Genomic DNA, 57,671 nt, shown 5'->3' with positions numbered 1-57,671 from the left:
TGAAGGCAATCCGCTTCAAGTCGATTACCCCATTTAATGTCTAAAACGATTCGAAGTCAGTCACAGTTATTTTTTAGGATTTTTTCTAATAACAATCCTAAATCTAGTCTCAAGGACAGACGTATTCAAAATAAAATGAGAACTAATTTAAACAATTTACGTATAGTTTATGGAACAGCATTAGGTGAAATCCCTAAAAATATTGATTCACTAAGTCTTGTATCACCAGCGATTTTCTCAATGGAACAGCTTGGCTATTTTCTAGACACTGCTGCACAGAATGGCGTTAGTACTGATTTGTCTAAAGCTGACGCTGCCCATTTTTGTATATTTTTGACACAATGGCTCAGTCAACAACAATTACTTGAGATCTTTGAGATTTCAAACACTCCAAAGCATGATAGAATTCATGAAGAAATAAATACATTACAAGAAACATTAATTCTGTTTCTCGATGAACACTCAAAATGATAGAACTCTTTCTTTGTTACATAATGTAGCAGGAACAGTGTTCTTATGTGATGTATTTTCGTCTTCGAAGACAATATAAAAATATGGAAAAACGAATTAATTATTTGTTATCCATCCTTTAGAATGTATAGGGGATGGTTTTATGTCTTTAATGACATATTTTTTTGATAATATTACTATAATGGGTGCATTTCAATTGTAATATTCAGTGGTTTATATTTTTCTTTCCCCTTAGTTAAATTTAAAAACAGTGGATATAAATTGCATTTGGTAAGGACTAATAATTCAATAATTGTTCAAATAAGATACGTTTGATTCGGCCAATTTCGGATGGAAAGCGATGATGGTTCGTTGTTAATATGTAGTCACTTCTTCTTGAATTGCTGTAATCCAAACATGAAAATCATTTTGATCAAATTCACGTAGTGGTACAGACATATCTTGTGACGCCGCGATTTCAAGAGCGGTCTCACGAACACAGGCACTTAATTCTATCAATACATCTCCAATGGGGCGATGTTTATTAATTATAGTTTCGACACTATATCTTCCAATTAAACTATTCACTGGTAAGCCCATGTAATACTTGAAAATGGGATCTAAAAAGTGATCGATAAACTTTTCAATCTGTTGAGGTGTGTAAAAAACCTTATTACGATTCTTACCGAGGCCTTTTGAAGCATTTCGGACAAATTCAAATAGACAAACTCTAGAAATAATTGGTTTATAAAGATGGGGGAACCGAGCTGCTTTTAAAAGAGCACGATTAATCCCATCAACACGTAAAGCGCCACATAGTATAGTTGTATCAACGAAAATCTTTGGAGGATTCGAGGCATCATAGATCAAATTCATCAGCGTCCCCTGCTTTCTCGTTGATAGCATTAATTTGTTCGAAAAGTTCGTCAGCCTTTTGGTCTTGTTCTGGTGTTGTAATAAAGGCATTATGCGGTATTTTCCAATGTCCACCACCTGTTTGATAGGCACCAGGAAACTTACCTTTCTCACACATACGACGAATTGTTTGGTCACTTAATCCCATTTTTTTTGATACTTCTTTTGGTGTATAGAATGAAGTTGTCTTCTCTTGTTTAATTTGATATTCAGGAGTTATTTCGTTTATTTCAATAGATTGTCTATTTTCTATCTTTTCACTGAGAATGGATGCTAAAATTTTTCTTCGAATAAGTAACGAATCTTCTTCAGATAAATCACTAATGTTATCGATATATTCAACCAACAGTTCATACTTTTTATCTTTATCGTTATGACTTAATATTTCTAACATTTCGTTTTCAAGTTTTCTTAGTACATGAGCTTTTTCTGAACTAGGAAGTGATAGAGGGATTTTTGATACAAGTGGTGTAAACATACCAACTTTATGCAAAAACCTTTCAATAACGACTTTAAAGACGGCTTTTGCCTGGTCGACATCAATATCTGCTAGAGTTAGTACACTTTCCCACAATTTATCTTGATCATGCTTTTGCATATCAATCAAGTGATTACCTGGTTACTAAAATCTATAAAAATCTAAATCGCCACTGAACCAAGAAAACGTGACATACCGTGAAGATTCTTACTCCATTCCGTTAGAAGAGGGTTCTCACCCTCTGTCATGTACCTACTGTACAAGACAATCTACGGTTCCCTGTTAGGGACGGCTGCTTGCGATAAAACCATTTCTTCCGTAGATCAGCTACCGCAAGTAAAGTAGATTTTAGCCCCAGGTTACACCTCCTTCAGTTTCATTTGATGTTGGTCTAACCATAAGGTTTTATGAACGACATTCCATAATGACCATAAATGGATGTCTTTAAAATTGTTTATGTTATGAAGCAACATTCCTAGATACTTACGCTGCCTTTGATTAAGTCCTCAACTAGTTCTTGCTCTCCATTTATACTTTTTTTTCAAGAATAATAATCTTACAACCTAACCCATTTAAGGTGAATAAACGGTATGCGGAAGATGCTGTATTGTTAGCGCATGAAAGAACGTCTAGCAGAATATTCTGTTTCCAATAATTACAAAATTAATCATATTTTTGAAGATGCCGCTAGTGGTTTAAATGAAAACCGGTTAAAGGAAGAATCTGCTTTTTTCAATGTCTGACACATTTCATTGTGGAGAATCTAATTATTTATTAACTGTGATTAACTCCTTTCTTTATTATTATACCCCATTATATTCAACACAATCAACAAAAGCCACAAACTCAACAAATTAAAAGGTTACAAGTAAAGCTGTCCATGTTTACCATTAAAATAAACGGGAATATAAAATTCGAGCATTAGTTTTTAAGGATAACGGGAGTGTCTTATTCCGCAAGCTCTGATTTAACCCTCAAACCATAAAAAGTCCACTATCTGCCCCATAGCAAAAACTAATAAGTGAAGTACATCACTTTTTTCTGTAAATCAGGCATATGCTCAATTTCATCAAATAACTTTCTGAAACTTCAGAAAACATCAACTGAAATCCTATTTTTTACAAACGAATCAAAATATATTAATGTTATCATAGAGTTAAGCATAAGTTGAAGGGGAATAACATGGAGAAGTGTTTTTGTTATGAAAAATTTAAGGACCGACTACCCAAGGATTTTCGTCCGACCTGCTTTAAAGAAAAGTGTCGGAACTATCGTGAGAATATGAAAAGATTACAAGAAAAATCACAGAAAGATAAAGATTGATAGTATAATTTTTCTGACAATTAGTTAAACTTTTATAGTATGATAGAGTTAGGCAAAATGTAAGATTTTGTTTGTTAAAGTAACCCAAATGCTGGGTGCATATTCTAAGCAAGTTAGATTTCTTTGTTTAGAGAGATAGAAGTTAGTAATAGGAGGTAGAAGGGATGACACAACAGATGACAGCTCAACAATCAAAGGTTGAACAGTTGTTAGATAATATGGAAAAAGTTATGGTCGGAAATCGTGAGGCCATTGAATTAAGTCTATTAGCTTTACTTGCTGAGGGGCATGTTTTACTTGAGGATGTACCTGGTGTAGGTAAAACAATGCTTGTTCGGGCGTTGGCAAAGTCATTTGACTTGGAATTTAAACGAATTCAATTCACACCTGATTTGTTACCATCTGATGTGACAGGTGTTTCCATTTATAATCAGAAAGAGATGAATTTTGAGTTTCGTCCAGGTCCGATTTTAGGAAACATTGTATTAGCCGATGAGATTAATCGTACTTCGCCGAAAACACAATCCGCCTTACTAGAAAGTATGGAGGAAAGAAATATTACGGTTGATGGGACTACAATGGAATTAAAGCGTCCTTTTTTTGTGATGGCGACACAAAACCCGATTGAGTATGAGGGGACTTATCCATTACCTGAAGCCCAGTTGGATCGTTTTCTACTAAAGTTAAGTCTTGGGTATCCAACGAAGGATGAGGAAATTCAAATGCTTGATCGGACGTCGTCTGTACATCCGATTGATCGTTTAGATGCTGTGATGCAGAAGGAAGATCTCATCCAGCTTCAAGAGGAAGTTAAGGATGTTTATGTTAGTGATGCGATTAAAAAATATATTGTTTACATTGTGAATGGCACTAGAACGCATCCATTACTTGAACTCGGAGCCAGTCCGCGTGCATCTATTTCTATGATGAAAGCGGCAAAAGCCTATGCCTTTATTCAAAAGCGTGACTATGTTTTACCAGATGATATTAAGCATTTAACTTCACACGTATTAGGTCACCGGGTGATTATTTCTTCCGAGGCCAAATTCGAAGGGAAAACACCAGCGTCCATTCTTAATGACATTGTCAAAAAAACAATTGTACCGATTGAACGAGGTTAATATGTTAAAACCAATAGGAACGATTATCCGTTTTATCCTAGTATTGCTGTTACTTGGGGCATTATTTTCGTATGCAATGTTTCAAGGTGGATTTGTGAGCTGGTTTTTATTCTTTGGTTTTGTGCCGATATTGCTTTATTCATTTTTAATGATATTTTACCCGTTGTCGTTATTGAAAGTTGAACGTCACGTATCAAGAAAACACATGCAGGCTGGGCAGACGTTAAATGTCAATTTAACGATCAAAAGTCCAATCCCGTTTCCGATATTATTTATTATTGTCGAGGATCAATTACCGAGAAGCATTAATTACAGTGATACGCGGCATTTTAAATACCAATATTTACGGAAGCCTGAATCTTTGTTAAACCGTAAAATGAATAAAACGATTTTATTTCCGCGGTTTAGAAGACGTGTGGTTTACTCCTATGAAGTTCCTTCAATTCCAAGGGGGAAGCACCATCTTGAAAATGTTAAAATCTTAACAGGTGATTTCCTTGGACTTGTAAAAAAAGAGAAGGTCTACTCCGTTCCAATGGATCTTTTAGTTGAACCAAGGGAAATTAATTTAAATATAAATTCAGAAATAGCACATTTTGAAGAAGGCGAACAAAGTGCTTATTCGATCAAAGCCAATCATACGAATTTAGTTTCGGGTGTAAGAGATTATGCGCCAGGTGATCGTGTTTCTTGGTTAGATTGGAAAACGACAGCTAAAAAGCAAAAGCTTGTCACAAAGGAGTTTGAACAGGAGAAGCATAAGGATTTAGCGATTGTGTTAAATGTAATCAATCAAGATGAAAAGGATTGGCTAGCGTTTGAAGCATGTGTTGAAGTAGCTAACTCGATTGCACGACATTCTATTGGTGACCATGGTCGCGTGTCCTTCGTTGCGATTGGCAATCAACGTAGGGAAGTGAAATTAGATCAAGGGAGACGCCAATTAGATCAGTTAACGCGCTTCCTCTCAGAAATTCAGTTGGTTGAAGAAGAAGCGCCTTTTTCTTTAAAACTATTAAAAGAAGGAACGTTAATTTCGAATGATCGTAATCTAGTTGTCATAACACATCATATCGACCAACGATTATTCCGATCGCTTTTACAGATTAATCAACAGGATGCTAAAATTAGCTTGATTTTTATTAAAGGTAAGCATGAGATGACGAGTGAGCTAAGGTCTTCGTTCGATCAGCTTGATCAACATGGCATAATCGTAACTTGGCTCCATGAAGATAGATTGACACGGAAATCGATAGAGGTGAATACCTGATGCGAGACGTCAAGAAAGAAAATCAAATCATATCGCTAGTCTTGTATTTTGGTGGATTAATTCTACTTCTTGAGTGGATTTATCCACTGGCTCAAGTTACGGATACAGGTCATACGTCAGCCTTTTTCTTGTATATCATTTTATGCTTTATTTTATCGGCATCTTATCTACCATGGTGGATTGTATCACCGTTAAAATTTTTAGGGATGTTATTTGTCCTTCATCAAATTTTCTTTAATGAACCATTCCTTTCTAGAGAATGGTTTGCGCAATTATTCGCGGATATTCAGGTGAATCTGTCCGCTGTTTTTTCACAGGATTGGTTTCAATTATCATCGAGCTTTAGAACCTTTTTATTCCTCATTCTCTTATGGATGATGAGTTATTTATTATATTACTGGTTTGCTGTACGGAAGAAGCCGTTCTCATTTACGTTATTTACGTTTATTTATTTAACCGTGCTTGATACGTTTACAACCTTTGATGCGACGAACGCTATTTTGCGAGCGTTTGTGATAGGTGTCGCATTGCTTGGCATAGCTCATCTTCAGCATATGGTTGAAAAGGAAAAACTCCGTACACCACCTATGAAAACGTTAGTGAAATGGGTTGCGCCTTTATTGGTTGTGATTGGGTTTAGTACGGTCATCGGTTATGCCGCACCGAAATATGATCCGATTTGGCCAGATCCAGTTCCATTTCTTCAGAGTGCAGCGGAAAATGGAATTGGTGGCGAAGGGCCGGGTGGTAGCGTTCAGAAAATCGGTTATGGTGAAAATGACCAGCGCCTTGGCGGTGGCTTTGTGATGGATGATACGACTGTGTTTTATGCACAGGCACCGAAGTCGCAATATTGGAAGGTCGAGACGAAGGATACCTATACCGGAAAAGGTTGGGTAAGAAGTGATGAAGGTGAGTTTACGAATTCCTCTGGAGATGTTCATGGCTTGCAGGAATATCGTGATATCGTTGAATTAAATGAAGATCAAGCCCATATCCAGTTTGAAGAACCGGGTTTATTAAATAAATTAGTTTATATGTATGGAACGGAGCAAATCCTTTCTAATCAAGACAATATGACGGTGAATTATAATACGGCTACAGGTGAAGTGTTTTCAATAGTTGATGATGAAAATAGATTACCTGATGAATATCAGTTAGAGGTTTTAAGACCGTTTTACCCCATTAATGAAATGAGGAAAATTACAGGGGGGCAAAATCAAGACCATTTAGCTGATTACCTTCAATTGCCAGATACATTACCTGACAGAGTGGTAAATTTAGCTGAAGAGGTCGTAGCTGATGAAGATAATCGTTACGATAAGGCAAAGGCGATAGAGGATTACTTTACTCGAGAGGGCTTTCGCTATGAAACACAGGATGTTCCTGTGCCTGACGATGATGAGGATTATGTTGATCAATTTTTATTTGAAAGCCAAGTCGGTTATTGTGATAACTTCTCAACATCGATGGTCGTTATGCTAAGAGCTATTGATATCCCAGCTAGATGGGTAAAAGGCTTTACAGGTGGCGAACGAGTCGTTGGCGAGGATATGTTTGAAGGCAGTCAACCCGAGTATGAAATTCAAAATAATAATGCTCACTCATGGGTTGAGGTTTATTTTCCGAATGTAGGTTGGGTACCATTCGAGCCTACGGTTGGTTTTAGTAACCCAAGTAATTTTGTTTCAGGTGAAGATATTAATGATATTTTAGAGCGTGAACAGGATTACCAAACGCCAGAACCAACAGAACAGCCTGATTTACAAGAAGAAGATTCAGATGACAGTGAAGATGAGGAGGAAAACCAAGCCGGAGCTTTCTTCTCCTTATCTAATCCGACGAAATATCTGTTAATCGGAGTAGCTGTCGTGCTACTCGGTTTAATCTTCTGGTTGGTCATGAAAAAACGGTACGCCATTCTTGGGAAGTGGAAAAAGAAACAAATGGCTCATAATCGAGATGTCGCTACGTTTACAGATGGTTATCAATTTATTTTGAAATTATTAGCAAATCAAGGCCTGGCGCTTGAAGAGGGTCAGACGTTAAATGAATACGCACAAAAAGTTGACCGTTGGTATGGTCACTCTGATATGTCAGCCTTAACGCGTTATTATGAACGTACGGTTTATCGTGATGAACCGTTAGATCGTAATCATCATGAGATTTATAGGCTTTGGAATCGAGTCGTAGAAAATTTATTGGGTTGACGAATTTTGTAAAGGCGTGTAAAGTATAATTGTAAAAAATAAAAAATGAAACACCTCGTATAATATTAGGGATATGGCCTAAGAGTTTCTACCGGACCACCGTAAATGGTTCGACTACGGGGATTGCGCATATAGATGATGTCGTCATGTTTATAATAGGCGACTGTCTTTAATGCAATTTTCCTCGTAAAACTCTTGGTGAAAACCAAGAGTTTTTTGTTTTTTTGGTGTTTCTAGGGGAGGAAACCATAATGAAAAATTACTTCAAGTTCGATCAACACGGTACGAACTATCGCCGTGAGACGATCGCTGGGATTACGACTTTCCTAGCGATGGCATATATTTTGTTTGTAAACCCTAGTGTGCTTTCACTTGATGGTATCGATCTACCCGAGGGAGTTACTAGAATGGATAAAGGCGCTATCTTTACTGCAACAGCTTTAGCCGCTGCCATCGGGACTTTAATTATGGGGCTATTAGCTAAATATCCGATTGCATTAGCGCCGGGTATGGGCTTAAATGCGTTTTTTGCTTATACGGTTGTATTAGGCTATGGTATTCCATGGGAGACAGCCTTAGCGGGTGTGCTTGCTTCAGGACTAATTTTCATCGTGTTAACACTCACTGGTATTCGCGAACGCGTCATTAATGCGATTCCTAAAAACTTAAAACTAGCTGTTGGGGCTGGTATTGGAATTTATATTGCATTTATCGGTCTTACAAACGTGGGAATTATCGAGGCTAACCCGGATACCTTTTTGGCATTAGGTGATCTTACAGAACCGACAACTTTATTAGCCATTTTCGGTGTGTTTGTGACGGTTATTTTATTAGTTAAAGGCTTTAAGGGTGGCGTTTTTTATGGCATGATCGTCACGGCTATTGCGGGTATGGTCGTTGGATTAATCGACCCACCATCAGGCGTGAATGATGTTGTAGGATCTGTTCCAAGCTTAGAACCAACATTTGGTGTGGCGCTTGATCATTTTGGTGAAATTTTCACGCTTGAGATGCTTGTTGTGATTATGACGTTCTTATTTGTTGACTTCTTTGATACAGCCGGCACATTAGTCGCAGTGGCAACACAGGGTGGCTTAATGAAGAATGATAAGCTGCCACGTGCTAGTCGCGCATTATTCTCTGACTCAACAGCTACGGTAGCGGGTTCCGTTTTAGGGACGTCAACGACAACGTCATTTATAGAATCCACTACAGGTGTCGGTGCCGGTGGTCGTACAGGGTTTGCTTCCGTTGTGACAGCTGGTTTATTCTTATTAGCTTTATTCTTTTCACCATTATTAAGTGTTGTAACCTCCGAAGTGACAGCTCCGGCCTTAATCATTGTCGGAATTTTAATGGCAGCTAACTTAAAAGAAGTGGATTGGGATAAGCTCGAAATCGCTGTACCTGCATTTTTAACTGTCATTGCGATGCCACTGACGTATAGTATCGCTACAGGTATAGCAGTCGGATTTATCTTTTATCCCATTACCATGATCGTTAAAGGCCGCGGTAAAGAAATTCATCCGATCATGTATGGCTTATTTGTGATATTCATTCTATACTTTATCTTTTTAGCGTAAGTTATTTATCGCCATCCTTAATCGAGATGGACCGTGACTTTTTATTGTCTTGAACGTCTTTGTATAAATGAATCCAGACGAGTCCATGTTCATAACGGGCATTGACCTTGTCATCTCTTACTCTATAAGGGAGCTCAATCGTTCGGTTGAAGCTCCCTTGTACTATTTCTTCTTCAATTAATTCATAACCTGAAGCTGGAATGGTTATGTCCCCTTCGATTTGAATATTATAGCCATCTACTTGGCAGTCAATTTGTTTGATTTGCCGAATTCCGGGAATGTTAATGACACATAAAATTTCATAATCTTTGCGATATATATTGACGTACGGGATATTCGGTTTTAGAATACCTTCAAATTCATTCCAAAATGATTCTCCAAAAAATCGATCAATATTGTCACGCCATTCATGCATATGCTTGAATGAATTCATGTTTATCACCTACTTAATGTTTTGTTTTAGCATATGCAATGGGTGTATGACTTGATATATGAATTGATTTGGAGAGGAAGGAGATGTCAGATATGCTTGAAAATGGCATCGTCATGCTTGTGATTATTTTAAGTGTAAATATTGTCTATGTATCTTTATTAACGGTTCGAATGATTTTTACGTTAAAAGGAAAAAGATATCTCGCTGCATCTGTTGGAGTATTTGAAATAACAGCCTATACGCTAGGTCTTGGATTAGTTTTAGAAAACCTTGATCAAATCCAAAACTTAATTGCTTATGCTTTAGGTTTTGGGTTAGGGGTGATCTCTGGGATGAAGATTGAAGAAAAGCTTGCGATTGGTTATATTACGGTTAATGTGGTATCTTCTAATCCAGATATTCCATTTACGGAATCATTAAGGGAAAAAGGCTATGGGGTGACCAGTTGGTTTGCTTATGGTATGGAAGGGGACCGATTAGTTATTCAAGTTTTAACACCGCGTCGATATGAGTTTATGCTATATGAAACGATTAAAGACATTGACCCTAAGGCCTTTATCATCGCTTATGAACCACGGCAAATTTTTGGTGGTTTCTGGGTTAAGAAAGTGAAGGGGAGACGATTAAAACGTGAAGAAGAAAAGATACAGAGTGAGTGATTTTTCATCGGTAAATGAATGCGTTGATCAAATCAAAAAGGACGGATATATGCCGGTTAAACGAATTGAGAAACCGGTATTTAAGGAGCAAAATAATCAGGACCCTGAGCCCGTTAGACAAGAGATTATCTTTGAAGCGGTACCTTTGGATAAATAAAAAAACTGTCAGATCAAATCTGACAGTTTGGCTTAACTCGGATTAATTGCATCGGAATCGTGTTGGGAGGAATGCTCGTCTTGGTTCATTCTTTGTTGAACCGCGTCTGTAACTGGGCAGTATCGAACAATACCTTCGCCAACTTTCATGGCTGATAATAATACAATGGTCCAGTAGCTTTGGTTCCATGGACGCTTAATGAGTCGAACTGTCCCAAAGACGATAAAAAATAAGCCACACGTAATTCGAGTTAAAGCATTAATGGTCCCAATGTTTTGTTTTCCCATTTTACCCCTTCCCTTCACAGTTTTAATGTATTAAAATCTAAGTAATGATAGTTTGAAACGGGGGATATTGATGAACGAACATCTGTACAGATGGCGAAATCGACAGCTAAGAGAGCATGTTGCCGTTGTAGACGGCCATCTGGCGCCAACAAAAATTCTCAAGCAAGCAACATACTTAAACGTTTTTCTTAAAAAATGGATGACGGCGAATATATGGATTTATGAAGATCGCATCGTTTATGTTGGTGAAGAATTACCAGAAAAAATGTCACCTAAAACGGAAGTGATCAACTGTAAGGGACGATATTTAGTCCCAGGCTATATCGAACCACATTCGCATCCATTTCAGTTATATAATCCCCATTCTTTAGCGGAATATGCACTGAAAACAGGAACGTCTACATTAGTCAATGATAATCTGATGTGGCTATTATTATTGGATGATAAGAAAGCGTTTTCTCTACTGGATGAGTTACAAAACATGCCAGTGTCGTTGTTTTGGTGGGCGCGCTTTAGCTCGCAATCAGAGCTAAGAGAGGAAGTAGAGTTTTTAGATGATGAAGATGTATTAAAATGGCTAAATCATGAAGCGGTCATTCAAGGTGGCGAGCTTACGAACTGGCCGGATATTTTACGTGAAGACGAACGTGGATTGTACTGGATGCAAGAAACGAAGCGTCTACGCAAAGTCGTTGAAGGTCATTTCCCTGGTGCTTCTAAAAAAACATTAACGAAAATGAAATTATTGGGAGCTGATGGGGATCATGAATCCATTTCAGGTGAAGAACTGTACCGTAGGCTTGAGCTTGGATATTATGCGGCGATTCGTCAATCGTCTATTCGACCAGACTTAAGAAAGGTACTTCAGGATCTTAACGAACTAGAACTTAATGTTTGGGACTATGTCCTTTATACGACAGATGGTTCGACGCCGTCGTTTTATGATAAAGGTATTATTAATGAATGTATTCAAATTGCCATTGAAGAAGGTGTTCCGTTAGAGGATGCTTATTCGATGGCGACGATTAATCCAGCTAAATATTTTTCTTTAGATAACCGTCTCGGCAGCATTGCCCCCGGACGAGTCGCACATATTAATTTTTTACATTCTAAGGAAGACCCAACACCAGCCTCCGTATTGGCCAAAGGAGAATGGATCGTTAAAGATCATGAATATGTCGGTCAGCCTTATGAGATGGATTGGGAAAAATTCCAATTAACCAAAATGGAGATTGATTGGGAGCTAGACCCTGATGAATTGCGTTTTTCAATGCCAGTTGGAATGGAAATGGTGAATGATGTCATTATGAAACCCTATCCGATTCGTTCTGAAGCGGACAAAAATGTTTTGGCACGATCAGAGGATGAAGCTTATGTGATGCTAATCGATCGTGATGGTGAATGGCGCGTATCAACTTATTTAAAAGGGTTTACAAAACGACTAGGCGGGTTAGTAAGCTCTTACTCCAACACGGGAGATATTATTTTAGTTGGAAAAAGTAAACGAGATATGAAATTAGCTTTTGATCGAATGAAGGAAATAGGTGGTGGCATCGTGATTGCCCATGCAGGTGAAGTGATCTTTGAATTACCACTTCCAATCAGAGGTGTGATGACGAATATACCAATGGAGGAGTTAATTGAAAAAGAGAGAGAATTAAAGAAATTACTCCAAGACTTTGGTTATTCGCACAGTGACCCTGTCTATACGTTATTATTCTTATCGTCAACACACTTACCTTACATTCGAATTACGCCAGTCGGTATCATGGATGTTATAAAAAAAGAAATACTTTTTCCGGCTATCATGCGTTAAAGAAAACTCGTCGATTGACGAGCCTTTTAGGCGAAGTCAGAGACGTAGTTGCACTTATGCAGGTAAGTTAAAATTTATACTTTCTTACCTGCTAAAATAGAAACAGACTAGACAGAAGAGGATGTGGAATATGAGAAAATTTATCACAATCATGATAGCATTTTTAGTCTTATTATTGGCTGCCTGTAGTGAGGAAGGCCAAGAGGAGCCAGTAGAAGATCAGGAAACTGAACCGGTAACTAATCCTGAAGCGGAAGAAAGTGAACCAGAAGAGCTTGAAGAGCCGGAAGAGGAGCCAGAGCCTGAATTCACGTACCCTCTAACAGGAATAGGGACAGATGAAAAACCAACCAACCGCGTGCTTGCGGTTATGATAAATAACCATAATCGAGCCCGTCCACAAACAGGACTCGTTAAAGCTGATATGGTCTATGAATTTTTAGCTGAAGGTCCAATTTCGCGCTTTTTAGCCTTGTATCATAGTGACATTCCTGACGTTGTGGGACCAGTTCGTAGTGCAAGGGAATATTACATTGAAACAGCCAAGGCTCATAATGCTTTATATGTGTATCATGGCGCAGCAGCCTTTTTAGAAGTAGATCTGCGTGCCGGTTGGGTTGATAATTTAAACGGAATGTATTACGATAATGATCAATTTTTATTCAAACGTGAATCATTCCGACGAGCACCACATAATTCATATGCTTTACTTCCAAACGCTTATGAAGTGGCAGCTAGAAATAATTTAGATAGAGAAATGGAACATGAATCTTGGGATTTCATGACTGATGAAGAGCTTGAAAACATTGAAGGTGAAGAGGCTCACCAAGTCAATATTAATTACTTTGATAATTTACACGTATCCTATACGTATGACCCTGAAAATGAAGTCTATACGAGATACAGTGACGGTGAAAAAACAGCTGACCTTAACACGGAAGAACCGATGCAAGTATCCAATATTTTAATCTATGAAACAGAACACCGCGTCATTGATGATCAGTTAAGACGCTTTATTGATTTAGAATCAGGAGGTAATGGTTATTTAGTTCAGAAAGGAAAAATTAAACCGATTGAATGGCGAAATGTTGATGGCTTAATGAAACCGTTTATTGATGGCGAAATTGCCAAATTAGCCCCAGGAAAGACATGGATTAATGTTATCCCACTATCACCAGGGATTGAACAAGCGGTTACATTTGAATAATAAGGAGGCTTAAGCACATGCAAATTGATAAATTGCGTGGAAGAGAGTTAGATCAATTATTTGAGGCAATCCTAACATTAAAAGATGTAGAAGAATGCTATCGGTTTTTCGACGATGTCGCAACCGTTAATGAAATCCAAGCCTTAGCTCAACGCCTAGACGTTGCACGTATGCTACGCGAAGGTCATACGTATCATCGAATCGAAGAAGAGACGAGTGCCTCAACAGCAACGATTTCACGCGTGAAGCGTTGCTTGAATTATGGGAATGACGCTTACGAGCTTGTGTTAGACCGATTACATGAAGATGAGAATCAGGAAAAATAGTGCAATGGAGCTTGCAGGAAAACTTGAAGTTTTTCTGCAAGCTTTTTTTTCAAATGTTGGATATTGAAGTCGTTCATTGGGGATTTCTGATAACGAAATGGGGTATTCAGAGCAGCTAATGGGCAAAAAAACACGTTTATTGGGGAATCAGAGCCTTTCATTGGGCACTCAGCCTAGTTGATTGGGGAATTAGCATACATTAATGGGGAATCAGCGTCATTCAATGGGGAAAAATATATTAGAATTCATTTTTAGTAACGTGGGCTTTAGATGAATAATCTCAAATAAAAATAGAACTTCCATATAATTGGAAGTTCTATTTTTTTCGTTAATAGAGCTTTTGAATTAAGGGATTTAAACTATTCTTTCAAAAGTCTTAAACCATTCAGAATTACGAGTATCGTACTTCCTTCGTGACCTACTACCCCAATTGGTAGTGTAAGGTTTTGTGAGAAGTTGGCCGCAATCAATAGTATGATAACGGCAATTGAAAATATTAGATTTTGTTTAATGATTCGATTAAGTCTTGTCGATAGCTTAAAAGATTGTGAGATTTTTTCGAGTTCACTATTCATGAGAACCATATCGGATGTTTCGATTGCAACATCGGTACCATTCCCCATAGCAATTCCGATATCTGATTTGGCCATGGCAGGAGCATCGTTGACCCCATCACCGACCATTGTGACAGATCCATACTTATCTTTTAATTTTTCAATTTCATGGACTTTTTGTTCAGGTAAGCACTCTGAAATCCATTCTGTTAAACCAGCTTCATGACTAATAGCAGTAGCTGTTTTTTCGTTATCACCGGTAATTATAATCGTTTTTACACCACGGTTATTTAACGTTTCAATGAGTTGTTTGGCTTCGGGACGAATTTGGTCTTTTACAGCTAACATACCAATCAACACATTATTCTTCACCGTGTAGATGATAGTTTTACCTTCGTCTTGTAACATGCCACGTTGTTTATGGAAATGCTCAGGTATTTGAACAGACTGACTATCTAGTAAACGTTGATTCCCCACATACCAAGTATCTTGGTCAATGATTGCTTTAACACCGTGTCCTGGAATATCCTCTATTGAAGTTACTTTATGGTCTGTTTTTAGATCATGTGATTTACCGTAATCGACAATCGCTTGAGCCAGTGGGTGACTAGACTGTTGTTCGATTGCTATAAGGTGTTTTAACACTTCTTCATCATCTTGCTTTACCGTATAGACATCTGTTACTTCGGGTTGCCCTTTCGTAATCGTTCCCGTTTTATCAAAAGCAATGGTTTTCATCTTAGATAATTGCTCTAAGTCATGGCCGCCTTTTAGTAAAACACCGTTACGAGCTCCGTTACTAATCGCTGAAAGTAGAGCTGGCATAATCGATGCAACGACAGCACATGGTGAAGCGACAACCAGTAATACCATAGCTCGATAAAACGTTTCGTCAAAATTCCAGCTAAAAGCAAATGGGGGAATAACAAGCATTAGCGCAACCACAGCCAGAACAGTGATAACATATGGGCCTTCAATTTTTTCAATTAACTGCTGACTTGGAGGACGATTATTTTTGGCATCCTCAACGAGCTGAATCATCTTTTGAAAGAGGGAATCTTCATTTTTCTTGGTCACTTCAACAACGATGGACCCACTACCATTTATTGTTCCGTTAAATACGTCGTCTCCACGCTGCTTATCCACGGGTAAGGATTCACCTGTTATCGCTGATTCATCAATAGCGGTAACACCATTTAAGACCTTGCCATCTGCTGGGGTCCTTTCACCGTTTCGGATTAAAATTCGATCCCCGATGTTCAGTTGATTGACCGGAACAGTTGTGATCGATTCATCATCATTTAATAAATGTGCTTCAACAGGTGCTAATTCAACTAATTTGGATAAATCTTTTTCACTTTTTTGTAATGAATAAGTCTCTAGAGCTCCGCTTAGTGAGAAGATAAAGATTAAAATCGCGCCTTCTTGCCAATATCCGATAGAGGCTGCCCCGATAGCTGCTATAATCATGAGAATTTCAACGTTTAGGCTTCGATCATAAATGAGATCTTGAATACCTTCTTTCGCTTTATAGTATCCACCAATCATATAGGCCGCGATATATAGAACGGCCGATAGAAATCCAATATGTGATGATTCACTTATATAAGCGGCAACGACTAATAACCCACCTAAAATTGAAAAAATAAGCTCTCTATGAGTTGAAAGTAATTGTATAAAGCGATGTGTGTGGACCGTTTTATAGTTTTTAGACATTTCCATTTATCATGTCCTCCTTAATACCAATGATTTTATAATAACAGTTATTAATTTATAATTATTATAAATAAAAGATAACACACCTTCCCCTAGGAGGAAAGTGTTTTACTTAAAAATTAAGAAAAAGATACTAAAGGCGAGGATGGTGCCGATGATGGTCGTTATGAGGTAGAGTGTGAGTGTAAGCCATTGACGTTGTTGGATCAGTTTCATACTTTCGACGCTAAAGGTTGAAAAGGTCGTAAAAGCACCGAGAAAGCCAACAGCCAAAAAAACAAACCATGAACTGGTTTTTAATAAAGTTGCAAAGCAAACCCCGAGTAAGGCAGATCCCATTAAGTTTATAATTAGAGTTGAATAAGGAAAATGACTATTTTTCTTAAAAAGATTAGCGGCTTCGAAACGGGCTATCGAACCCAATGCCCCACCTAGTGCTATTAATATTAGGTTCATTGGCTAACCCTCTTTTCTAGCCATTGCTTCAGTATATAAAATCCGAAAAATGCGAGTAGGATACCGCTAATCACAGAGCCCCCAATGTAAGCCATGGAGTCAATGTAAGTCTCACCCATCCATAATTGTGTAGCATCAGCAGCAAACATGGACATTGTTGTAAATGAACCACAAAACCCAATCCCGAAAATCAGATGGCCCTTGTTTTGACTATGTATGTATAAATATGCAGTCATTCCGCCGAGTAGTAGGCTACCAATTGAATTGACGAATAAAGTGGCGAATGGTGTAGTGATAGCTTCAGAGATACCTCCTCTTAAGAGTGTACCTAAAGCGCCACCAGCTCCTATGTAAAGCCATTGTACTATTTTTTGTTGCATTATTAATTCTCCTTTAAGTGCTGTTACTCCAATTTTATCATTTTGGTTGAATAAAAGCCTCTATCATTCTGCGATAGAGGCTTTAATCTTAGTATTTAACTTTTTCCTGTAAGAAGGATTGTAGTTCAGATATAGGCATACGTGTTTGTTCCATGGTATCACGGTCACGAACGGTAACTTGACCGTCATCTTTAGAATCAAAATCATACGTGATACAAAACGGTGTACCGATTTCGTCATGACGACGATAACGTTTACCAATTGAGCCTGCTTCATCATAGTCGACCATGAAGTCTTGAGATAAATCAGCGAAAACTTCCTGCGCTTCTTCTGACAGCTTTTTCGAAAGTGGGAAAACAGCTACTTTATACGGTGCAACCGCTGGGTGGAAATTCATGACGGTACGTGTTGAACCATCCTCAAGCTCTTCTTCTTGGAAAGCGTCTGCTAGGAAGGCAAGAGCTAAACGATCGGCACCTAATGCCGGCTCAATGACATATGGAACATAACGTTCATTCGTTTGTTGTTCAATGTATTCCATATCCTCACCGGAATGCTCAGCGTGCTGCTTTAAATCATAATCGGTACGTGATGCAACACCCCAGAGCTCACCCCAACCGAATGGGAATAGATACTCAAGATCTGTTGTCGCATCACTGTAATGTGATAACTCTTCTTCATCGTGTACACGGCGTCGAACTTTTTCTGAATCTAGGCCTAGATTGAGTAACCAATTGTGACAAAAGTCTAACCAGTAAGTGAACCATTCTTTTTCTTCACCAGGCTTACAGAAAAACTCCATTTCCATCTGCTCGAATTCACGGGTACGGAAGATGAAGTTACCTGGTGTGATTTCGTTACGAAAGCTTTTTCCGATTTGTGCAATTCCGAATGGAAGCTTTTTCCGCATTGAGCGTTGCACATTTTTGAAGTTGACAAAAATACCTTGTGCCGTTTCCGGACGCATGTAAATTTCATCTGAAGAATCTTCAGTTACCCCTTGATGGGTTTTAAACATTAAATTGAACTGACGAATTCCGGTAAAGTTATCAGATTCGCAATTTGGGCAAGTGATTCCTTCTTCTTCAATAATTTTTTCAAGCTGATCAAAAGACATACCGTCTACGACGCGTTCTTCTCCTTTTGCTTCAAAATGGTTTTCAATTAAATGATCGGCACGGTGACGAGACTTACAATCCTTACAATCAATCATTGGATCGTTAAAGTTACCTAGGTGTCCAGATGCTTCCCAAGTTTTTGGGTTCATTAAAATGGCTGCATCTAAACCGACATTATAAGGGGATTGCTGAACGAACTTTTTCCACCAAGCTTCTTTTAAATTTTTCTTCATTTCGATACCTAATGGACCGTAGTCCCAAGTGTTCGCTAGGCCACCGTAAATTTCCGAGCCTTGAAAAATAAATCCACGGTGTTTAGCGTGATTAACGAGCTCTTCCATATTTTTTGCCATGGTTTTGGCCTCCTTCATCTTAATCTTATTCTAAATAAAAAACTCTCATCCACGTGGGCCAATCTAGCCCAGGGACGAGAGTGTATTTCCCGCGGTTCCACCCTGATTGACATGCTTAGGCATGCCCACTTTCAGAACGAAAAACTCCAGGTTGCCGTTTCGCCAAACCTTGCTTTCAGGCTTTCACCATCCCTGAATCGCTTTGAGCATAGAGCCTAGCTACTATTAACCCTTCATAGTTTATATGTAATTTGCTACCTTATATTAGCATATTGTACGACGCTTCTCAACTTTTATGTGAGCGTTGCATGAATGAAAAATACCCAAATAAAATTTAGAAATACCCTGATAAAATTTGAAAACACCCAAATAATTTTACTGAAAACCCTAATAAACTAATGAAATACCCAATAAAAACTTTATCTTATATCTTGATGAAACGGTGAAACTCGGACCTTATTTCTGATATAATGAGAAGGCGAAGAAGTCAGTTGGAGGAATGAAAGTGATCGAAGACTATCGACAGTGGCGACATGTGTTTAAGCTGGATCCAAATAAAGAAATATCAGATGAAGATTTAGAAGCACTATGTGAATCAGGAACAGATGCTATTATTGTCGGTGGGACAGATGATGTGACATTAGATGATGTTCTGAACACACTAGCGCGCGTGAGACGATTTACGGTACCGTGTGTCTTAGAAGTATCAAATTTGGAGTCTGTTACACCAGGCTTTGATTTTTATTTAATCCCCATGGTGTTAAATAGTGATAATCGTGAATGGATTATTGGTTTACATCAAGAAGCGGTCAAAGCTTATGGTGAGTTCATTGAATGGGACGAGCTTTTAGCAGAAGGCTACATCATGCTAAATCCTGATTCAAAGGCTTATCAATATACGAATGCGAAAACTACCAATGAAGAAGACGTTCTGGCTTATGCGCAGACTGCAGAAAAGTTAATGCGTCTACCGTTTGTTTACTTAGAATATAGTGGGATTTACGGAGAACCGCAATTAGTAAAAAATGTGCATGATACTTTAGATCATGCGCTGTTAATTTACGGTGGCGGTATTCAAACGAAACAACAGGCAACTGAAATGGCAGAAAGCGCTGATATTGTTGTAGTTGGTAATGTTATATATGAGGATATTAAAGCAGCGTTACGAACGGTACATGCTGTGAAAAAAGTGAAATTGAATTAAAGGTGGGTTTAACGTGAGTTTAACAGCTAATGAAATTTTAAGTGGCATGAATGAACCGCAACAGGAAGCGGTTAAACATACAGAGGGACCTTTACTCATTATGGCCGGTGCTGGAAGTGGTAAGACACGGGTTTTGACACATCGGATTGCTTACCTTCTATCAGAAAAGGATGTTAATCCCTATAATGTGCTGGCGATTACGTTTACAAATAAAGCTGCCCGTGAAATGAAAGAACGTGTTGAGAATTTAGTTGGTGAAGATGCGAAGGATATTATTATGTCGACGTTTCACTCACTGTGTGTAAGAATTTTGCGTCGTGATGGTGATCGCATCGGACTTGACCGGAATTTTGCGATATATGATATGACCGATCAGTTATCTGTTGTGAAAGAAGCACTCCGCTTAAATAACTTAGATCCGAAAAAGTTTGAACCGAAGACCGTGCTTTTTACAATTAGTGGTGCAAAAAATCAGTTGAAAACGCCAAAAGAATTTAAAGAAGAAGCTAATAATTATTTTGAAGAGACCATCGCGCAATTATATGAATCTTATGAAGCCATTTTAAGAAAGAACCAAGCGATCGACTTCGATGGTTTAATAATGGAAACCATTAATTTGTTTAAACGGGTACCAGAAGTCTTGCAGTTTTATCAAAATCGTTTTCATTACATACATGTTGATGAGTATCAGGATACGAACCGAGCGCAATATCAATTAGTTAATATGCTAGCTTCACGTTTTAAAAATCTGTGTGTAGTTGGCGATTCCGACCAATCCATTTACAAATGGCGCGGAGCAGACATTTATAACATTCTATCATTTGAAGAAGACTATCCTAATGCGAAGGTGACTTTACTTGAACAAAACTATCGTTCGACGAAAATGATTTTACAAGCAGCGAATGATGTCATTGAAAAAAATACATCAAGAAAACCGAAGAAGCTTTGGACCGATAATCCAGATGGTACTAAAATTCGCATATTTGAAGCTTTCGATGAAAGGCAGGAAGCACGCTATGTCGTCGATCAAATTCAGGAGATCACCGAAGAAGGAAATCGCGAATACCGTGACTTTGCGGTTCTTTATCGAACGAATGCCCAATCGCGTGCGATGGAGGATGTGTTCATGAAATCAGACATCCCTTATCAAATCATCGGTGGGACAAAGTTCTATGATCGTAAGGAAATTAAAGACCTACTTGCTTATTTACGATTGATAGCCAATCCACATGACGACATCAGTTTAACTCGAGTCGTTAATGTCCCGAAGCGTGGCATTGGGAAAACATCAATTGAAAAATTACAGATGCATGCCGAAATGAGTGACCAATCATTATTTGACGCTATTTTGGAATCTGATTTTGCCGGTATTTCAAAGAAAGCCGTCAACCAAATACATGCTTTTCGCCAACTTATTGAGCAATGGCAAAAGCAACAAGAATTTTTAAGTGTGACGGAGCTCGTGCAAGAGGTCTTAACACGGTCAGGTTATGAAGAGGAATTGAATAAGGATCGCTCCATTGAGGCACAAGGCCGTTTAGAAAACTTAGATGAATTTAAAACGGTCACGCAACAATTTGAGGAGACGAATGACGACCAATCTTTAATTGCCTTTTTAACCGACCTGGCGTTAGTGTCGGATTTGGATCAAACAGACGTTGAAACAGATAACAAGGTTACTTTGATGACGTTACATTCTGCTAAGGGGCTAGAGTTTCCGATTGTCTTTTTAATTGGAATGGAGGAAAATATTTTTCCACATAGTCGTTCTCTTTTTGAAGAAGAGGAGATGGAAGAAGAACGACGCTTGGCTTATGTTGGAATTACACGTGCTGAGCAGTTATTGTACTTAACTTATGCTTCATCACGTACGATATTTGGCCGACCCCAAAGCAATCAGCCAAGTCGTTTTATTGGTGAAATTCCAAGTGAACTCGTCGAACGGGAAGGGACACTTAGTGGTATGGCCTTCCAAGCTGGTGGGAGCTTTGACCAAGCTATTCATGAGCTTTCAAATAAACAGGAGCAACCTAAACCGAAACGCCGTGCTCGCAAAATGCAGAATCAACCGACATCACCACAAAACTGGTCTCCAGGTGATAAGGTAGCACATAAAAAATGGGGCCAAGGTACTGTTGTTAAGGTTGAAGGAGACGGAGAGGATATTGAATTAGATATTGCTTTCCCTTCTCCAGTTGGAGTGAAGCGTTTATTAGCACAATTTGCACCTATTAACAAAATCGAATAAAGAGGTGGCATTCATGAATCGTGAAGAAGCTACAAAGAAAATAGAATCTTTAAGAGATGAATTACGTCAGTATAATTATGAATATCATGTGTTAGATCGACCATCTGTACCGGACCACGTTTATGACCAAAAACTCCATGAATTAATCGCGTTGGAGGAACAGTTTCCAGAGTTCGTAACCGAGGATTCACCAACCCAACGCGTGGGGGGACAGCCACTCGATAAGTTCGAAAAGGTTAATCATGAAGTTCCAATGCTTAGTCTGGGTAATGCTTTTGGTGAAGACGATTTACGTGATTTTGATCGTCGTGTCCGCGAACGTGTCAGTGATTACCGCTATGTTTGTGAGCTAAAAATCGATGGGCTTGCGATTTCATTGCGTTATGAAGATGGACGATTTGTTCGAGGTGCGACACGAGGTGATGGTCGAACTGGTGAAGATATTACCAATAATTTAAGGACGATTCGAAGCATACCACTTAAAATAAATGAAGAGGAAACGATTGAAGTTCGCGGTGAGGCGTTTATGCCGAAAAAATCCTTTTTAGCATTAAATGAGGCACGTGAACAAAATGGCGAAGAACTTTTTGCCAATCCAAGAAATGCTGCAGCGGGCTCACTGAGACAACTCGACCCTAAGATAGCAGCTAAACGGAACCTCGATATTTTCGTCTACAGTGTCGGTCAGTGGGAAGCTGGTTCGATCAGCAGTCACAGTGAACGGTTAGCCTACCTTAAAAAATTAGGTTTCAAAACAAATCCAGAAACACGCACCTTTGATTCAATTGAGGACGTGATTCAATATACCGAAGAGTGGACTGTTAAGCGAAGTGAGCTTGAATATGAAATTGATGGTATCGTCATCAAAGTTGATTCAGTGGATCAACAAGAAGAGCTAGGGTTTACAGCGAAAAATCCACGCTGGGCCATAGCGTATAAATTTCCAGCTGAAGAAGCGATTACAACTTTACATGATATTGAATTAAGCGTTGGGAGGACGGGAGCTGTTACGCCAACTGCTATATTAGAGCCAGTACAGGTTGCTGGAACAACGGTACAACGGGCATCATTGCACAACGAAGATTTAATTATTGAGAAGGATATTCGTATTGGCGATACAGTTGTGATAAAAAAAGCCGGTGACATCATTCCGGAAGTTGTACGCGTTGTAGAAGATGAACGCTCTGGTGATGAAAAACTTTTCCGAATGCCAGACAACTGTCCGGTTTGTGGTAGTCGATTAGAAAAAATAGATGACGAAGTTGCCTGGCGTTGTATTAACCCTAACTGTGAGGCTCAGCTTAAAGAAGGTTTAATCCACTTTGTTTCCCGTAACGCGATGAATATTGATGGATTAGGCGAAAAAGTGATTGAGCAGCTATTTGACAACGAATTAATCCAAACGATTGCTGATTTATATCAATTAAATCCCGATGACTTATTGAAGCTAGAACGTATGGGTGAAAAATCAGTGTCAAACCTATTAGAGGCGATTAATGCATCTAAAGAAAATTCCTTAGAGCGGTTACTGTTTGGTCTAGGTATTCGTTATGTTGGAAGTAAAGCAGCCGATACATTAGGAGCTCATTTTAAAACAATGGATCGTTTAATGAACGCAACGGTTGAAGAGCTTGAAAACGTTCCGGAAATCGGAACCAAAATGGCTGAGTCAATTGCGGCTTATTTTGAAAAACCACAGGCCAAAACATTACTTTCAGACTTGCAAAGACTTGGTTTAAACATGGAATATTTAGGTTCAACAACAGAGGCGAGTAGTGACTCTCCATTCTATGAAAAAACGGTTGTTTTAACTGGAAAATTAGAATCATTAACACGCGGTGAAGCCAAGGAACAGATTGAATCATTAGGCGGTAAAATCACGGGCAGTGTTAGTAAGAATACTGATTTATTAATCGCTGGAGAAGATGCTGGTTCAAAATTAGATAAAGCAAAAAAATTGGACGTTAAGGTTTGGAATGAACAACAGTTAATAGAAGCATTGAATGCTTAGGGGGTGGGAAATATGAAGAGAATGGCCATCCTTCTCACCGTATTGATCGTCGTATCAGGATGTGCGCCGCAATATGATACGGAAGAAGAGGTTATACAAGATAATACGGAAGAAACAGATGAGGAACAGCGGTTTATAGTTCCAAATAATATTTCGGAAAATGAATATCAAACCATTCTGCCTTATCAACCTAGTGCAGCAAGAGGTGTGATTACCAATCAGGTTTCAAACCGATACGATATTGATGAATTAGAACAAGGATTAATTCGTCATGCCAAAAGCACCTTTGATCCTGAAGAGTATTTATTTCAGGAAGGACAGTATTTGACCGAGGATATGATTTTAGGCTGGATTGACGATTTAAATCCAGCAGATAAGAATAGCCCTGATAAAGAGTATCATGAAGAGAATCCACGTGTTTTTTCACACGTATTAGAGCATAATTATTTGGTGCGCGGTGAAGAGAATCGTGTGGAACTTGCTGGAATTACACTAGGGATTGCTTTGAAATCAGAGTACGCCTTTCAAACTGAAATCGGAGGAACGACTTATTATACCGAAATCAGTATGGAAGAGATGCTAGAAACCGGTAAGGAAGTAACGGAAAATTTATTATCACGAATTCGTGATATAGAAGAACTACAAGAGGTACCTATAATGGTTGCACTATATCGTGAAAATAAGACAAATGCTATTACACCGGGTAATTATGTAGCTAAAGCAGAAGTTGAACCGCTAGAGCAAACGGTAAATGAATGGGAAACGATCAATGAAAATTATGTATTATTCCCATCTAATGAAGCAGAAACCGATTACTATGAACAATCCGAAACGATGCGTGAATTTTCTCAAAGTGTTCAAAATTATTTTCCCAATTATATAGGTGTTGTCGGTAAAGGTTTTTACATTAATGATCAATTACAGGAGCTGTCTATTAATATTCCAATTGAGTTTTACGGTAAACAGGAAGTCATTGGATTAACGCAACATTTATACGGATTAATTTTGGAACATTTCCCTAATAATTACGATGTAGAAGTGACTGTTGAATCGCCAAGCAAACAAGAAGCCTTACTGATTAGGGAAGCTGGTGAAGAAGAGCCGATTACACATATTTATGAATAAATAGATTTTTTTCAATTTGATTGACTTTCAGATTTCGTTTAAAATAGACAATGGAAGCGCTACAATAGCGATAATAATAGTTTATAGGGAGGCTTTAACATGGTACAACCATACCGTCACGAACCGTTTACAGATTTTTCCGTCGAGGAAAACAAAAAAGAAATGGAAGAAGCTCTTAGCCAAGTAAAACAAGAACTAGGTCAAGAATACCCACTTATCATTGGTGGAGAACGTATTTATACGGATAGCAAAATTGAATCGGCGAATCCGGCTAAAAAGGATGAAGTCGTTGGATATGTATCAAAAGCTGATAAGGAATTAGCTGAAAAGGCTATGCAGGTTGCAGATGAAACATTTGGCTGGTGGAGAAAATCAACACCAGAAATGCGTGCCGATATTTTATTCCGTGCAGCTGCGATTGTCCGCCGCCGCAAGCATGAATTCAGTGCTTGGATCATTCATGAAGGTGGTAAACCGTGGAAGGAAGCGGATGCTGATATTGCAGAAGGAATCGATTTCCTAGAATATTATGGACGTCAAATGCTAGAAATTGCAGAAGGTAAAGAAATTAATAGCCGTCCGGTTGAAAATAATCGCTTTAGCTACATTCCATTAGGTGTTGGTTTAGTCGTTTCACCATGGAACTTCTTATTCGCAATTATGTGTGGTACAGCTGTTTCTCCAATGGTTACAGGTAACACAGTACTATTAAAACCAGCTAGTGCAACACCTGTTATTTCGTATAAACTTATGGAAGTGTTAGAAGAAGCAGGTATGCCAGCAGGTGTTATTAACTATATTCCTGGTAGCGGCGGAGAAATCGGTGACTACTTAGTTGAACATCCGAAAACTCGTTTTGTTAGCTTCACAGGATCGCGTGAAGTGGGAACAGGCATTTATGAAAAAGCCGCAAAAGTTCAGCCAGGTCAGAAATGGCTAAAACGTGTTGTGGCTGAAATGGGTGGTAAGGATACGATTGTTGTAGATAACGATTGTGACTTAGAATTAGCAGCTGAATCAGTTATGAACTCAGCTTTCGGATTCCAGGGTCAAAAATGTTCAGCATGTTCTCGCGTTGTGGCGCATGAGGACGTATATGATGATTTACTAGACCGTGTCGTTGAATTAACAAAAGGTATTGATGTTGGTAATACAACAGATAACAATCACTTCATGGGACCAGTCATTGACCAAGGTGCTTATGACAAGATTATGGGCTACATTGAAACGGGTAAAAATGAAGGAAAATTAGCACATGGTGGAAATGGCGACAACTCTAAAGGCTATTTCATCGACCCAACTATTTTTGCAGATGTTGATCCAGAAGGAACGATTATGCAGGAAGAAATTTTTGGACCAGTTGTCGCATTCACCAAAGCGAAAGACTTCGATGAAGCGATTGATATTGCTAATAACACGGAATATGGACTAACAGGTGCTGTTATTTCAAATAACCGTAACCATTTAGAAATTGCTCGCGAAGACTTCCACGTTGGTAACTTATACTTCAACCGTGGTTGTACAGCAGCAATTGTAGGTTATCACCCATTCGGTGGATTTAACATGTCTGGTACAGATTCAAAAGCAGGTGGACCTGATTACCTTTACAACTTCATGCAAGGTAAGACGGTTTCAGAAATGTTATAAAAAAGTAATCTCATTCGGTTAAAAAATAAGTTATAATTATATGAGAGATGTATAAAATGGGTAAGGGAAGGAAATGCGAAAGCACTTCCTTCCCCTTTATGCAGTTTACGCCACAAGATCGTGGCTAACGGAAACACATTATGCTATTTTGACACGCTGTCTTGCTTCCGCTAAAAGCAAGGCAGCTTCTTCTTTGCCAATGAACAGTACGATTGGCATTACGATAATTGGCGTATCTAATGTATACAAGAATCCGCCCATTACCGCCAGTATTACAAAAACACTTTCGTAATACCTCATTTATAACCCCTCCTTTCACCGTTTTAGCCCAAACGACAGGACAAGGGCACCCACCACTACCTTGCTTTGTAAACTGCTTGGCTCAATTATAACAATATTCACAATATTCTCGCATGATTAAATGGTAACAATGATTTTAGTTTATTTTTTCAATAATTCAATAGTACTAGTTTTATAATATAACTGTTGTTATATTATAAAAGTGCTAAAAATGCCTTCATGTCAGTTGTTCTCTGTATTTTGAAATCAAGATAATTGAAAGCCTCAATCTAAAGTCTCAGTTATTGTAGTGCGATAGTATTTCTAGACAAGCCTAAAACTTATGGCCTATCATTATGATCCGAAGTTGTTTACAGTCAAGTCCTGATAGGTATAAAACGATTGCTCAACTTGTCGGTCATTAACTTTAACAGGAATAGGTACTTTAAATAATGGACCATCGATCACAAATGTATGAAATTCCCCATTTTCTCCACAAGGGTCTACATCGTTAGGAAGCTGATTGATTAATGATTGATTAATCACTTGTCCAAGAAACTCATTGGGAACCTTTTTCGGATCAATGGTTGTAATAATCGTTTGGTATCCTAGTTTCAGGAATTCATTCATTAACGACTGCGTTGACTCTCCCCAAACTGGAAAGATAGGTTGAATCGCTCCCTTCGCCAAATTATTTTCACGGTACTCACGAATATCCTTTAAATTTATATCACCAAAAGCAACATGAGTGATCCCATCACGCTCAGCTTCAAACATCACGTCATTCATAGCTTTTTCATATTGTTCATTAGTGCAATTTTTCGGTAAGTAAACCTTCTTAATTGGAAAGCCTAAAGCTTTTGCCTGCAAATCAACTAGTTCGTCACGAATACCGTGGATACTACTCCGTTCATACTCCCCGCTCATCGTAATGAGTAAATATTCGATTTTGTATTTAGGATCGTGGTCCAGTCTATGTAAAGCTAGCATGGAGTCTTTACCGCCACTGAATGAGACCATGACTTTGTTCATAATTGTTTCTCCTTTCCTTCACTACTTTATCTATTATTTTAATAAATACACCGATAGAAGTGGAAGATACACCGATAGAACGCAGAAATACACCGGTAGAAGTGGAAGATACACCGATAGAACGCACAAATACACCGATAGAATCAAGAAAAACACTGATAGAAGATGAACATACACCGATAGAGAAATCAATTGGCGGCTCCAAACCCTAGATTGGCGACACCAAATCAACTATCAACCTACCACAATAACGCCCTAATTCGATTAGAATTAGGGCGACCCTTTAATTATTGAGTTACTGATTCTTCATAGCTTTTTTCTAATTCGTCAACGAGTGACCCAACGTATCCAACTGCTTTTTGGATTGGTTCTGGAGTCGACATGTCAACACCTGCTTGTTTTAGTAATTCTAATGGCGATTTAGTTCCGCCCGATTTTAATACGTCTAGCCAGCGATCAATAGCTGGTTGGCCTTCTTCTTTAATCATTTGTGAAACTAATGTCGATGCGGTAAGGCCTGCTGAGTAAGTGTATGGGTATAATCCCATGTAATAGTGCGGCTGACGCATCCAAGTTAATTTTGCGCCTTCATCTAATTCAACTGCATCGCCCCAGAAGTTAGCTAGTGCTTCACCTTTTTGTTCTTTAAGGGTGCTGGCAGTTAATGGTACGCCTTTTTCGGCTAAATCATAAACGCGGCGTTGGAATTCACCTTCTAATAAGTGTGTCACAAAGTTGTGGTAGTACGTACCGAGTAATTGTAAAATAATCCAGCGGCGCATGCGTGGATCATCATTATTTGATAGCAGGTGATCTGCTAATAGCATCTCGTTCATCGTGGAAGGTGCTTCAATAAAGTAAGTTGATGGACGAGTGTTGAAAATGCGCTGATTTTGGTTTGCTAAGTAGAAGTGTCCTGCGTGTCCTAGTTCGTGGGCTAAAATGAAGCCGCCACGCATCGCCCCTGTCCAAGTTAATAGAATGAACGGGTGGGAGCCGTATGGGCTAGCGCAGAATGCTCCGGTTGATTTACCAATGTTATCAGCATAATCAACCCAGCGTTCAGACAAACCTTTTTTAATAATGTCAGTGTACTCAGGACCCATGACGCTTAGCGCTTCTAAAATAGTTTGACTAACTTCTTCATAAGTTGTTTTCGGATTAAATTCTGGGTCAAGTGGTGCTTTTAAATCCGCAAATGTCATTTTATCCAAACCAAGAACTTTTTTCTTTAGTTTAGCAAAACGGCGCATGTGAGGTGCTAGTTCTTTTTGAATGACATCAAGCTGGTTATGATACATTTCCTCGGTTACTTTCTGTGGCTGAAGAAGCATTTGTGTCACATTATCATAACCACGAACACGGGATAGCTGAACTTGTTTCTTAACCTCAGTTGCATAGGTTGCCGCATACGTATTTTGATATTGACTCAATGTTTTAACAAAGGAGTCATAAGCTTTTCTACGAGTATCTGTGTCAGGGGAAAGTTCATATTCATCCTCGAATAAGGCAAACGAGTTAGAATGCTCTTCGCCATCTTCTGTGACAAAGTTATCAAACTCCATGTCTGATGACTTACTGCGCAGATAGATGGTATAAGGGGAACCGTGTACTTCACTTAATGATGCTAAAACTTCTTCGGTTTCTGGAGATAGTGTATAAGGTTTTTCTTCTAATAAATCGTTGAGGTAGTTTTCATAGACTTTTAGGTCATCATTTTCTTTTAAGTATTGTTCGATCGTTCCTTCTGGTAATGCTAAAATTTCAGACTCCATGAACGATAAGGAAGCGCCGACTTGGGCTAATGTCGATGCTAGTTTACCAGAATTCGCTTGGTTTTCAGGGTTTGTCCCATCTTCTGACGCACGCAGGTTAGCGTAAGTTGCCACATGGACGATTTTCTCTTGAATGTTGGTTCGAGCTTCTAAACATTCGAAGAACACATCAGCCCCCTCATTTAAGCGCCCTTTATATTTAGTCACACTAGGGACGAGTTCTTCAACTTCTTTTAGGGCCTTTTCCCACTCCTCGTTGTCTTTAAAAAGGTCTTCAACCTTCCATGTCTGTTCTTCAGGTACTTCAGAGCGGTTTAATCTTGTTTTTACCATATCAAAATCCTCCCCAATAAAAATTATTTCGGATTACTAAATATTATAGGACAAAAATTCACGATTGTGTTGAATATTTTAAATTTTTTATTAAAAAATTTTTACCAGCTGCCCAAATACAATATTATAACTTTTCTTGATATACTAGAGTAAGAGGTTTTAAGAGGAAGTGAACATAATTGGCAAAGCAAGTTGGACTCATGTTAGAAGGTGGAGGCATGAGAAGTGCCTACACAGCAGGTGTACTAGATTTTCTTCTTGATCAAAATATTGAATTCCCTTATATCGCCACGGCTTCATCAGGATCGCTGATTGGAAGCTCATATATCGCAAAGCAGCGGAATCGTAATTATCGTATATTAGAGGCTTTAGGGAATAATTCAGAATCTATTTCTATTAAAAGATGGATCCGTGACAAAGAGATTTTTAATATGGATTATCTATTTGAAACGATTCCGAATGAGCTTATTCCCTTAGATTATGACGCCTTTTCAAAGTCTAAGACACAGTTTATGATTGGGACGACCGATATTGAAACTGGAAATCCCATCTTTTTTGATCAATATAAATCGAAGGAAGAACTATTAATCATCGCGCGAGCTTCTTGCTCGTTACCTGTTTTAGCAAAAAGCGTTAAATACAAAGGATATGAACTCATGGATGGTGGCGTTTCCGATCCAATTCCGATTAAACCTTTAATCGATCGTGGAATAAGAAAAAATGTCGTTGTTTTGACGAGGAATCGAGGTTATATCAAAAAAGGCTCTAAACTTAACTGGCTGTTTAAACGTATATTTAAACAAAAGCCAGAACTTGTAACATTACTACGTGATCGACATGTGAAATATAATCAGACGATGCAACGACTCTTGGAATTAGAGAAGAATAATGAAGTATTCATTATACAACCAGAAGAGCCACTTCAATCGGGTCGGCTGGAACGTAATAAAGACAAGCTTGAACTCTTATATCAACAAGGCTATCAAGAAGCTGAAAGAAAATACGATACACTTAAAGAATTTATCAACGCTTCACCTCATATGACACATGATGTTCCTTTGTAAAAAATCTGACCTTAACGTAGGTTAGATTTTTTGTATTAGAAATTGCAAAAGATGTTATTTCATTGGCGTTTAGTGTTAGAATGTTACTGGGGAAAATATTGTCACAGCAAGCTATGGTTTGCTATTATTAATAGTATTGTGAGTTAATTTGTACGGAGGTGCAGGATTTTGTCAAAAATATCAAAAGATCAAGTTAAACACGTCGCCAACCTAGCGCGACTGGCGATTACAGAAGATGAAGCTGAAAAGTATAGTGAACAGCTCAGTGATATTATTGATTTTGCTGAACAGTTAAATGAACTCGATACAACAAACGTTGAACCGACAACACATGTCTTAGATATGAAAAATGTATTGAGAAAAGATGAACCAAAAGAATGGATTTCAAAAGAAGATGCATTGAAGAATGCACCAGACAAACAAGATGGTCAATTCCGTGTGCCGTCAATCTTAGATTAAGGAGGTTAAGTCGAGATGTCGCTATTCGATTATACAATTAAAGAACTGCAAGAGAAACTAAATAACAAGGAAATCACCGTTTCGGATTTAGTTGAAGAATCCTATAAGCGAATTAACGAAACAGATGATCAAATTCAAGCGTTTTTAACGTTAGATGAAGAAAACGCACGTGAACAAGCAAAGGCATTAGATGAAGCAGAAGTCGATGCCAATCAGTTCCCGCTTTTCGGTATGCCAATTGGGATAAAGGATAATATCGTCACAAAAGGTCTTCGCACAACTTGTGCCAGCCAAATTTTATCGAATTTAGATGATCCTCTTTATGATGCAACAGTTATCCAAAAGCTAAACGATGCCAAATCCGTTAATATTGGTAAATTAAACATGGATGAGTTCGCGATGGGGTCATCGACGGAGAACTCGAGCATGAAAACAACGCGTAACCCTTGGAATACCGACTATGTTCCAGGTGGATCGAGTGGTGGTTCTGCTGCAAGTGTCGCAGCTGGACAAGTTCCGTTTGCATTGGGGTCTGATACAGGTGGGTCAGTCCGTCAGCCAGCATCATACTGTGGTGTCGTTGGTATGAAGCCTACATATGGCCGCGTGTCACGCTTTGGTTTAGTAGCATTCGCATCATCATTAGACCAAATCGGACCTATTACACGTACGGTCGAAGATAATGCTCGGATTTTAGAAGTCATTTCAGGACAAGATCAAATGGATTCAACGAGTGCGAATGTGGATGTTCCGAAGTATTCTGAAGCGTTAACAGGAGATGTTAAAGGGTTAAAAATTGCGGTCCCTAAAGAGTACTTCCGTGAAGGCGTTGATGAAAACGTTCAAGCTAAGGTAAAAGAAGCGCTAAAAGTTCTTGAAGAGCAAGGTGCTGAGTGGGATGAGGTTTCATTACCTCACTCCAAATATGCTGTCGCGACATACTACATGATTGCGTCTTCTGAGGCATCAGCAAACCTCGCACGCTTTGATGGCGTCCGTTACGGCAAACGCTCAGAAAAAGCGAAGGATATGATGGAAATGTTTAATCTTTCTCGTAGTGAAGGATTCGGCGAAGAGGTTAAACGTCGTATTATGCTTGGAACGTTTGCACTAAGCTCAGGTTACTATGATGCTTATTACAAAAAAGCACAACAGGTTCGAACGTTAATTAAACAGGATTTCGATCAAATCTTTGAAGAATATGATGTTGTCATTGGACCAACAGCACCAACAACAGCCTTTAAGGTTGGAGAAAAAATTGAAGATCCACTAACGATGTACGCGAACGATATTATCACAATTCCGGTAAACCTTGCAGGTGTTCCTGGAATTTCGGTGCCGTGTGGATTCCATCCAGAAAACAACATGCCGATTGGTCTACAGATCATTGGGAAGCACTTCGATGAGAGTACAGTTTATCAAGTGGCACATGCCTACGAACAAGCAGCCGGTTACTATAAAGAAAAGCCACAACTTGGAGGTGCCAAGTCATGAATTTTGAATCGATAATAGGTTTAGAAGTACACGTTGAATTAAAAACTCAATCGAAAATATTTAGCCCAAGTCCGAACGCATTTGGTGATGAACCCAATTCGAACGTGAACCCGATTGACTTGGGATACCCAGGCGTTTTACCCGTTTTAAACGAAGAAGCGGTTAACTACGCGATGCGTGCGGCTATGGCCTTAAATTGTGATATCGCGACCGATACTAAATTTGACCGTAAAAACTATTTCTATCCTGATAACCCGAAAGCTTATCAAATCTCTCAGTTTGACAAGCCAATCGGTGAAAACGGCTGGATTGAAATTGAGGTGAACGGCGAGAAGAAAAAAATCGGAATCACACGCCTACATTTAGAGGAAGATGCGGGTAAATTAACGCACGGTGACGATGGTTATTCCTTAGTCGACTATAACCGTCAAGGGACACCGTTGATTGAAATCGTATCAGAACCTGACATGCGTACGCCTGAGGAAGCATATGCTTATTTAGAAAAGCTTCGTAATATCATACAATTTACAGGCGTTTCGGATGTGAAGATGCAGGAAGGTTCATTACGTTGTGATGCAAACATTTCACTCCGCCCAATTGGACAAGAGGAGTTTGGGGTTAAAACAGAGCTTAAAAATTTAAACTCATTCAACTTTGTACGCCAAGGACTTGAATTTGAAGAAAAACGCCAAGAACAGGTACTCCGTCAAGGTGGCGAAATGTTACAAGAAACAAGACGCTTTGATGAAAAAACAAAAGAGACGATTTTAATGCGCGTAAAAGAAGGCTCTGATGACTATCGTTACTTCCCAGAACCAGACTTAGTTCCGCTGTATATTGATGAAGCGTGGAAGGAACGTGTCCGTCAGTCCATTCCAGAATTGCCAGATGAACGACGCAAACGTTATATCGATGAATTAGGCTTAGATAATTATGACGCCATGGTGCTAACGAATACAAAAGAAATGTCCGATTTCTTTGAAGAAACGATTGCTAAAGGAGCGGATCCGAAGCAAGCTACGAACTGGCTTATGGGTGACATATCGGGTTATATGAATAAACAACAAAAAGAATTAAACGATTTAGCCTTAACACCTGAAAGCTTAGCGAAAATGATTGAGCTCATTGAAAAAGGGACTCTGTCCTCTAAGCTTGCGAAAAAAGTCATTTCTGAGCTTATCGAAAAAGGTGGCGACCCGGAAAAAATCGTTAAAGACAAAGGACTCGTCCAAATTTCTGATGAAGGTCAACTGCGCGAGATCATTACAGAAGTATTAAACGAAAACGAACAATCGATTATTGACTATAAAAACGGTAAAGACCGTGCGCTTGGTTTCTTAGTCGGACAAGTGATGAAAAAGACAAAAGGGCAAGCGAACCCACCAATGGTAAATAAAATTTTACTTGGAGAAATGGATAAACGATAAAACAAGGGAGAGGAGTTGCTGGAAGATGACGTTTACTTTTAAACAAATCGACCATGTTCAGCTAGCCGCACCAAGAGGTTCGGAGGATGAGGCAAGACAATTTTTTGGTGAAGCGTTAGGGTTTGAAGAAATTGAAAAGCCTGAAGCTTTAAAGAAAAATGGAGGTGTTTGGTTTCAATGTGGAGATATCCAAATCCATATTGGGGTTGAAGAACCCTTTAACCCAGCGAAAAAGGCACATCCAGCTTTAGAAATAAAGGGATTAAACGAGTTTATAAACCATCTAGATCAGCAACAAATCTCATATCAACAAGACGATAAACTACCAGGTGCGAATCGAATTTATGTTCACGATCCATTTGGTAACAGAATTGAAATATTAGAATGGGTATAAACGCCTTCCAATATCTTTCAAATAGGAGTATGCTTATAGTAGAAATATAAGTATAGACTGAAGGTGAGAAACATGAAACGAGCTCGTATCATTTATAATCCTACATCAGGCCGAGAAGCTATGCGAAAAGCACTACCAGACGTTTTAGAGGGATTAGAGCGGGCAGGCTATGAAGCATCAGCCCATGCAACAACTGGAGAAGGCGATGCTACTTATGCTGCAAAAGTCGCGTGTGAACGAGAGTATGATATTGTCATCGCAGCTGGCGGAGATGGTACCGTCAACGAAGTCATCGATGGTATGGCGAGAGAAATATACCGACCAAAGCTTGGAATCCTACCTATGGGTACCACAAACGACTTTGCCCGTGCGATACGCGTGCCACGGGATTTGAAAAAAGCGTTAAATATTATTATAGATGGCTATACGAAGAGATTAGATATCGGAAAGGTCAATGACCATCATTTCATGAATATCGCAGGTGGTGGTCGACTAACTGAATTAACATATGAAGTCCCAAGTAAACTGAAAACCGTCTTGGGTCAGTTAGCTTATTACTTAAAAGGAATCGAAATGCTACCGTCACTTAAACCATCTAAGGTAAGAATAGAATATAACGATGAAGTTCTTGAAGAAGAAATTATGCTGTTTCTTGTCTCGAACTCTAACTCTGTCGGTGGATTTGAAAGATTAGCTCCCCACGCTACAATGGATGATGGTTATTTTGATTTAATGATTTTAAAAAAAATTAATCTAGCCGAGCTAGTCCTACTTGCAAATAAAGCATTGCGTGGAAGTCATATTGAAGATGAAAATGTCATATATGCTCATACAAATGAAGTAAAAGTTATCCCAGAGGAGACGATGCAGCTTAACCTTGACGGTGAATATGGTGGTACATTACCTGGGAAATTTGAAGTATTGCATAAGCATATTGAATTTTTCTTACCAAAAGAGGAATTAGAGGCCTAGTGATTAGGCCTCTTTTAATTTATTAGAGCCAATTCCACGTAAATTTCAGATTTTCCCCATAAAATTAATAAATTCCACGTAAAAAAGATAATTTCCCCATAAATAGAATATTTTCCCCGTAAATCATATAAAATTCCACATAAACCACAGGCTCTAACTTTAATTAAAGTAAGCCATTCGCTTATAATATTAATAGAACGAATAAAGGACGGATGACATGGCAAAACGAACGGCACCCGTGAAGAAAAATGAATACATAAATTTAACATTTGTCGACTTAACGCACGAAGGTGATGGCGTGGGTAAAATAGACGGTTATCCCATATTTGTCCCATACGGTCTACCTGGAGAAAAAGCTAAGGTTAAAGTAGTCAAGGTAAAAAAGAACATCGCTTTCGGGAAGTTAGTTGAGCTCATTGAACCAAGCGAGGATCGGATTGAGCCTCCGTGTGAAGTCTTTTATCAATGCGGTGGATGCCAGATCCAACATATGACGTATGAACGTCAGCTCAAGATGAAACAAAAACAGGTACAAGATGTCATGCACAAAATTGCCCATATGTCAGATGTTCCCGTTCATCCCGTTATGGTTATGGATGACCCATGGAGCTATCGTAATAAAATACAAATCCCAGTCGGTAAACGAGATGGACGCGTCCTTACAGGATTTTATCAAAAACGAAGTCATCAGATTATCGATATGGACACATGTCCTGTGCAAAATGAAGCTAATGACCACATCGTGCGGGAAATGCGAGGCATTATTGAAGACCTTGGGATTGAACCCTATGATGAAAAAAATCACCGAGGCGTGATTCGTCACATTGTCGTACGTGCTGGCTATCATACTAATGAGATTATGGTCGTTCTAGTGACCCGAACGAAAGACATTCCGAGAGTGAAAGAACTGATTGTACGAATTCGAGAACTCGATTCCAATATCAAAGGCATTATCCATAATGTGAATCCAAAGCAGACGAATGTCATTATGGGACGCAATTCCAAAACTCTTTGGGGTGAAGATGTCATCATTGATAAAATTGGTGATTTAGAATTCGCGATATCAGCTCATTCCTTTTTCCAGGTCAACCCTGGACAAACAGAAAAACTGTATGAGCAAGTTCAAAAGTATGCCGAATTAACGGGAAGTGAAACGGTTATTGATGCCTACTGTGGGATCGGAAGTATTTCACTATTTCTAGCTCAGCACGCGAAAAAAGTGTACGGCGTAGAAGTCGTCCCACAAGCCGTGGATGATGCAAAAGATAATGCTAAACGAAATCATATTGAAAATGCAGAGTTCTTTGTAGGAGAAGCTGAAAAGGTGATGCCTTGGTGGCGTGCTCAAGGATTGCAACTGGATGTGATTGTCGTGGATCCACCACGAAAAGGCTGTGATGAGGAGCTATTAAAGGCGATGATTGAGATGAAACCGAAGCGGATTGTCTATGTTTCTTGTAATCCATCAACATTAGCGCGAGACATCAAGATTTTAGCTGATGGTGGATATGAGGCAAAAGAAATTCAACCAGTGGATATGTTCCCGCAAAGTAATCATATTGAGAGCGTGACGAGGTTGGAGTTGAAGTTGTAACCTAGTCCCCAATTTGTCCATCGTTTACTCCTCCTTTGCACAGAATTGTAAACACAGAATAATAAATCCCCGATTACCGGGGATTTGTTATTCGATAGCAATACCAAGCTTATCAAGAATGAATGCATAGCATTCCGCGGCTTCCTTCAAGTGGTTGAAACGGCCTGATGCGCCGAAATGGCCGGCACCCATGTTTGTTTTGAGCACCAAGACGTTATCATCGGTTTTCATGGCCCTTAGACGTGCAACCCACTTGGCCGGCTCCCAAAAAGCGACTCGTGGATCGTTTAGACCAGTTGTTATATACAAATGTGGGTAGTCTTTTGCTTCCACATTATCGTACGGACTATAGGACTTCATATAATAATAGTCCTCTCGCTTTCGTGGATCGCCCCATTCATCCCATTCCAAGGTGGTAAGGGGAATCGTTTCATCTAGCATGGTTGTGACGACATCGACGAAAGGGACTTCAGGAACAACGACCTGAAATAGGTCTCCTGCCATATTGGCTACTGCACCTACGAGCATGCCTCCAGCACTGCCTCCGCGGGCTGCCATTTTGCTTGGGGTTGTATAGCCCTGCTCAATAAGGTATTTCGCTGCAGCTATAAAATCGGTGAATGTGTTTCGTTTATGCTGCATTTTCCCTTCTTCATACCAATTTCGCCCCATTTCTGAACCACCGCGCACTTGCGCTGTGACAAATACAATTCCTTTGTCCAATAGCGGGAGGCGATACGGATTAAAATGCGGATCGCTGTTTGCTCCATACGACCCATATCCATTCAGAATCAACGGAGCAGGGCCAGATTTTAGCGCCCCTTCACGATAGACAACAGTCATTGGAACTTTGACTCCATCATCGGCTGCTGCCCATAATTGCTCTTGACGGAAGCTAGAAGAATCATAGTGCCCGCTGACGGGATCAACTTGTAAACATCGCTTCTCACCAGTCAACAAATTTAGCCTGTAAGTTGTTCTTGGCGTGAGATGGGACTCATATTGAATTAATACTTCCTTTGCCTCATAGCTTTGGTCGGATACTACCGAAACCGTGTAGAGGGGTTCATCCCATTCGATTTTCTCTAACTCATCATCGCGTAGTACCCAGATTTGTGTCAATCCGTTCTCCCGGCCAAAGATAAGCAACGTGTCTCGAAACGGGTACATGGCTTGAAGATAGCGATCCTCATTATACCCCATAATTTTATACCGTGAATCTAAATCATTGAGAGGACAACGAAGTAGCTGAAAATTCAACGCCTCTTCATTTGTCAGTATGAGCAGGTCATCACCCCAATGCTCGACATCATATTCTATCCCATCTCGCCGTTCATCCAACAGCTGTAAAGGGGATAACGGGGAATCTGCATCTATTAAACGGATCTCGCTCGTCGTTTTCGAACTTGAATCAACTATGATAAATTTACCGCTTTGTGATTTCGTCATGAATAATGTAAACGTCGTGTCTTTTTCTTCATAAAGTAGTTCATCACTATTTATGTCACTTCCCAAACGACGCCGCCATAACCGGTACGGACGTTGTTGTTCATCAACGGTAACGTAAAAAATATATTTACCACAGCGGCTCCATTCCAAACTACCAAACAAATAGACATTCGGAATTCGGTCTGGAAGAAGCTCACCAGTCTCCATATTTTTTATGTAGACGGTAAACCGATCCGAACCATCCCGATTCTCTAAGTAAGCGAGAAGGTTATGATCGGTACTCATACGCTGTACTGTCACGTTTAAATATTCACCCTCGACGGCTAGCTCATTTAGATCGAGTACCACTTCCTCTGTTGCTTCTGGCAGAAGTTTGCGGCTTGCAGCACGCTTGCGTGCATAGATTGGATATTGCTTGTCTTTGTCCAAGCGGGAATAGTAGAAGAATGGACCATGCTGCACCGGCACTTCCACTTCTGAATCGGGAACACGGTCAACCATACTTTGATAAATTTGTTCCGTATGTTTCTCCAATGGACGCATGATTTCTTCATAGTACCGATTTTCTTCCTCTAGATAATCAATGACATCCGGATTGTTGCGATCCCTCAGCCAATAAAAATCGTCTTCGCGTACATCACCATGCAATTCATGGGGGTGAGGGATGCTATGCTTTTTGCTATAGGTGTTTTCATAAAATTCTCCTTTCATTATATGTATTAATTTCGTGTCATGGTCTGTGAATTCCTCTTTTTGATAAGCAAGAACCCAAAAGCTTAGGCATCGATATTACATTAATACATTTTACGGGCTGCTTTGGGTAGTTTATAATGGAATGTCAAAGTATATGAAGAGTTGGGGTAGAGTCTTATGACTAAACAAAAGAATCGCGAATATAAAAAATCTAGAAAGAAACCACATCATTCTAAAAAACAGAATAGCAAACAATCCTCACCGCAAGGAAACCGAAAAAACGAAAAATCCCAGGGCAAGCCCAATACCACCGATAAGCACCAGCGTGGCAAGAAAAGGGTAACCATTGAAGTAACCTGTTCAGGACTGACAAGTGAAGGTAAAGGTATTATACAGTGGAAAGGGAAGCAGCTTGAGGTAGCTAATCTGTTGCCTGGTGAAACAGCCGAGGTGTTCGTGTCCAAAAAAGGACGCTTTTTTAACACCGAGCTGAAGCGGGTGATTAACACTTCAGAAGACCGCGCTAATTTACCGCGTTTATCTTACAACGAGGGTGTGGGGTGTCAGATTCAGCACATGAATGAGCAGGCCCAAAAGCGTTTCAAACAGAACATCATAGATGAACTAATGAAGCCTTTCGGAAAGCCGGAGCCCATTATAACCATGGAACATCCGTATGATTACCGAAACAAAAATGTTATGACATTCGGTATGAATAAAAAGCGACAGATTATTAGTGGGCTTTACGCCGAAAATACTCATCAGATAATACCAATGGAAAGGTCCATCATCCATGACCCAAAAGCGGATGAGATTATTCAAACCATCAAGGGGATGATGAAGTCCTTTAAAATGCAGCCTTACAACGAAGACAATGGGCGGGGCTTTTTGCGACACGTATTGGTAAGAGTCGGAAAGAAGAGCGGTGAGATCATGGTAGTGCTGGTAGCTGCTTCACCTATGTTCAAGGGGAAGAATAATTTCGTTAAAGCACTAAGAAAGGCCCATCCAGAAATTACGACCATACTGCTGAACGTCAATAAAAGGAATGACAGCATGGTGCTGGGGAATCAGGAAAAAGTGCTATTCGGAAAGGGGACCATTACTGACACCCTCTGTGGATTGGAATTCGAAATCTCAGCGAAATCCTTCTATCAGATTAATCCTGTTCAGACAGAAAAACTATATACTAAGGCTATTGAAATGGCAGAGCTAACTGGAGAGGAAACCGTGGTGGATGCATACTGCGGGATCGGTACGATAGGTTTAGTGGCAAGTCAACAAGCTGGTAAGGTCATTGGCGTAGAGCTCAATAAAGATGCCGTTCGCGACGCCATTCGGAATTCAAAGCGTAATGGTGTGAAAAATGCCCGATTCTATCAAGGTGACGCTGGGGAGTTCATGGTACAAATGGCGGAACACGGTGAAGATGTAGATGTGGTGTTTATGGACCCACCACGAAGCGGGAGTGATGAAGCCTTCTTGTCTAGCTTGGTTAAACTCAAGCCGAAGCGGGTTGTGTATGTATCCTGTAACCCGGAGACACAGGCGCGTGATTTAAAGTATTTGGTGAAGTACGGATATAAGGTGGGAGAGATTCAGCCAGTGGATATGTTTCCGCAGACGGTGCATGTTGAGAGTGTGGCGAAGTTGGAGTTGAAGTGAACTAAAAAATGAGTATAATGCAAACAAAATGATAAGGGCTGAATATTATGCTTTATACTCTTCACCTGACTCTATGTAATATGAAATAAACTTAAAAGCTTGTACAAGGGTACGGACGTTATAATTTTCTTTTCCTTCGGTCATTGGGGTCATAATGATGGTGATGTGGCTCTGTTTCAATCCTATAATCTCTGGGGGTACCCTTAGTTTCGTGTGGGTCATTCCCCCAACCAGAAATATGGTGATACTTCACACCCATTTTAGGAATGATAATTTTCCAATGATCCTGGATAAGATTGTAAAAGGTGACCAAACTCATCAAGAATTGCATCAATATCGGCAGGTAATAGTACTGAGTCATTAGAAGTTTTATTAGATTTTGATTCACTCAAGGCTTTTCCCCCCAATTTGCTTAATGATTGCCTCTTTTTCTTCCTCTAAATCCCGCCATGAATAGTAGTCAGTAGGGTCGTCTAACTCATCACCATTGAGAGAGGCGAAAGTTTCTTTAAAAGAAGGATTATTATATTTAACTTGTAATAATGTGATTTCATTATTTATTTCCTGTAGTCGTTCAAGAGGTGTTTGTTCACGCATTTTTACTTGTTGATATATCATTTGCATACGAATACTATAGACTGGATCATTCCAGAGTTCTACGACATATTTGGGAATTTTACGATGTGAAGATGTATCAATACATTCTAATCCCTGTTTAACGTACTTATTAAATGTAACTTTAGATACACCCATCAATTCTGAGGCTTCTTTTGGTGTTAGTAGGTAGTTCTCATGATAATGGAAACCGACCTTCTCTCCGCCCATTTTATAATACCAATTTTCAAAATCAACCTTCATTTTGCCAAATTCTAAATCTGAAGATAGGTATTTAATTTCTGTCAATATTTCTAACCATTTTACTAAATTATTTCGGTGTTTTTCTGAAAATAAGTACTCATGATTAAAGGCCATTCCATATTTATTAAAAGTTATCCCTTCAATTTTATCTGAAAATAAAGTAAGCATAACAGTCACAATTTTGTTTATGATATAGTCAGTTTCTTTTTCAATCAATCCTTGATTTTTCTCACGAAACCCTACGTCAATATGTTTGGCAGTTAGATTATAAATTGCTTCGCTCATTATTCTCATCCTCCTACCTCCATTATATAGTATATTAACGAAATGGGAATATCGTTAATATACTATATTCCCATTTTGTTAATATATTATTCTTAAAATAATATTTATTGATATTTAATTATATGAACGGAGGTTTAAGTTAAAGAGGGTGGTTTTAAATTTTTTAAAAATGGCAACGCGAAAATCCAAGGGTTGTAGTGGATGATTGTAAAGCTATTATCGAAATAGGAACAACCTTTTTTTTGCTATTATAGTATGGTAGTAAATAGATTCCTATATAAATAATGTTTGTGTTGAGGTGGAGCGGATGAAAAAATGGTTTGTGATTTTTATTTTGATAGGATTAGTGATTGCTATTGCAATTAAAATCCATTTTGATACAAATGTTTTTAAAGTAAATACGGTTCATTTTCAGAGTAACAAAATACCAGAGGAATCTGAATTGACTGTTTTGCAAATCAGCGATCTACATAATAAGGTTTTTGGAGACGATAATGAAGATCTAATCAACACCATAAAATCATTAAATACTGAAATAGTTGTGATAACAGGCGATCTTATCGACCGTGATACAGTTGGTTTTGAAGACGTCTTATCCCTGATGGAGAACATAACAAAGATTAATAACAATGTCTATTATGTTTCTGGTAATCATGAATGGGAAAACGATCATACTGAAGATTTTTTTAATGGTCTCCAAAAGAAAAACGTAGCAATCTTAAATAACCGTAACACTCAAATCACGACTAATGAGTTAACGCTCAACTTAGTTGGGATTGATGACGCCTCAACAAATCATGAAGATATTAATCAAGCCTTTAATGACACGAATCAGGAACCGTTTACCATACTCCTTTCCCATTCTCCCGGCGTTTTAGATCGTTATAATGACATCCCTGCAGACCTAATCTTATGTGGGCATACGCATGGGGGACAGGTGAGATTGCCTTTTATTGGTGCATTGGTAGCTCCAGATCAAGGCTTTTTCCCAAAGTTCGATAAAGGTACTTTTGAAATTGATGAGAACCAGTTCTTATATATTGATAGTGGGCTTGGAACAAGTGTTGCTCCAATACGCTTTCTAAATAAAAGTCAGATTAGTTTGATCAAAATCACTAATGAAAGTTAGGTTGCGCCCCGTGGGGACAATTTCCGTGGGGCGCCTCATTGATTGATTTTACTTTGAGCCATCTAATGTATATTTCTCAACATCAAGCAGCTCTAAAAACATTAGTAAAAAGTTCTCATATTGATCGGGATTTTCGGATAATTCATCGAGATATTGTTGAATGTGTGTAGCAATTTCATGGGTTGCTTGAGGATTAAATGTGTAAAAATCTGTAACTGGGAAGTATAAGTGATCAGGGTAAGGAAGTAAGAGATTAGCAACAATCGTACCTTCTTTTGGAGATTTAATCTTAGGGTTTGGAAGAATAACTTCTATCGTTTTCTCTGATTCAATATCAACGGCAACGAACGCATTAGTACCTAAATATTGGCCTACAAAATAAAATTTTGGAATTGCTTCTTGGCAAGCTTTAAACCATGAGAGTAAAATGGGTTTTTTAGAGAAGTAAGATTGATTGTCGTGAATAAAGTCTTGAAAAAAATTCTCGGAAGGGCTTTGATGAGGTTGGTTAAAAATTTGTAGCCAAAAGATGAGTTCTATGGCTTGTTCAGCTTTTTCATCTGGTAATTGTTCGATTTCTGAGAGTTCACGTAAATCTGGTTCAATGAGATGAAAGATAACTGATAGCTGTTTGGCGTTGGAACTGAAGCATGACATTCATAAAAAATTCTGATTTCAGTTCATCAGACATTGAATAATCATGCCTAAATTTCTTATTACTAGGGCTTGATTGCGTAAAATCAAATTTTCTGTTTTGGTTGTTTGACTTCATTAAACATCCTCCATTCATATTTTTTGAAAAGAACATCTTTCGCTTAATATGATTCGACAGGACTATTCAAAATCCTTCAAGAAATTCAATTATTTTTTAAAATTGTATTGGGGAACCATTTCTTTTTTGAATAACTCAATACTTAACCCCTCGCCAAAACACTTCCCAAATCATCAATAAATGTTTATCTAATTCTTTTCCTTTTAATGAATAGTATCTGGCATCAACATCGATATTGTTAAAAATGCACAAATAACTTCTTAATACGGATTCACTTGAAAGTTCAGGGTCTAATTCGTTATGTTGTTTCCCATCTTCAATTATTTTTTGCAATAATATGTGTAATTTACGATCACTGTCTTTTATGATTTCTCTGACTTGATTTTTCAAATTAGAAGGTGAAAATAAAACAAAACGATAGAAAAATTCCCCTAAATGATCGTCAGAATTATAAACACGATAAGTGGTCTGGAGTAGGTTCAATAGTTTATCCTCAGTTGAATTATCTTTTAAATCGTTGATCGTTTCACTAATGAAATTGACATATTCCACCGCAACTTTTTCGACAGTGCTAATAAAAATCTTTTCTTTACTATCAAAATGGGCGTATAGAGATGGCTTTTTAATGCCAACTGCTTCAGCCACTTGCATCATAGATGTCCCTTCGTAACCAAGTTCGGAAAATAATTTAATACTTGTTTCTAAAATTTTATCTTTTGTACTCATGGTTTCACCCTTTATCTATATAAAAAAATATGGTATTATGAGGGAACCTAACGTTCGTTAGGTTTATTGTATCAAATTATGACATATAGATAAAGGGGGATGAGTTATGATGATGGAATATATCTGGCTTTGTTTTATGGCTTGGTTTATTGGATTTTTCCCAATGTTTGAGATCTATATTGCTATCCCAGCTACAATGGCCGTTGGTTTAGATGGTTTTTCTTCAGTGTTATGGTCTTGTGTTGGGAATTTCATGGCGATTCCCCTAATTGTGTTTTTCTATGACAAGCTGTCACGATTTGAACGAATCAATAAATTTTTGCTAAAAACGTCAGTATCGCGTTTTAGTCATAAGATTCGAAAGGGTAGTTTTGGATTTATTTTGTTAACGACACCAATTGTCGGTTCGTGGACAATCGGTGTTTTGTGTAAACTAATCGGTTTAAGTAAGAAAAAGATTTTTACGTCTTCTGCGATCAGTATTGCTTTATATGGTTTGATAATCGGTATTTTAACCAAGTTAGGTATTGATTCTTTTTATTAGACTAATTTTGTTACCTAACGTTAGGTTGTCTAATGTAATAATTATGACCCGAATTAATTATGCACAATAGTCGGGTTTTTCTTTAGCGACATATTTTATAAATTGTTGAAACCTTCTCATCACAGACACGTACTATTACATGGATAAAACGTTTTTGAGTGAGGAGCTTTATGATGGATACTATAATAAACTTTCAATGGGAAATTTTTATTGTTATTGAAATAATATCTTTGATTTCTTTATTGCTTTTTGGGGTAACAAGATACTATTTTGATCAAAAGAAATTAAGTCGCATTTTTATACTTGTATTTTTACTACTACTTGCACTAGAAGCTGTGTTAGCTGTCTTGATTTATCAATCAACGGGTGAGATTTCAACGTTTCAAATTGTTCTTATCATCTTTGTGCTATATGCTGTGACGTTCGGTATCTATGATTTTTTCAAGTTAGATCGATGGATGCGTAGAAAGATTGGTAATTGGCGAGGCATGGAACTTTTAACAGAAAAGGATTATCGAGTCATTGAACGAAATAAGGATCCTAAACATGTGGCTAAAGTATATCGGAACAGTGCCACTATTCATCTTATTGTATTTGTATTAGTACAGAGTGTATTTTGGATGATAGGAACGGATAGTGTTGAAGAAATGTTTGGCTATTTAACATCATGGTTTGAAACCGGTAAGTATGAAGATTCACCGTATCCCAATGATACCTTATATAGTATTGGGATGTTATGGATGATTGTTTTTGTTGTAGACTTTATATATTCCTGGTCATATACTATATTCCCTTCAAAATAATTGTCATGGAATGATGAAGCCCCATATTAACCTTCCATGCTTACATTTGATTAGGCTATTGCATATGATAGATAGAATGGCAACAAGAGGAGGAATATGGGAGATGTATCATTATTCATGTGACAATCAATGGTCTAATCCAATACAACAACAATGGGGTTATCAAAATTGGAATCATAACCCGTATCAAGACAATTTGGGTTTTAATGATTGGTACAATAATTGGAACCCATTTTTTGGTGGAGATCAAATAAGAGACCACGGAGGAGAACCCTTTGTGGTAAATATTGAGCATGCAGCTGAACGAAATAATACTTTCCGGACTGCTTTATGGACGGGTGAGCATTTTCAGGTGACGTTAATGAGTATTGGTGTTGGTGAGGATATTGGTTTAGAAAATCACCCAAATACCGATCAATTTTTACGGATTGAACAAGGTCAAGGTCTTGTTCAGATGGGCGATAGGCAAGATCAATTATATTTCCAGCGACATGTTTCAGAGGACGATGCGATTATGGTCCCAGCTGGAAAATGGCATAATTTGATTAACACAGGTCATCGACCACTTAAGCTTTATTCCATTTATGCACCACCTGAACATCCATATGGAACTGTTCATGGAACTAAAGCAGTGGCAATGGCAACAGAAGAAAATCATTATAAATAAGCGTAATTTTAAGCGTTTGGAGATGTAGTGCTTTACGTTTTCAAACGCTTTTGTATTTAAGTGTTAACAAACCTCAAGTATTTTGTTAATATTGTTTATAATAATAGCATACATATTAAGAAAGCTAGGGGTGCCAATTCTTTTGGCTGAGAGGAATTTTTCCGACCCTTTGAACCTGAGATAGTTAGAACTAACGGAGGGAAGCTTTAAACCTTTTAATCTATGATCATATGGTTTATAAAGCTCATCCGTTGGGGTGGGCTTTTTTTAATGTCAATTAATAGGAGGAAAAAAATGCAGGATGCTTTAGTCATTGCTGGTAAAGAGTTAAAAAGCCGTTTGTTCGTTGGGACTGGTAAATTTGCTGATCATCAGGAAATGAAAATGGCTCTTAAGGAAGCGAATGCGGATGTTGTTACTGTAGCGGTACGTAGAGTGGATTTAAGTGGTGAAGATCAATATATCTTAAATGATATTCCAGATAAGATGACATTAATGCCGAATACATCTGGGGCTCGTAATGCAGAAGAAGCAGTGCGAATTGCTCATTTAGCTAAAGCTGCCGGAATGGGGAATTGGATTAAGATTGAAGTTATTTCAGACAATAAATATTTATTACCAAATAATCATGAGACATTGAAAGCAACGCAGCAATTAGTTGATGAAGGGTTCGTTGTTTTACCTTATATGAATCCAGATTTAATTGTCGCTAGGCAATTAGAGGAAGCTGGTGCAGCCGCTGTCATGCCATTAGGTTCCCCAATAGGCTCTAACCGAGGGATTCGTATGAAGGAAATGATTCAAATTATGATCGATGAAGCGAATGTGCCGATTGTCGTCGATGCTGGAATTGGTCGGCCATCAGAAGCGGCTGAAGCAATGGAGATGGGGGCGGATGCTGTACTCGTTAACACGGCTATTGCAACAGCAAATGATCCGGCACAAATGGCACAAGCATTTGATATGGCGGTTAAAGCTGGGCGAGCTGGTTATATTTCGGGTTTAGGTCCAACCTCAACTCAGGCGAAGGCCTCTTCCCCGTTAACGGGTTTTCTAAATTCATAAAAAGGATGGTTTCTACATGAGTTTTTACGATGTATTGGAAAAAATAAAGGATCAGCCAATTGAACGTATGTTAGATAATGTTCAGCATCAAGATGTTGAGCGCGTATTACAAAAAAATCGAATAACAGAAGAGGATTACTTTATGTTATTATCACTAGCTGCAGAAGATTATTTAGAAGACATGGCTCAAAAGGCACATCAATTAACAGTTAAAAATTTTGGCAATACGATGCAATTATTTTTACCGCTATATGTTTCCGACTACTGTGTGAACACGTGTAAGTACTGTAGCTTTAGTGTTGATAATGTTTTTCCGCGTCGCATTTTAACGATGGAAGAGGTCGAGAAAGAAGCAAAGGCCATTTCAGAGATGGGCATTGAACACATCATTATTCTTTCTGGCGAATCGATGATGCACTCCTCTGTTAAATATCTTAAGCAATGTTTAAAGGTATTAACTAAATATTTTTCTTCGATTGGATTGGAAATACAACCGCTTGATACGGATCAGTATCAAGAGTTAGTCGATAGCGGAATTGATGGTCTCACGGTTTATCAAGAAGTATATGATGAAGAGATTTACCGTGAGCTTCACACAAAAGGGCCGAAACGTTTTTTCAAATACCGACTTGATACACCTGAACGCGGATGTGAAGCTGGTATGCGTTCAGTCAGCATTGCCGCATTACTCGGTTTAAATGATTGGCGTCGGGAGAGCTACATAACCGGGTTGCATGCCCAATACTTACAAGATAAATATTTAGATGTCGAGGTTGGCGTGGCTTTTCCGCGCATACGGCCAAATGCAGGAAGCTTTCAGCCAAAGGTTAATGTAACCGATAAGAACCTGGTGCAGGCGATGTTGGCTTATCGTATTTTTCAACCGCGTTCAGGGATTACGGTTTCGACTAGAGAAGCACCTGAATTTCGTGATCAACTAATCCCACTTGGGACGACGAAAATGTCTGCGGCCTCATCAACAGTTGTCGGCGGATATACGGAACCAGATAATACACAAAGTCAATTTGAAATTTCGGATGAGCGTTCAGTAGACGACATTCGGTCGCTATTACAAAGTCATGGATACCAACCTGTTATGAAAGATTGGCAGATTGTGTAAAGGGTGAAAGAATTGGGAGAAATTCATTTAATCTCAAATGGTAAATGGTCGCTTCATGAGTTTGCTGACGTCGCTTCTAACTGTATTACCGAAATTGACTATGTCCATTTACGGGAAAAAAACCGAACGGATGAAGAACTAGAAACCGGTGTTGATCATTTAATCAATGCTGGAATACCAACATCTAAAATTATGATTAACGATCGAGTAAGCGTAGCCTCTCATAAACAAGTTCGAGGTGTGCAACTAGCTTATCATAGTTTGGATGTTAAAACGGTTCGTCAGCATTATCCTGACCTTAGAATTGGTCGTTCTGTTCATTCGGTAGTGGAGGCAAAGAAAGCTGAACAAGACGGAGCGGATTATGTGTTATATGGACATATTTTTAAATCCAATTCGAAGCCAGGATTAAAGCCAAGAGGTCTCGAAAATTTGAAAAATCTCATAGAACAAGTGAGTATTCCAGTAATCGCTATTGGAGGAATCACACCCCACAATGCTAATAAGGTAATGGAATGTGGTGCCCATGGTATTGCGGTTATGTCAGGGATATTAGAATCTGAAAACCCTAAAAAAGTCACGCAACATTACCGAGGAGGTGTAAGCCGATGAAAGTTCATGTTAATGGTAACGATCGTAAGCTACCTGGGGACATTAAAACCGTTTCCGATTTATTAAGCCATCATGATTTGGATAATAAGAAAATAATAGTTGAGTTAAATGAACAAATTGTTGATGGTACGCAATACCAAGATACGGAAGTTAAAGAGGGAGATCGAATTGAACTCGTGCAGTTCGTCGGTGGTGGTTGATAGAGAGGAGTTACCATATTGGAACGTTATTCGAGACAAATTCTATTTGATCCGATTGGTGAGAAGGGTCAAGAGGCTTTAAGTCAAAAACATGTCTTAATTATTGGAGCGGGTGCCTTAGGAACAGGAAATGCCGAAATCCTAGCTCGCGCTGGGGTAGGACAAATCACGATAGCTGATCGTGACTATGTTGAAGAAAGTAACCTACAACGGCAGCAGCTTTATACGGAGCAGCATGCTTTAAACCACGTTCCTAAGGCTATTGCGGCAAAAAATCGATTACAAGAAATTAATTCATCTGTGGAAATTGATGCTCATATTATGGATGTGACGCCAGAAGACATGGAGCAATTATTAAATGGCGTCGATTTAATCATCGATGCCACCGATAATTTTGATATACGCTTCATGATTAATGATGTGGCTGAAAAGCATCGTATTCCCTGGATTTACGGCGGTTGTGTTAGTAGCTATGGACTGAGCTATACCATTATTCCAGGAAAGACACCTTGTCTAAATTGTTTGCTTCAGACGATACCACTAGGTGGCGCAACATGTGATACCGTTGGTGTTATTGCACCAGCTGTTCATATGGTTGTCGCGTATCAAACAGCCGAGGCTTTAAAAGTCCTAACAGACAATCATGATTCATTACGACATAAACTCGTCTATTTTGATTTATGGAAAAATGAACAATCATCCATTGATGTTAGTCAAATGAAGCAAGATGATTGTGCTTCATGTGGTCAACATCCTACTTATCCGTATTTGTCCTATCATAATCAGACGAAAACGACTGTGCTTTGTGGGAGGGACACGGTCCAAATTCGGCCACCGCAAAAGGTTAATAGAAACTTAGATGAGTTAGTCCATTTTCTAAATCGAAAGGGCGGTAAAGTCGAACACAATCCATTCTTAGTCTCTTATTCTTACAATGATAATCGGATGGTCTTTTTTAAGGATGGCCGTGTGTTAATCCATGGCATCAGTGATATTAAAGAAGCTAAAAAACTCTATCATCAAATTCTTGGTTAGCGTTATGGAGTGCGTTGTCATCTTAAAACTCCTCCCCTTCGTCAAAGCGTACCTATTCAGTCAACATGCAGTGTGTTAGTTCATAAAGATCATGTTTCTAAAGCAATGAAATTGTTATCAGAAACTTAGTTGGAGTAAATGGGCTTGGATTAAAATCCAAGCTCCCATTTGAATTTTATCTCACAATAACTCCAAAGGGGTCTGCTGGCCTTGTTCGTACGATAATCTAAATTATCTCATGCTTAGCTAATACGGCTTTAATCATGGAGTAGCTAATTTCATCGGGTAATTGTTCTTTAATCGGCTTCAGTTTAATGTCGGGTTCATCAGGTATCTGATTTAGGATTATTTCCTTGGCCTCACCAGTAAATAATAGATCCCAATTGACTTCATACCCGTTTTTATGCGCTTTTAATAGATGTTTTTCAATAGTGCTGATGGTATAATCCCTTTCTTTAGCGATATCTTCAATTAATGCGCCGTTTTGGAATAGCTTATAAGTAACAAGGTAGCTTGGATCTTGATCGACTTTCTTTTTTGTTATGATTGACTTGGACTCATGCAGCCGATCAGGCCGTATCAATTAATCATATTTCTAATAGTATATTGGTAGATTCATTGAGAAAGGGTCAGTCATATGCTTAGTAAATGGGACCATTATTATTTAAGGAAACTTATTGAGGAGATCTGTTGTGATGATGACTGCTGTTGTGAATATGACAGACATCACCTGAAATTAGAGCCTCTTAAAAATTCCCATGAAATAGACAAGGTAAGACAACACGATGAGAAAAAACATTATAGATATTGTGAATGTGGTTGTGGCGATTATTATATTAAAAGGAAAATGAAAAAGAAGCATCATCCTAACATTGATGTATGGGAATCTAAAAAGCATAAGCAAAAATGGGACTGTGGATGTTAATCTCTTAATTTTTGAGAGTGATTAAGAGCTTTTTAAGTAAAACATAAGCAAAATGAATAAAGGTGAGCGAATTTTGATTCGCTCAGATTATTATACGTTAAGCAGTTCTCGTATTTCATCTTCGCTTAAGCTTTGGAACATCGTTTCACCAGGTTGAATCACATTTTCAATCAGTTCCCGCTTACGTTGTTGGAGTGCGTATATCTTTTCTTCGATTGTACCTTTCGTAACCAAGCGGTGAACCTGTACAACGTTTTTCTGACCCATTCGATGGGCACGTCCAGCTGCTTGTTCTTCTACAGCCGGGTTCCACCAAAGATCGTATAAAATAACGGTATCGGCACCAGTTAAGTTAAGGCCTGTTCCTCCAGCTTTTAAGGAAATAAGGAATATATCTTTTTCGCCTTGATTAAATCGTTCAACCATCTTAACTCTGTCTTTTGAGGGTGTTTGACCATCTAAATAAAAGACATCTCTTCCCATTGCTTGAAGTTCATCATGGATGATTTTCAGCATGCTAGAAAATTGCGAAAAGATTAAGATACGGTGGTCGTTTTCTCTTGCTGTATTCACCATGTCAAATAATTGATTAAGTTTTCCTGATTCTCCCTCATAATTTTCAATGAAAAGTGAGGGGTGGCAGCACAGCTGTCTAAGACGCGTGAGTCCTGCTAAAATTCTCATTCGACTTTTTTGAAAACCTTCTGTTGAAATAGCATCAGCAGCCTCGCCTTGAATTTGTTCAAGGTAGCCGAGATAAAGCTGTTTTTGTTCTATTGTTAATTCCGAGTGTTGGACAGATTCAATTTTGTCCGGCAATTCGGTTAACACATCCTGCTTAACTCGACGTAAAATAAACGGTCGACTCATACGTGATATTTGTTCTTGTGGTAGATTACGGAATTCCTTTTTATTCGGGAAAAATCCGGGTAAAATCACATCAAATATAGACCATAATTCATCGAGTGAATTCTCAATCGGTGTTCCACTTAATGCAAAGCGTCGAGCTGCTCGTATTTCGCGAATGGCTTTTGCTTGTTTTGTTGTATCATTTTTGATTGCCTGTGCTTCGTCTAAAATTAAAGTAGAAAACTCTAGTTCACGATAGAACTCTACATCCTGGCGTATTAACGGATAAGATGTCATGATCACGTCGACATTATCAAGGTTTTGTAGAAGTTCCTTCCGTTCGGCAATGCTTCCACTGATCACCCTGATATTCATTGATGGCGCAAATTTTTCAAATTCAGCCTGCCAATTGTAGACGAGTGAAGCAGGTGATACCACTAATGCTGGTCTGTCATCACGTTTTTCCTCAATTTCTGACAGTAGAAACGCAATACTTTGTAAGGTTTTACCTAATCCCATATCATCCGCTAATATTCCACCGAAACGATAACGACTTAACGACTTCATCCACTGAAATCCGACATTTTGATAATCACGTAAATCAGCTTTTAATGAGGTTGGTATGGTAAATGATAACTCTTCAGGATGTTTGATATCGTGAACGAGCTGATTGAATGTCTCGTTATAATTCGTTTTAAGTCCTTGAGAGACGGCCTCGTCAATCTGAAGGCCACGGTAAGCTGGTAACTGGAGCTTGCCATCGTTCATGTCATCTGGTTTCAGTCGTAATTCATCAAACAAATGAGTCACTTCGGATAACGATTCATCTTGTAGTGGAACAAATGCCCCATTAGGTAAACGGTAATAACGCTTTTTCTCAACAACGGATTGTAAAATATGATTGATTTCACCTTGTTCAACATCACCTAGATCAAAATTAATCTCTAAGAAATCTTCACTTGATTCAAGGTCGACATTGACAGTTGGGTATGTCAAATCATCCCACAACCAATTCTTTACCGGTCGCGTCAGGTAAATGTCCAAATAATCTTCGAATTGAGGAAGGAGTTCATAAAGGAAACTAAAGATTTCATCCTCCTTCTCCAGATAGAGCTCAGACCCATTATATTTAAAGGCTGCATGTTCGATTACACGCATGACTTCTTGTTCTTTCTTAGCATCACGTAATAAAATTTGATCAGCATGTGGCTTTTGCATTTTTTCAGGCTGCATGGGATCAATAACGATATTTCCGTATCTATATTGAATATTAGCCGTCAAACGCTCCTCTTCACGATCAAGGTGCATCGTTGCGTGAAGTGGAGGGTTCACGATGGATTTTTCTACCTGTTTGGAAAGCTTGACGTTACCAATCTGCCTTAAATTTGGTAACACTTGTGATATAAAGGTATCGATTTGATGTTGTTTAATTGGAATCTGTGGCTTTTGAGATGTATTAAGTAATTGATAGAGTTGGTCCATTACATTTTTTTGATATCGATTAAGGTCATAGAAGTTATGATCAACTTGAATAACTCCATATTCTTTATAATATTGGCTTTGGTTTAAAGAATTATAGTTAAGGACATAGTTCTGCTTAATATCTTTTAAAGAAAATTCAAATGGAACCTCATCGACATGCCAGTATATTTGACGATATTTTTCAATTCGCCCCTCATATGAGCAACGATGGTTGACTATTTTAGGCAAAAATTGTTTTGCAAAAAATGGTGGAATCGTCATTCCTCTTTGGTTAGATGCAGGATAGAATTTATTCTCATAAAAACGTTCGTTTCTATAAATGTCTAATAGAATATCGATAACCTCTTGATCCTCGTCCTTAAAATAATGAAGTTCTGGATCATAGATAAAGTTAGGTGTAAAATAATGTTCTTTCTTCCAAGCTAAACTCTTCAAAAATTCCTTTAAGTTTTTAACTACGTAGGTCCGGTCAACACCAACCTTCATTTCTACAGAAAGAAAGTCACCTACAAATGCTTGAATTTGAGGCTTAAGTGTAAATTCTAATTGTAATGGCTGTCGACTAGATGTATAGTCAAGGTCTAAATCATCCGATTGATACCGATTTGTAAAGATATCAATCATTTCGGATGAGAAATCTCTTGAAGTATTTCTACGAATAGGGTTAGATTTAGTCTGTTTTAGATAATCACTAAATGTTATAGGCCTTTGAGTTGGTTGCGTTAGTTCTTGCTCTTCGTTATCAGCGATTTCTAATAACACAGCAACAGAATGTTTACAGCTTCCATATTGGTCATGAGCGGGGCAGCTGCAAGTGTATGAAATGGTATGATCTAGGTTTTGGATGTTTACATGGTAAGGCTCACTTCCAAGAACCGTTGCTTCCCAGCAGTCTTCTAAATCATCATAAGTCAGATTTTGGACTTTTCCTAAGTTATAATATCGTAGGCCCCTTTGATAAATGGTGCTTGAAAACAAATTTTTAATATATGGCTTAGTAATCATGGATATTCATTCCTTCTAATCAAGTACTGTAAACTTCATCATTAATGATAACATTAAGGGCATAACTTAATAAGCACCTATGTTATCTTTTTAACCGTTTTGTACTTATCACTCATATAACCCCAAAAGATCTGTGACACAATAGATGCTAATGGGCCGACTGCTAGTACCCATCAACTTGCGTATAGTTTAATTTATCGTTTAAATACACTGGTAAAAAAATGATTAGCGCATTAGTCACATGAAAGGCAAATAATAGTGTTTTTAAGGGTGTTAATGATTTTTGTTCTGTCATAATCAATGTCTCCAAAATAGATAGTCACAATCCCTAATATACATGATTTCAAGATAGAAATGAAATAGGACAAACGCTTTATTAGACGTTTAGTGAATGGTTGTTTTATATTTATGTGTAGTGATGTTTTAAAGGAAAGGACGTTTATAGATGAGATTAAGTGTTCTAGATCAAGCACCCATTACGAAAGGCAATACCCCAGCTGACGCTTTAAAGAAGGCAGAAGAATTGGCCATTTTAGCAGACGAATTAGGTTATCATCGGATGTGGATGGCGGAGCATCATGGTACAGATGCATTTGCAAGTTCAGCACCTGAGGTATCAGCTGCCCACCTTGCTGCCAAAACAAATCATATTCGTATCGGTACAGGTGGAGTGATGATGATGCATTATTCCCCACTTAAGCTAGCAGAAGTGTTTAAGACATTGAGTTCCCTCGCACCAGGTCGAATTGACTTCGGTGTCGGACGGGCACCAGGTGGAGATCATAATAGTATTTACGCCTTATCTGAAGGGCGCGAGCCTATGTTAAATAATATGTACGAAAAATTTGAAATAGCTTTACAGCTGATCAATGATGAGCAACCTGATGACGCTCTTTATAATCAAACAATCGCTACACCTTCAGATGTGGTGTTACCTGAGGCTTGGCTATTAGGTTCAAGTGGAAATAGTGCCATGCAGGCCGGACGTATGGGAGTAGGCTATTCATTTGCGCAGTTTTTCAATGGCGAGTTATCCAAGGAAATTTTAGATACTTATAAAGTGAATTTTGAGGCATCATCTTTTATGGAAAAAAACGACATCAGTGTCTCGTATATGGTAACGGTGGCGGAAACGGCTGAAGAAGCGGAATTTGAAGCAGGTCCACAAGATATATCCCGCTTAATGTTAATGAAAGGCCGAATTTCTCAAGCTTTAACACCTGAAGAGGCTAAGAATTATCCGTTAACAGAAATTGATCGAATGCGAATTGAAGAAAATCGTAAGCTTCACTTAGTCGGTTCAGCTAAAGGTGTTGCTGAAACATTACGAGAGGAACAAGAGCGATATGGTTTTGATGAGGCAATGATTGTTAGCATTCCACATTCACAAGAAAAACGTTTAAATGTCTACCGGTTATTAGCAGAGGAATTATTGTAATTGAGTACCGCCAATGATGTCCCATGACATATCATTGGCGGTTTTTTGCACGTTATAAAATTATTCAAATTTTATTAGGCGTATCAATCGTTTAACGAATTGACAAATTCGGAATAACGTATTAGTATAGCTTTTGTGACTAATTGGTTACTAAGTGTGACTTATTAGTTTTAGGGGGTTATTATTATAAGTATTAGAAGTAAATTACTCCATCATGGCACGATACTATTTTCTAAGAAGGGATTTCAGCAAACTTCGGTACAGGAAATTGCGAATTCATCCGGTATCTCTAAAGGTGCTTTTTATAAGCACTTTGATACAAAAGAAAGCTTATTAATTGAAATTCTAAAAAGTAATTACGATGAAATGGTTAAACAAGTGAGTGCACAAATGGATATAGAGGGTATATCCAAACGTGAAATTTTTATAAAAAAACTGAGTCACGAACTTGATCATTGGATGAAGAATCGTGAATTTTT

The 57,671-nt window shown here is 38.5% G+C and carries 55 protein-coding genes, 1 pseudogene and 2 riboswitches (1 of these 58 only partly in view); of the genes and pseudogenes, 37 read left to right on the top strand and 19 right to left on the bottom strand.

Translation table 11 applies throughout. The annotated features are described in order from the left end of the window. Positions 1-36: 36 nt before the first annotated feature. Positions 37-471: a hypothetical protein gene (locus BLP77_RS12300; protein WP_093857432.1), complete on the top strand. Its 435-nt coding sequence runs from the start codon at positions 37-39 to the stop codon at positions 469-471. A gap of 354 nt (positions 472-825) precedes the next feature. Here the strand turns inward: BLP77_RS12300 and BLP77_RS12295 are convergent, their stop codons facing one another. Then, positions 826-1,326 (bottom strand): PIN domain-containing protein, encoded by a 501-nt coding sequence (locus tag BLP77_RS12295; RefSeq protein ID WP_245686877.1) that lies wholly within the window; start codon positions 1,324-1,326, stop codon positions 826-828. Next, positions 1,310-1,963 (bottom strand): helix-turn-helix transcriptional regulator, encoded by a 654-nt coding sequence (locus BLP77_RS12290; protein WP_245686881.1) that lies wholly within the window; start codon positions 1,961-1,963, stop codon positions 1,310-1,312. Before BLP77_RS12290 ends, BLP77_RS12295 begins: the two co-directional genes overlap by 17 nt. Positions 1,964-2,460: 497 nt before the next feature. Between BLP77_RS12290 and BLP77_RS16160 the strand changes: the two genes are divergently transcribed. The 5 genes from BLP77_RS16160 to BLP77_RS12270 all read left to right on the top strand — a co-directional run bounded on the left by BLP77_RS16160 (position 2,461) and on the right by BLP77_RS12270 (position 9,350). After that, positions 2,461-2,586 (top strand): hypothetical protein, encoded by a 126-nt coding sequence (locus BLP77_RS16160; protein ID WP_261753343.1) that lies wholly within the window; start codon positions 2,461-2,463, stop codon positions 2,584-2,586. A 744-nt stretch (positions 2,587-3,330) separates the two neighbouring features. Continuing rightward, positions 3,331-4,287, top strand: a complete 957-nt coding sequence (locus BLP77_RS12285; RefSeq protein WP_093857430.1) for an AAA family ATPase — start codon at positions 3,331-3,333, stop codon at positions 4,285-4,287. A gap of 1 nt (position 4,288) precedes the next feature. Beyond that, complete coding sequence (locus BLP77_RS12280) at positions 4,289-5,557, top strand: DUF58 domain-containing protein (protein ID WP_176753068.1); 1,269 nt, start codon at positions 4,289-4,291, stop codon at positions 5,555-5,557. Beyond that, positions 5,557-7,767: a transglutaminase TgpA family protein gene (locus BLP77_RS12275; RefSeq protein ID WP_093857428.1), complete on the top strand. Its 2,211-nt coding sequence runs from the start codon at positions 5,557-5,559 to the stop codon at positions 7,765-7,767. The genes BLP77_RS12280 and BLP77_RS12275 overlap by 1 nt, the downstream gene beginning before the upstream one ends. A gap of 35 nt (positions 7,768-7,802) precedes the next feature. Further along, positions 7,803-7,904: riboswitch (purine riboswitch) on the top strand. 114 nt (positions 7,905-8,018) lie between these two features. After that, positions 8,019-9,350: an NCS2 family permease gene (locus BLP77_RS12270; protein WP_176753067.1), complete on the top strand. Its 1,332-nt coding sequence runs from the start codon at positions 8,019-8,021 to the stop codon at positions 9,348-9,350. A gap of 1 nt (position 9,351) precedes the next feature. On the opposite strand, the gene BLP77_RS12265 is transcribed toward BLP77_RS12270, so the two are convergent. Continuing rightward, positions 9,352-9,783, bottom strand: coding sequence for an Hsp20/alpha crystallin family protein (locus tag BLP77_RS12265; protein ID WP_093857427.1), 432 nt, complete (start codon positions 9,781-9,783; stop codon positions 9,352-9,354). Positions 9,784-9,875: 92 nt separating this feature from the next. Between BLP77_RS12265 and BLP77_RS12260 the strand changes: the two genes are divergently transcribed. Together BLP77_RS12260 and BLP77_RS12255 are read left to right on the top strand one after the other, a co-directional pair. Beyond that, positions 9,876-10,442 (top strand): DUF2179 domain-containing protein, encoded by a 567-nt coding sequence (locus tag BLP77_RS12260; protein WP_093857426.1) that lies wholly within the window; start codon positions 9,876-9,878, stop codon positions 10,440-10,442. After that, entirely contained in the window at positions 10,414-10,599 is a 186-nt protein-coding gene (locus BLP77_RS12255) for an NETI motif-containing protein (RefSeq protein ID WP_245686876.1), read from the top strand. Before BLP77_RS12260 ends, BLP77_RS12255 begins: the two co-directional genes overlap by 29 nt. 32 nt (positions 10,600-10,631) lie before the next feature. Here the strand turns inward: BLP77_RS12255 and BLP77_RS12250 are convergent, their stop codons facing one another. Next, the gene (locus BLP77_RS12250) at positions 10,632-10,886 is read right to left on the bottom strand and encodes a YgaP family membrane protein (protein WP_093857424.1); all 255 of its coding nucleotides are present in this window, start codon (positions 10,884-10,886) and stop codon (positions 10,632-10,634) included. Between the two features lie 70 nt (positions 10,887-10,956). On the opposite strand from BLP77_RS12250, the gene BLP77_RS12245 reads away from it, so the two are divergent. From BLP77_RS12245 to BLP77_RS12235, 3 genes are all read left to right on the top strand, one after another. Then, positions 10,957-12,702, top strand: a complete 1,746-nt coding sequence (locus BLP77_RS12245; protein WP_093857423.1) for an adenine deaminase C-terminal domain-containing protein — start codon at positions 10,957-10,959, stop codon at positions 12,700-12,702. Between the two features lie 130 nt (positions 12,703-12,832). Then, positions 12,833-13,909, top strand: coding sequence for a DUF3048 domain-containing protein (locus BLP77_RS12240; RefSeq protein ID WP_093857422.1), 1,077 nt, complete (start codon positions 12,833-12,835; stop codon positions 13,907-13,909). 17 nt (positions 13,910-13,926) lie between these two features. Further along, complete coding sequence (locus BLP77_RS12235) at positions 13,927-14,235, top strand: YerC/YecD family TrpR-related protein (RefSeq protein WP_093857421.1); 309 nt, start codon at positions 13,927-13,929, stop codon at positions 14,233-14,235. 359 nt (positions 14,236-14,594) lie between these two features. Here the strand turns inward: BLP77_RS12235 and BLP77_RS12230 are convergent, their stop codons facing one another. The 4 genes from BLP77_RS12230 to BLP77_RS12215 all read right to left on the bottom strand — a co-directional run bounded on the left by BLP77_RS12230 (position 14,595) and on the right by BLP77_RS12215 (position 18,812). After that, on the bottom strand, positions 14,595-16,511 hold the full coding sequence (locus tag BLP77_RS12230) for a heavy metal translocating P-type ATPase (protein ID WP_093857420.1): 1,917 nt from the start codon (positions 16,509-16,511) through the stop codon (positions 14,595-14,597). Between the two features lie 102 nt (positions 16,512-16,613). Next, positions 16,614-16,961, bottom strand: coding sequence for a fluoride efflux transporter FluC (locus BLP77_RS12225; RefSeq protein ID WP_093857419.1), 348 nt, complete (start codon positions 16,959-16,961; stop codon positions 16,614-16,616). Beyond that, the gene (locus BLP77_RS12220) at positions 16,958-17,341 is read right to left on the bottom strand and encodes a fluoride efflux transporter FluC (protein WP_093857418.1); all 384 of its coding nucleotides are present in this window, start codon (positions 17,339-17,341) and stop codon (positions 16,958-16,960) included. Before BLP77_RS12220 ends, BLP77_RS12225 begins: the two co-directional genes overlap by 4 nt. A gap of 88 nt (positions 17,342-17,429) precedes the next feature. Next, on the bottom strand, positions 17,430-18,812 hold the full coding sequence (locus tag BLP77_RS12215; RefSeq protein ID WP_093857417.1) for a glycine--tRNA ligase: 1,383 nt from the start codon (positions 18,810-18,812) through the stop codon (positions 17,430-17,432). 508 nt (positions 18,813-19,320) lie between these two features. On the opposite strand from BLP77_RS12215, the gene pcrB reads away from it, so the two are divergent. The 5 genes from pcrB to pruA all read left to right on the top strand — a co-directional run bounded on the left by pcrB (position 19,321) and on the right by pruA (position 27,047). Further along, a complete protein-coding gene (pcrB, locus tag BLP77_RS12210) occupies positions 19,321-20,016 on the top strand; it encodes a heptaprenylglyceryl phosphate synthase (RefSeq protein WP_143001440.1) in 696 nt (231 codons plus the stop codon). A gap of 13 nt (positions 20,017-20,029) precedes the next feature. Then, a complete protein-coding gene (gene pcrA / locus BLP77_RS12205; RefSeq protein WP_093857415.1) occupies positions 20,030-22,264 on the top strand; it encodes a DNA helicase PcrA in 2,235 nt (744 codons plus the stop codon). A gap of 13 nt (positions 22,265-22,277) precedes the next feature. Then, positions 22,278-24,275: an NAD-dependent DNA ligase LigA gene (gene ligA, locus BLP77_RS12200; RefSeq protein ID WP_093857414.1), complete on the top strand. Its 1,998-nt coding sequence runs from the start codon at positions 22,278-22,280 to the stop codon at positions 24,273-24,275. Positions 24,276-24,287: 12 nt separating this feature from the next. After that, on the top strand, positions 24,288-25,400 hold the full coding sequence (locus BLP77_RS12195) for a CamS family sex pheromone protein (protein WP_093857413.1): 1,113 nt from the start codon (positions 24,288-24,290) through the stop codon (positions 25,398-25,400). Between the two features lie 99 nt (positions 25,401-25,499). After that, complete coding sequence (pruA, locus tag BLP77_RS12190) at positions 25,500-27,047, top strand: L-glutamate gamma-semialdehyde dehydrogenase (RefSeq protein WP_093857412.1); 1,548 nt, start codon at positions 25,500-25,502, stop codon at positions 27,045-27,047. A 138-nt stretch (positions 27,048-27,185) separates the two neighbouring features. On the opposite strand, the gene BLP77_RS15885 is transcribed toward pruA, so the two are convergent. Continuing rightward, the gene (locus BLP77_RS15885) at positions 27,186-27,347 is read right to left on the bottom strand and encodes a hypothetical protein (RefSeq protein WP_176753066.1); all 162 of its coding nucleotides are present in this window, start codon (positions 27,345-27,347) and stop codon (positions 27,186-27,188) included. 333 nt (positions 27,348-27,680) lie between these two features. Then, a complete protein-coding gene (locus tag BLP77_RS12185) occupies positions 27,681-28,358 on the bottom strand; it encodes a Dph6-related ATP pyrophosphatase (protein WP_093857411.1) in 678 nt (225 codons plus the stop codon). A 2-nt stretch (positions 28,359-28,360) separates the two neighbouring features. Between BLP77_RS12185 and BLP77_RS15660 the strand changes: the two genes are divergently transcribed. After that, positions 28,361-28,570 carry a hypothetical protein gene (locus BLP77_RS15660; RefSeq protein ID WP_176753065.1) on the top strand — a complete coding sequence of 70 codons (210 nt, stop codon included), beginning with the start codon at positions 28,361-28,363 and terminating at the stop codon, positions 28,568-28,570. 75 nt (positions 28,571-28,645) lie between these two features. Here the strand turns inward: BLP77_RS15660 and pepF are convergent, their stop codons facing one another. After that, positions 28,646-30,466 (bottom strand): oligoendopeptidase F, encoded by a 1,821-nt coding sequence (pepF, locus tag BLP77_RS12180; RefSeq protein ID WP_093857410.1) that lies wholly within the window; start codon positions 30,464-30,466, stop codon positions 28,646-28,648. Between the two features lie 179 nt (positions 30,467-30,645). Here pepF and BLP77_RS12175 point away from each other — a divergent pair, with 179 nt between their 5' ends. The 7 genes from BLP77_RS12175 to rlmD (BLP77_RS12145) all read left to right on the top strand — a co-directional run bounded on the left by BLP77_RS12175 (position 30,646) and on the right by rlmD (BLP77_RS12145) (position 37,870). After that, a complete protein-coding gene (locus tag BLP77_RS12175) occupies positions 30,646-31,530 on the top strand; it encodes a patatin-like phospholipase family protein (RefSeq protein WP_245686875.1) in 885 nt (294 codons plus the stop codon). A 168-nt stretch (positions 31,531-31,698) separates the two neighbouring features. After that, complete coding sequence (gene gatC / locus BLP77_RS12170) at positions 31,699-31,989, top strand: Asp-tRNA(Asn)/Glu-tRNA(Gln) amidotransferase subunit GatC (protein ID WP_093857409.1); 291 nt, start codon at positions 31,699-31,701, stop codon at positions 31,987-31,989. A 15-nt stretch (positions 31,990-32,004) separates the two neighbouring features. Beyond that, positions 32,005-33,483 carry an Asp-tRNA(Asn)/Glu-tRNA(Gln) amidotransferase subunit GatA gene (gene gatA, locus BLP77_RS12165; RefSeq protein WP_093857408.1) on the top strand — a complete coding sequence of 493 codons (1,479 nt, stop codon included), beginning with the start codon at positions 32,005-32,007 and terminating at the stop codon, positions 33,481-33,483. Beyond that, positions 33,480-34,910: an Asp-tRNA(Asn)/Glu-tRNA(Gln) amidotransferase subunit GatB gene (gatB, locus tag BLP77_RS12160; protein ID WP_093857407.1), complete on the top strand. Its 1,431-nt coding sequence runs from the start codon at positions 33,480-33,482 to the stop codon at positions 34,908-34,910. Before gatA ends, gatB begins: the two co-directional genes overlap by 4 nt. A 25-nt stretch (positions 34,911-34,935) precedes the next feature. Beyond that, entirely contained in the window at positions 34,936-35,304 is a 369-nt protein-coding gene (locus tag BLP77_RS12155) for a VOC family protein (RefSeq protein ID WP_093857406.1), read from the top strand. 72 nt (positions 35,305-35,376) lie between these two features. Further along, on the top strand, positions 35,377-36,276 hold the full coding sequence (locus BLP77_RS12150; RefSeq protein WP_093857405.1) for a diacylglycerol kinase: 900 nt from the start codon (positions 35,377-35,379) through the stop codon (positions 36,274-36,276). A gap of 217 nt (positions 36,277-36,493) precedes the next feature. Continuing rightward, positions 36,494-37,870, top strand: a complete 1,377-nt coding sequence (gene rlmD / locus BLP77_RS12145) for a 23S rRNA (uracil(1939)-C(5))-methyltransferase RlmD (RefSeq protein ID WP_093857404.1) — start codon at positions 36,494-36,496, stop codon at positions 37,868-37,870. An 87-nt stretch (positions 37,871-37,957) separates the two neighbouring features. On the opposite strand, the gene BLP77_RS12140 is transcribed toward rlmD (BLP77_RS12145), so the two are convergent. Continuing rightward, positions 37,958-40,030: a S9 family peptidase gene (locus BLP77_RS12140; RefSeq protein ID WP_093857403.1), complete on the bottom strand. Its 2,073-nt coding sequence runs from the start codon at positions 40,028-40,030 to the stop codon at positions 37,958-37,960. Positions 40,031-40,189: 159 nt separating this feature from the next. On the opposite strand from BLP77_RS12140, the gene rlmD (BLP77_RS12135) reads away from it, so the two are divergent. Next, positions 40,190-41,677 (top strand): 23S rRNA (uracil(1939)-C(5))-methyltransferase RlmD, encoded by a 1,488-nt coding sequence (gene rlmD / locus BLP77_RS12135; RefSeq protein WP_093857402.1) that lies wholly within the window; start codon positions 40,190-40,192, stop codon positions 41,675-41,677. A 260-nt stretch (positions 41,678-41,937) separates the two neighbouring features. Here the strand turns inward: rlmD (BLP77_RS12135) and BLP77_RS16155 are convergent, their stop codons facing one another. Both BLP77_RS16155 and BLP77_RS12125 read right to left on the bottom strand, forming a co-directional pair. After that, positions 41,938-42,069 carry a hypothetical protein gene (locus tag BLP77_RS16155; protein WP_261753345.1) on the bottom strand — a complete coding sequence of 44 codons (132 nt, stop codon included), beginning with the start codon at positions 42,067-42,069 and terminating at the stop codon, positions 41,938-41,940. Next, a complete protein-coding gene (locus tag BLP77_RS12125; protein ID WP_093857401.1) occupies positions 42,062-42,820 on the bottom strand; it encodes a MerR family transcriptional regulator in 759 nt (252 codons plus the stop codon). The genes BLP77_RS16155 and BLP77_RS12125 overlap by 8 nt, the downstream gene beginning before the upstream one ends. 307 nt (positions 42,821-43,127) lie before the next feature. Between BLP77_RS12125 and BLP77_RS12120 the strand changes: the two genes are divergently transcribed. Beyond that, a complete protein-coding gene (locus BLP77_RS12120) occupies positions 43,128-43,949 on the top strand; it encodes a metallophosphoesterase (protein ID WP_093857400.1) in 822 nt (273 codons plus the stop codon). A gap of 48 nt (positions 43,950-43,997) precedes the next feature. Here BLP77_RS12120 and BLP77_RS12115 read toward each other — a convergent pair whose 3' ends face one another. Next, the gene (locus tag BLP77_RS12115) at positions 43,998-44,606 is read right to left on the bottom strand and encodes a hypothetical protein (protein WP_093857399.1); all 609 of its coding nucleotides are present in this window, start codon (positions 44,604-44,606) and stop codon (positions 43,998-44,000) included. Between the two features lie 250 nt (positions 44,607-44,856). Further along, the gene (locus BLP77_RS12110; RefSeq protein WP_093857398.1) at positions 44,857-45,447 is read right to left on the bottom strand and encodes a TetR/AcrR family transcriptional regulator; all 591 of its coding nucleotides are present in this window, start codon (positions 45,445-45,447) and stop codon (positions 44,857-44,859) included. Between the two features lie 106 nt (positions 45,448-45,553). Between BLP77_RS12110 and BLP77_RS12105 the strand changes: the two genes are divergently transcribed. The 8 genes from BLP77_RS12105 (at position 45,554) to BLP77_RS12070 (ending at position 51,493) form a co-directional block, all read left to right on the top strand. Then, the gene (locus BLP77_RS12105; protein ID WP_245686874.1) at positions 45,554-45,991 is read left to right on the top strand and encodes a small multi-drug export protein; all 438 of its coding nucleotides are present in this window, start codon (positions 45,554-45,556) and stop codon (positions 45,989-45,991) included. Positions 45,992-46,164: 173 nt separating this feature from the next. After that, a complete protein-coding gene (locus BLP77_RS12100; RefSeq protein WP_093857397.1) occupies positions 46,165-46,794 on the top strand; it encodes a hypothetical protein in 630 nt (209 codons plus the stop codon). Positions 46,795-46,897: 103 nt separating this feature from the next. Beyond that, the gene (locus tag BLP77_RS12095) at positions 46,898-47,461 is read left to right on the top strand and encodes a cupin domain-containing protein (protein WP_093857396.1); all 564 of its coding nucleotides are present in this window, start codon (positions 46,898-46,900) and stop codon (positions 47,459-47,461) included. 116 nt (positions 47,462-47,577) lie between these two features. Then, positions 47,578-47,680: riboswitch (TPP riboswitch) on the top strand. A gap of 75 nt (positions 47,681-47,755) precedes the next feature. Further along, entirely contained in the window at positions 47,756-48,526 is a 771-nt protein-coding gene (locus BLP77_RS12090; protein ID WP_093857395.1) for a thiazole synthase, read from the top strand. Positions 48,527-48,542: 16 nt separating this feature from the next. Beyond that, positions 48,543-49,646, top strand: coding sequence for a 2-iminoacetate synthase ThiH (gene thiH / locus BLP77_RS12085; protein ID WP_093857394.1), 1,104 nt, complete (start codon positions 48,543-48,545; stop codon positions 49,644-49,646). Between the two features lie 12 nt (positions 49,647-49,658). Continuing rightward, entirely contained in the window at positions 49,659-50,258 is a 600-nt protein-coding gene (tenI, locus tag BLP77_RS12080; RefSeq protein ID WP_093857393.1) for a thiazole tautomerase TenI, read from the top strand. Further along, complete coding sequence (gene thiS, locus BLP77_RS12075) at positions 50,255-50,458, top strand: sulfur carrier protein ThiS (RefSeq protein ID WP_093857392.1); 204 nt, start codon at positions 50,255-50,257, stop codon at positions 50,456-50,458. Before tenI ends, thiS begins: the two co-directional genes overlap by 4 nt. 15 nt (positions 50,459-50,473) lie before the next feature. Next, complete coding sequence (locus BLP77_RS12070) at positions 50,474-51,493, top strand: thiazole biosynthesis adenylyltransferase ThiF (protein ID WP_093857391.1); 1,020 nt, start codon at positions 50,474-50,476, stop codon at positions 51,491-51,493. 226 nt (positions 51,494-51,719) lie between these two features. Here BLP77_RS12070 and BLP77_RS12065 read toward each other — a convergent pair whose 3' ends face one another. From BLP77_RS12065 to BLP77_RS16150, 3 genes are all read right to left on the bottom strand, one after another. After that, the gene (locus BLP77_RS12065; RefSeq protein WP_093857390.1) at positions 51,720-52,076 is read right to left on the bottom strand and encodes a helix-turn-helix domain-containing protein; all 357 of its coding nucleotides are present in this window, start codon (positions 52,074-52,076) and stop codon (positions 51,720-51,722) included. A gap of 432 nt (positions 52,077-52,508) precedes the next feature. After that, positions 52,509-55,754: a DEAD/DEAH box helicase gene (locus tag BLP77_RS12055; RefSeq protein ID WP_093857388.1), complete on the bottom strand. Its 3,246-nt coding sequence runs from the start codon at positions 55,752-55,754 to the stop codon at positions 52,509-52,511. Between the two features lie 163 nt (positions 55,755-55,917). Beyond that, the gene (locus BLP77_RS16150; RefSeq protein ID WP_261753346.1) at positions 55,918-56,049 is read right to left on the bottom strand and encodes a hypothetical protein; all 132 of its coding nucleotides are present in this window, start codon (positions 56,047-56,049) and stop codon (positions 55,918-55,920) included. A 150-nt stretch (positions 56,050-56,199) separates the two neighbouring features. Between BLP77_RS16150 and BLP77_RS12050 the strand changes: the two genes are divergently transcribed. The 3 genes and pseudogenes from BLP77_RS12050 to BLP77_RS12045 all read left to right on the top strand — a co-directional run. Beyond that, complete coding sequence (locus BLP77_RS12050; protein WP_093857387.1) at positions 56,200-57,192, top strand: LLM class flavin-dependent oxidoreductase; 993 nt, start codon at positions 56,200-56,202, stop codon at positions 57,190-57,192. Between the two features lie 180 nt (positions 57,193-57,372). Continuing rightward, a pseudogene (locus tag BLP77_RS16285) lies at positions 57,373-57,525 on the top strand (TetR/AcrR family transcriptional regulator); the annotation flags it as partial. 45 nt (positions 57,526-57,570) lie between these two features. Continuing rightward, positions 57,571-57,671, top strand: the 5' end (the start) of a protein-coding gene (locus BLP77_RS12045) for a hypothetical protein (protein ID WP_245686873.1). Its footprint extends 568 nt past the window's final position; the window shows 101 of its 669 coding nt (coding positions 1-101); the start codon lies at positions 57,571-57,573; its stop codon lies off the right edge, out of view.

It is taken from the genome of Tenuibacillus multivorans (assembly GCF_900103915.1).
Classification (GTDB): domain Bacteria; phylum Bacillota; class Bacilli; order Bacillales; family Alkalibacillaceae; genus Tenuibacillus; species Tenuibacillus multivorans.
Note: the sequence above shows the minus strand (reverse complement) of the source record. Positions and strands in the feature narration are given on the sequence as shown.

What these genes read in the sequence shown, in the direction of transcription:
- BLP77_RS12300 (WP_093857432.1), top strand. Translation starts at nt 37, where the DNA reads ATGTCTAAAACGATTCGAAGTCAGTCACAGTTATTTTTTAGGATTTTT.
- BLP77_RS12295 (WP_245686877.1), bottom strand. Translation starts at nt 1,326, where the DNA reads ATGAATTTGATCTATGATGCCTCGAATCCTCCAAAGATTTTCGTTGAT.
- BLP77_RS12290 (WP_245686881.1), bottom strand. Translation starts at nt 1,963, where the DNA reads ATGCAAAAGCATGATCAAGATAAATTGTGGGAAAGTGTACTAACTCTA.
- BLP77_RS16160 (WP_261753343.1), top strand. Translation starts at nt 2,461, where the DNA reads ATGAAAGAACGTCTAGCAGAATATTCTGTTTCCAATAATTACAAAATT.
- BLP77_RS12285 (WP_093857430.1), top strand. Translation starts at nt 3,331, where the DNA reads ATGACACAACAGATGACAGCTCAACAATCAAAGGTTGAACAGTTGTTA.
- BLP77_RS12280 (WP_176753068.1), top strand. Translation starts at nt 4,289, where the DNA reads ATGTTAAAACCAATAGGAACGATTATCCGTTTTATCCTAGTATTGCTG.
- BLP77_RS12275 (WP_093857428.1), top strand. Translation starts at nt 5,557, where the DNA reads ATGCGAGACGTCAAGAAAGAAAATCAAATCATATCGCTAGTCTTGTAT.
- BLP77_RS12270 (WP_176753067.1), top strand. Translation starts at nt 8,019, where the DNA reads ATGAAAAATTACTTCAAGTTCGATCAACACGGTACGAACTATCGCCGT.
- BLP77_RS12265 (WP_093857427.1), bottom strand. Translation starts at nt 9,783, where the DNA reads ATGAATTCATTCAAGCATATGCATGAATGGCGTGACAATATTGATCGA.
- BLP77_RS12260 (WP_093857426.1), top strand. Translation starts at nt 9,876, where the DNA reads ATGCTTGAAAATGGCATCGTCATGCTTGTGATTATTTTAAGTGTAAAT.
- BLP77_RS12250 (WP_093857424.1), bottom strand. Translation starts at nt 10,886, where the DNA reads ATGGGAAAACAAAACATTGGGACCATTAATGCTTTAACTCGAATTACG.
- BLP77_RS12245 (WP_093857423.1), top strand. Translation starts at nt 10,957, where the DNA reads ATGAACGAACATCTGTACAGATGGCGAAATCGACAGCTAAGAGAGCAT.
- BLP77_RS12240 (WP_093857422.1), top strand. Translation starts at nt 12,833, where the DNA reads ATGAGAAAATTTATCACAATCATGATAGCATTTTTAGTCTTATTATTG.
- BLP77_RS12235 (WP_093857421.1), top strand. Translation starts at nt 13,927, where the DNA reads ATGCAAATTGATAAATTGCGTGGAAGAGAGTTAGATCAATTATTTGAG.
- BLP77_RS12230 (WP_093857420.1), bottom strand. Translation starts at nt 16,511, where the DNA reads ATGGAAATGTCTAAAAACTATAAAACGGTCCACACACATCGCTTTATA.
- BLP77_RS12225 (WP_093857419.1), bottom strand. Translation starts at nt 16,961, where the DNA reads ATGAACCTAATATTAATAGCACTAGGTGGGGCATTGGGTTCGATAGCC.
- BLP77_RS12220 (WP_093857418.1), bottom strand. Translation starts at nt 17,341, where the DNA reads ATGCAACAAAAAATAGTACAATGGCTTTACATAGGAGCTGGTGGCGCT.
- BLP77_RS12215 (WP_093857417.1), bottom strand. Translation starts at nt 18,812, where the DNA reads ATGGCAAAAAATATGGAAGAGCTCGTTAATCACGCTAAACACCGTGGA.
- ligA (WP_093857414.1), top strand. Translation starts at nt 22,278, where the DNA reads ATGAATCGTGAAGAAGCTACAAAGAAAATAGAATCTTTAAGAGATGAA.
- BLP77_RS12195 (WP_093857413.1), top strand. Translation starts at nt 24,288, where the DNA reads ATGAAGAGAATGGCCATCCTTCTCACCGTATTGATCGTCGTATCAGGA.
- pruA (WP_093857412.1), top strand. Translation starts at nt 25,500, where the DNA reads ATGGTACAACCATACCGTCACGAACCGTTTACAGATTTTTCCGTCGAG.
- BLP77_RS15885 (WP_176753066.1), bottom strand. Translation starts at nt 27,347, where the DNA reads ATGAGGTATTACGAAAGTGTTTTTGTAATACTGGCGGTAATGGGCGGA.
- BLP77_RS12185 (WP_093857411.1), bottom strand. Translation starts at nt 28,358, where the DNA reads ATGAACAAAGTCATGGTCTCATTCAGTGGCGGTAAAGACTCCATGCTA.
- pepF (WP_093857410.1), bottom strand. Translation starts at nt 30,466, where the DNA reads ATGGTAAAAACAAGATTAAACCGCTCTGAAGTACCTGAAGAACAGACA.
- gatA (WP_093857408.1), top strand. Translation starts at nt 32,005, where the DNA reads ATGTCGCTATTCGATTATACAATTAAAGAACTGCAAGAGAAACTAAAT.
- gatB (WP_093857407.1), top strand. Translation starts at nt 33,480, where the DNA reads ATGAATTTTGAATCGATAATAGGTTTAGAAGTACACGTTGAATTAAAA.
- BLP77_RS12155 (WP_093857406.1), top strand. Translation starts at nt 34,936, where the DNA reads ATGACGTTTACTTTTAAACAAATCGACCATGTTCAGCTAGCCGCACCA.
- BLP77_RS12150 (WP_093857405.1), top strand. Translation starts at nt 35,377, where the DNA reads ATGAAACGAGCTCGTATCATTTATAATCCTACATCAGGCCGAGAAGCT.
- rlmD (WP_093857404.1), top strand. Translation starts at nt 36,494, where the DNA reads ATGGCAAAACGAACGGCACCCGTGAAGAAAAATGAATACATAAATTTA.
- BLP77_RS12140 (WP_093857403.1), bottom strand. Translation starts at nt 40,030, where the DNA reads ATGAAAGGAGAATTTTATGAAAACACCTATAGCAAAAAGCATAGCATC.
- rlmD (WP_093857402.1), top strand. Translation starts at nt 40,190, where the DNA reads ATGACTAAACAAAAGAATCGCGAATATAAAAAATCTAGAAAGAAACCA.
- BLP77_RS12125 (WP_093857401.1), bottom strand. Translation starts at nt 42,820, where the DNA reads ATGAGCGAAGCAATTTATAATCTAACTGCCAAACATATTGACGTAGGG.
- BLP77_RS12120 (WP_093857400.1), top strand. Translation starts at nt 43,128, where the DNA reads ATGAAAAAATGGTTTGTGATTTTTATTTTGATAGGATTAGTGATTGCT.
- BLP77_RS12115 (WP_093857399.1), bottom strand. Translation starts at nt 44,606, where the DNA reads ATGTCATGCTTCAGTTCCAACGCCAAACAGCTATCAGTTATCTTTCAT.
- BLP77_RS12110 (WP_093857398.1), bottom strand. Translation starts at nt 45,447, where the DNA reads ATGAGTACAAAAGATAAAATTTTAGAAACAAGTATTAAATTATTTTCC.
- BLP77_RS12105 (WP_245686874.1), top strand. Translation starts at nt 45,554, where the DNA reads ATGATGATGGAATATATCTGGCTTTGTTTTATGGCTTGGTTTATTGGA.
- BLP77_RS12100 (WP_093857397.1), top strand. Translation starts at nt 46,165, where the DNA reads ATGGATACTATAATAAACTTTCAATGGGAAATTTTTATTGTTATTGAA.
- BLP77_RS12095 (WP_093857396.1), top strand. Translation starts at nt 46,898, where the DNA reads ATGTATCATTATTCATGTGACAATCAATGGTCTAATCCAATACAACAA.
- BLP77_RS12090 (WP_093857395.1), top strand. Translation starts at nt 47,756, where the DNA reads ATGCAGGATGCTTTAGTCATTGCTGGTAAAGAGTTAAAAAGCCGTTTG.
- thiH (WP_093857394.1), top strand. Translation starts at nt 48,543, where the DNA reads ATGAGTTTTTACGATGTATTGGAAAAAATAAAGGATCAGCCAATTGAA.
- thiS (WP_093857392.1), top strand. Translation starts at nt 50,255, where the DNA reads ATGAAAGTTCATGTTAATGGTAACGATCGTAAGCTACCTGGGGACATT.
- BLP77_RS12055 (WP_093857388.1), bottom strand. Translation starts at nt 55,754, where the DNA reads ATGATTACTAAGCCATATATTAAAAATTTGTTTTCAAGCACCATTTAT.
- BLP77_RS16150 (WP_261753346.1), bottom strand. Translation starts at nt 56,049, where the DNA reads ATGACAGAACAAAAATCATTAACACCCTTAAAAACACTATTATTTGCC.
- BLP77_RS12050 (WP_093857387.1), top strand. Translation starts at nt 56,200, where the DNA reads ATGAGATTAAGTGTTCTAGATCAAGCACCCATTACGAAAGGCAATACC.